Consider the following 57,322-nt stretch of genomic DNA (forward strand, 5'->3'; position numbering starts at 1 on the left):
GTCGAAACGCGCCCTGTTCGAGCGGGCATGGCGTGACCTGTATCCGGGCATGATTGACTACGTGCCGGGCAGCGAGCTGCAGGGAGTCGAGGTGGCAACGAAGACCGTCAGGACCGCGTTCGACAAGGTCAAATCGGATGTGCTGAACATCATCCCGCCGCAGCGGGCGGGCCGGATCACGCAGGACTGCGGCCTGGCCAATGTCGAGCGGCGCTGGTGCGAAGTCGACTTCCTCAGCTACGCGTCGAAGGTCTTGCCGCGTGTTCATGTCATTGGCGATGCGATCGAATCCGGCTTGCCGAAATCGGCCCACATGGCCAATGCGCAGGCAAAGATCTGCGCGCGCGCCATCGTCGACCTGATGCTGGGACAGGCGCCCGACCCGTCCCCGGCCTTTGCGAATACCTGCTACAGCTTTATCGACGACAGGCAGGCGATGCACGTATCGACGCTCTACCGCTATGATCCGGCAACAAGGAGCATGCAGGCGGACGGCAGCGGTTTCCTGTCGGAGCAACCATCGGCACAGGAAGGCGCCGATGCCGATGCGTGGGCGCAGCACATCTGGACCGATGTGCTCAGGTAGGCGGCATCAGCCTTCGCTCGTGATGCGATGGATCAGCGCCCCCAGCACATCCTCGGCCATGTCGTTCGACACCTGGCAGGTGCCGGCGTTTTCATGCCCGCCGCCGCCGTATTCGAGCATCAGGGTGCCGATGTTCGTGTTCGATGTGCGGTTCAGAATCGATTTGCCGGTCGCGAACACCGTGTTCTGGTTTTTCAGGCCCCACAGCATGTGGATCGAGATGTTCGTCTCCGGGAACAGGGCGTAGATGATGAAGCGGTTGCCGGCAAAAATCGTCTTCTCCTCGCGCAAGTCGAGCACGACGAGGTTGCGGTGCGCGCGCGCGCAGCGGCGGATCTGCTGCTGGCACAGGTTGGCGTGCTCGAAATACAGGGTCGTGCGTTCCTGCACATCGGGCATGGCCATGATCTCGTCGATCGAATGCTGGCGGCAGGCCTCGATCAGCGCCATCATCAGCTGGTAATTCGAAATCCGGAAATCGTGGAAGCGGCCGAGGCCGGTGCGCGCGTCCATCAGGAAGTTCAGCAGGTTCCAGCCGGCCGGCTGCAGCACTTCCTCACGCGAAAAGCGCGCGCTGTCGGCCTTGTCGACGGCCGCCATCATGTCGGCCCAGGCCGCCGGGAACACCCCTGCGCCGCCATAATGGTCCCAGACCACGCGCGCGGCCGAGGGGGCATGCGGGTCGATCACGTGGTTGGCGCGCGCGCCGGTGTTGCGGATCGTCTCGGACAGGTGGTGATCGAACGCCAGGTAGGCGCCGGACACGTACGGCAGGTTGGTGGTGATGTCGCGCCCGCTGATCGCGATTTTTCCATCCTGCATATCCTTCGGATGGACGAACAGGATGTCGTCGATCAGGTCCAGGTGCTTGAGCAGGACGGCACACACCAGTCCATCGAAATCGCTGCGGGTAACGAGGCGGAATTGATTCGGAACGACAGACATCGGCACACCCTTTCATTGAAGTTTGGGCACTGGAACGTCGTTTTATCATACCGTGCAAAGTTTCCTATTGTCAGGTTCTATCTGCCCTTTTGGCAGGTGACAAGCGGCCTCGGCACTCCGGCGTGCATTCCACGCCCCGCTTCCTGCAGGCTGTCGCAAAGCGCATCCCCCGTCCGGGTCGGCCGGGTAAGGTTGTAACATTCCAACACTTATCCCTGATGGATATCCATGCAGGAAAGTACTGCCAGAGTAGCTTTTTGGCACCAGCTTGCGGGGACGCGGTACACTCGCTCCCGCCCACGAATCGACGACCAGACCCAGACCATGCAAGCCCGTAGCTCCACCCACCATCAATTTGCCGGCATCCTGTCGTCGCTGTACCGCGCCTTCGACGCGGTCGCGACCTGGGTCACCCAGCTGTCGTGGTGGATGTTTTTCCTGTTCGCGGCGCTGGTGCTGATCGCCGGTGTCATCCTCGAGGACATGTTGTTCTCCAGCAGCAGCGTCGACAGCGCGGCCGCCGAGCGCGCCGCGCGCCGCGACCAGACCAGTATCGTGATCGACGACAGCGGCATCCGCTTCAACCCGCGCAACAAGCCGCGCGTCGCGGGACCCGAGGTGCCGCCGCAGCCGCCGGCGCCGCCGGGCGTGCCGGACGCGCCGCCAGCGCCGCCGGCTCCCGGTGCCGCCGGGGCGGATGGCGCGCTGCCAGCACCGGACGCCGCGCCGCTGAAAGGCATGCAAGCGAACGGCCAAGGGGTCCACATCGAATTGCCGCCGCAGATCGCCGAAGAGCTGTCGGTCGCGATCGAAGGCGCGGTCGACGATGCGGCCGAGGCGAAAGTGTCGCGTTATCACAAACAGGCATCGACCTGGTTCACCAGCTTCGTGCTGCTGCTGGTGCTGACCCTGTTCGGCATCAAGGCCCTGATGGGCGGCAAGAAACGCGCGGAACAACAAACCCGCAGTGCAAATGCCGCCGCCGAGCGCGAGTCGATGCAGCGCCAGTTGTCGGAAGCGAAGATGCAGATGATGCAGGCCCAGGTCGAGCCGCACTTCCTGTTCAACACGCTCGCCTCGGTCGAGCACCTGATCGAGACCAATCCGCCGCGCGCCTCGGCCATGCAGCGCAGCCTGATCCAGTACCTGCGCGCGGTGCTGCCGCAGATGCGCGACAACACGCTCGTCACCAACCTCGGGCGCGAAGTGGACATGGTGACGGCCTACCTGGACCTGCTCAAGATGCGCATGGAAGAACGCCTGACGGTGGACATGCACATCCCCGACAATCTGCGCAGCGCCGCTTTCCCGCCGATGATGCTGCAGTCGATGGTCGAGAACGCCATCAAGCACGGCCTCGAATGCAAACCCGAGGGCGGCACCCTGAAGGTCCATGCCGACGTCGCCGACGGCAAGCTGCGCGTCACCGTCACCGACGATGGCGTCGGTTTTGGCGTGGTGCCGAGCACCGGCACCGGGCTCGGACTGCCGACCATCCGCGAGCGCCTGCGCCTGTTGCACGGCGACGCCGGCCAACTGCATATCGCGGCCAACAGCCCGACCGGCGTGATCGCGATGGTCGAGGTGCCCTACCAGGTTTCGCGCGGGCCGGAGTCGCGGTAAGCCCTGCGGCACGCCGCAGTCAGTTCGCAGGCGCTCACTTCCCGCCTTGCCTCCGGCGCGATTTCGTTGAATAATTGTTACTTCATTTTTCCTACCGGATCATACGATGCCTACCGCGATAATTGCCGACGATGAAAGATTGATGCGCGACCAGCTGCGCATGCGCCTGGAGCAGGTGTGGCCGGAACTGGAAATCGTGGGCGAAGCCAGGAACGGCGAGGAAGCCGTGGAACTGGTCGGCCAGCACCAGCCCGACCTGACCTTCCTCGACATCCGCATGCCCGGCAAGACCGGCATGGAGGCGGCGCGCGAGATCGGCGAGCGCAGCCAGATCGTGTTCGTCACCGCCTACGACCAGTATGCGGTCGAGGCCTTCGAGCGCGGCGCCGTCGATTACGTGCTGAAACCCTCGGAGCCGGAGCGCCTGAAGGTGACCGTCGAGCGCCTGAAGGAACGGCTGCGCGCGCGCCAGGCGAACTCGGGTGCGCCGGGTACGCCCGTCATGGCGGTGAACGAGAGCGTCACCGCGATGCTGTCGCAGCTGGCGGAAAAGATCGCCGCGCCCAAGCCGAAGCACCTGCAATGGATCCAGGCCAGCATCGGCCAGGACCTGCGCATGATCCCGGTCGAGGACATCCTGTTCTTCCGCTCGGACGAAAAATACACCTGCGTGCAGACCGCGACATTCGAGGCGCTCATCAGGAAGCCCGTGCGCGACCTGGCCGACGAACTCGATCCGGCGCTGTTCTGGCAGATCCACCGCGCCACCCTCGTCAACGTCAACGCGATCGAGGGCGTGACGCGCGACATCCGCGGCCGCCACCTGGTGCTGGTCAAGGGGCGTTCGGAGAAACTCGAAGTGAGCCGCAGCTTCCTGCATCTGTTCAAACAAATGTAGGTTCGTTTCGTGGGGAGGGGTAATTGCTCCCTGTTCGCATTCTCCGCTTGCCGCATTTGTGCCTGCTCAACCATACAAACCTGCGCGCGCCGTATCGTAGCGTTTGGTCCGCGTGCGCGGACGTTACCGCAGGCATATCCACATGAAACGACGGCGCAGTGCGCTCCCGAGCAAGCGGGGCCTGGCGATGTTCGCGCTTGGCTACCTGACCGCGCGCCTGGTGGGCCGCACCAGACAGGTCCTTGGTGGCGTCGTGCTCGATGCTCCCCAGGTCCAGAGCCGGCGCATCGTCCACAACGCCGGTGAAGCCATCGTCTCGGCCGACGACCACAGCCGCATCGTGCTGGCCAATCCGGAGGCGGCCAGCATGTTCGGCGTGAGCGTGCAGCAGATGCAGGGCAGCCCGCTGGAGCGTTTCATCGAGGCCCCGAGCGAGCATCATGGCGCACCGCCCGACTTCTTCCGCGCCGACGGCCGTGCCGGCCGCCGCGGCACCGATTACGCCGGCACCGGCCTGCGCGCCAGCGGCGAGCGCTTTGCGCTCGAAGGCTCGATCGGCGACACGCTGCAGAACGGGCGCACGCTCTACACGATCATCCTGCGCGACGTTTCCGAGCGCCAGCGCGTGCAGCACAAGCTGGCGCGCTCGCACGACCAGTTGCGCCAGCTCTCGAGCGCGCTGCAGACGATCCGCGAAGAAGAACGCACCCACATCTCGCGCGAACTGCACGACGACCTCGGCCAGCTGCTCGCCTCGCTGCGCATGGACCTGACCCTGCTGCACGAGACCTGCGGCCGCACCCCGGAAGCGCTGCACCTGATCAAGGGGATGGACGGCAACCTGCTGACGGCGATCACCTCGCTGCGGCGCATCGCGACCAATCTGCGCCCGCGCGCCCTCGACGAAGGCGGCCTGTACTTTGCGCTGCAGGGATTGCGCGACGATTTCATCGAGCGCCATGGCATTGCCTGCACCTTGCTGGCCGACGAAGCCGAGCTGCGCCTCGACGACGGAGCCAGCACCGCGATCTTCCGCATCGTCCAGGAGGCGCTCACCAACGTCGCGCGCCATGCGCAAGCCTCGAGCGTGACGATGAACCTGTACCGCATCGACCACCAGCTCCTGATCACGATCCGCGACGACGGCCGCGGCATCCGCGAAGAAGACATGGACAAGGCCGAATCGCTCGGCCTGATCGGCATGCGCGAGCGGGTCTGGGCCCTGAAGGGCGAGATTTCCGTCAGCGCCGACGAGCCGCCCGGCACCCGCATCGATATTGTGCTGCCCATTGCGGACCATATCGTTTAGCCGCTTTGCCGCGCAGCTGTTTCCAGTTGTCATGAGGACGACATATTCTCTCGATAAGATGGCTTGACCTTGAGTTTGCCAACATGGCAACTCAACCTTTCGCCACACTTATTGGAGATCTTCATGCACTACAAAGCCCTGGCCGCCGCGCTGATCACGACCCTGCCGCTGCTCGCGCACGCGCAGAGCAACGTCACCATCTACGGCACCATGGATGCAGCCGTCGCCATCGAGGATACGGATGCGCCGGGCGAAAAGCGCCGTACCGTCGTCAATTCGGGCAACCAGTCGAGCAGCCGCCTGGGCTTCCGCGGCACCGAGGACCTGGGTAATGGTTTGAAAGCCATGTTCAACATCGAAGCGGGTGTCGCGCTCGACACCGGCGCCGCCGACTCCGCCTTGTTCGGCCGCCGCGCCGTGGTCGGCCTGCAAGGCGGCTTCGGCCAGCTGACCGTCGGCCGCGAATACAGCCCGATCGCCTCGGTTGCCGCCGCCACCGACGTCTTCGGCCAGGGCTTCTACGGCAGCAACCTGTCCGCGTTCACCACCAACCGCCTGACGCGCCGTCTGGCCAACTCGGTCAACTTCAAGAGCGCCCCAGTGGCCGGCTTCAGCCTGCTGGCAGCCTGGTCGGCTGGCGAACGCACCGTCGAACCGTCGGGCGACCTGACGGGCGTGGCGCTGGAATATGTGAACGGCCCGTTCTACGTTGGCGCCGGCTACCATCGCCTGGAGCGCATCGTCTTCCACCACGACTCGGAGCGGGTCCTCGGCGCAGGCTACAAGCTGGGCAATTTCGACTTCAAGGCGAACTACCTGTCGGCCGACCAGGCCGGCTCGAACAACAAATTCGAGCAGACCAACGTGGGCGCAGCCTATGGCATCGGCGCGAACAAGTTCTTCGTGAACCTGCAGCGCAACGAGATCGAGAGCGGCGCCCGCGGCAATGCCTGGGCGATCGCGGCGAGCCACTCGCTGTCGAAGCGCACCAACCTGTACACGAGCTACGGCACCGTGCGCAACAACGCACGCGCCGTGTTCGGGCTGAACTCGTCGTCGACCAACGTGACGCCGCCGGCGACCGCGCTGGGCGCGGATCCAAGCGCGTTCACCGTAGGTGTGCGTCACATGTTCTGATAGGGGATGGCAGGCGCCGTGAGGATACGCGGCGTTTGCCGGAGGGATGTAATAACGCCCGACCGGGCGTTATTTCAACTTGCAGGTCAAAATCCAGAAAAACTCCACCCGCTCGATCCTGATATCTTTGGCCACGTTCCCCAGCCGCTTGCGCAGGGCGCTGTCGGACTGGTAGCTTTTCGGCACTTCGAAGCGTTCGCCGGAAGGCAGCGTCAGGATTTCATAGGTCGTGCCGTCGGCATCCGTCTTCGCGATGGTTTCGCTGAAGCCTTCCACGAACGAATCGTCCAGCAGCACCAGCAGCACATCCTTGCCCAGGCGCTTCTTGAGCGTCGCCAGCAAACCTTCCTGCTCTTTCTTGTTCAGGTGCGACCACAGGAAGCTGACCAGCACCGCGGTTATCTTGCCAACTTCGTTGCCGATATCCTCAGGCAAATCCAGCGCGTCCGCCACGCGGAAGGTGACTTTCCCCTCCGGCATGCCACGCTCGCGCGCGATGTCGACCAGCGAGGCGTTGATGTCGACCGCCACCACCGATTGAGCCGACTCCGCCACCACTTCGGTCCAGAAGCCGGTGCCGCAGCCCAGTTCCAGCACCGTGTGCCCCGACAGCAGAGTGCCGAGGTGGATGCTCATGTCGTCGATGTCTTCGTCCATGTCCGGCTCGAGGTACTTGTCCTCGAGCGCTTCGCCCAGCAGGGCGTAATATTTCGCAACTTGTTGATTGTTCATTTTTTTCTCTTACAGCTCATCGCTTTACAGTTCGTAATTATCGCCGCCGCGCATCGCCGCCTCGACCATCTTGCGCGTCAGGCTCGGCGCCAGCAGTTCGATGAAGGTATAAATATAGCTGCGCAGGTAGGCGCCCTGCTTCACCGCCACGCGCGACACATTCATGCCGAACAGGTGCCCGACGGGAATGGTGCGCAGGTTGCGGTCGCGCTCGGCATCGAAGGCCATGCCGGCGATGATGCCCACACCCATGCCCAACTCGACATAAGTCTTGATGACGTCGGCGTCGATGGCCTCGAGCAGCACGTCCGGTTTCAGTTCGCGCAGGGAAAAAGCGTGGTCGATCTTGCTGCGCCCGGCAAAGGCGGCATCGTAGGTGATGAGCGGATAGCTGGCAATTTCTTCCAGCGACACCGCCTTCGAGCGGAGCAACTCGTGTTCCGGCGGCACCACCACCACATGCTCCCACTGGTAGCACGGCAGGGTGACGAGGCCGTCTATCGCGGCAATTGCTTCGGTCGCGATCGCCAGGTCGGCCTGGCCGCTTTTCACCATGTCGGCGATCTGCTTCGGATTGCCCTGGAGCAGAGACAGGCGCACCTTCGGGAACTTGACCATGAAGGCCTGCACCACCTTCGGCAACATGTAGCGCGCCTGGGTGTGCGTAGTGGCAATCGTAAAACTGCCGCTGTCATGGGCCGCGTATTCCTTGCCGATACGTTTCAGGCTGTCGATTTCCTGCATGATCAGCTCGACCGAGGCCAGCACCAGCCGCCCCGGCTCGGTCAGCCCACGGATACGCTTGCCGTGGCGGGTGAAGATGTCGACGCCGAGCTCTTCTTCGAGCTCGATGATGGCTTTCGAGACGCCCGGCTGGGACGTAAACAGGGCCTTGGCCGCGTCGGTCAGGTTGTAGTTCTGGCGCACGGCTTCGCGCACGAAACGGAGTTGGTGAAGGTTCATTCCTGTTGTTGTGTGTGTGAAATCGCGTAGCCGTTATTTTATGCGATTGCTTATGCTCCTACCGTATATAAGCAAATAAATTGTCAGTCGTTTGGAATAAGGCCTGCAGCGCTTACCATTCAGGCTAGTTTAAGGGACCTCGAGAAACCGTAGCGAGCGGAAGGAGTTTTGGCCGAGAAGCGCAGCTGTACTTGAGTACAGCGAGCATCGCAGGCCAAAAATCCGACGCGCAGTAGGTTTATCGAGGTCCCGCTCAACCAGGATTCCGATATGTACCGTTATGACCAGTACGACCATCTCATCGTCCGCGAACGCATTGCGCAGTACCGCGACCAGGTTGCCCGCCGCCTGAACGACGAGCTGACCGAAGAAGAGTTCCTGCCGCTGCGCCTGCAAAACGGCCTCTACATGCAGCGCCACGCCTACATGCTGCGCATCGCCGTGCCGTATGGCCTGCTCTCGACCCAGCAGCTGCGCATGTTCGCGCACATTGCGCGCAAGTACGATCGCGGCTACGGCCACTTCACGACGCGCCAGAACATCCAGTTCAACTGGATCGAGCTGGAACACACGCCGGACATCCTGGCCGACCTGGCATCGGTCGAGATGCACGCGATCCAGACCTCGGGCAATTGCATCCGCAACATCACCACCGACGAGTTCGCCGGCGTTGCCGCGGACGAGATCATGGACCCGCGCCCGTTCGCCGAAATCCTGCGCCAGTGGAGCACCTTCCACCCCGAGTTCATCGCCCTGCCGCGCAAGTTCAAGGTGGCGATCAATGGCGCCGTGGAAGACCGCGCCGCGATTGCCATCCACGACATCGGCCTGACCCTGGTCCACAACGAGGCGGGCGAAGCCGGCTTCAAGTTCATGGCCGGCGGCGGCATGGGCCGCACGCCTATCCTCGGCAGCGTGATCCGCGACTTCCTGCCGTGGCAGCACCTGCTGACCTATACCGAAGCCGTGATGCGCGTGTACAACTCGTACGGCCGCCGCGACAACAAGTACAAGGCACGCATCAAGATCCTGCTGAAGTCTTTAGGCGTCGAGGAATTCGCGCGCCTGGTCGAGGAAGAGTGGCAAGACCTGAAGGACGGTCCGGAGACGCTGACCCGCGAGGAATACGACCGCGTTGCCGCCTATTTCGAGGCCCCTGCCTACGCGACCATCCCAAGCATCGACCCGCTCGCCGCGCACGCGGACAGCAAGCCATTCGCCAACTGGCTGCAGCGCAACGTCAAGCCGCACAAGGTGCCGGGCTACGCATCGGTCGTGCTGTCGCTGAAAAAGACCGGCGTGCCGCCGGGCGACGCTACCGCCGAGCAGATGGATTTCGTGGCCGATCTCGCCGACAAGTACAGCTTCGGCGAACTGCGCGTAACGCACGAGCAGAACCTGGTGCTGGCGGATGTGAAGCAGTCCGACCTGTTCGAGGTGTGGACGCTGGCCAAATCGAAAGGCCTGGCGACGCCGAACATTGGCCTCCTGACCGACATCATTGCCTGCCCGGGCGGCGACTTCTGCTCGCTGGCGAATGCGAAGTCGATCCCGATCGCGGCTGCCATTGCCGAGCGTTTCGACAACCTCGACTTCCAGCACGACATCGGCGACATCGAACTGAACATCTCGGGCTGCATCAATGCCTGCGGCCACCACCACGTCGGTTCCATCGGCGTGCTCGGCGTCGACAAGGACGGCAGCGAATGGTACCAGGTATCGATCGGCGGTTCGCAGGGCAACAACTCGGCCATCGGCAAGATCATCGGCCCTTCGTTCTCGGGCGGCCAGATGCCGGAAGTGATCGACCGCCTGCTGCAGGTATATGTCGGCAGCCGTTTCGAAGGCGAGCGCTTCGTGGACACCGCGCAGCGCCTGGGCATCGCGCCATTCAAGGAACACGTGTACGCCACGCCGATCTCAAAAGGTGAACTGGTTGGGGAAGACCATGCTTGAAGCACATAAAGAAATTATCCGCGGCCGTGAAGTCGTCGCTGACGACTGGAGCGTCCTGCGCCTGGCCGAGGGTGAAGCAGCCGAGACCGTTGCCGTCCCTGAGGGCAAGGTCATCGTGCCGTTGACGGTCTGGCTGGCCCAGAAGGAAACCCTGTCGCAACGCTTGGCACTGGGCGTGTGGATCGCCGCCGACGAGCGCTTCGAAAGCCTCAAGGGCGACGCCGACCGCTTTGCCGTGATTGCCGTCGACTTCCCGAAATTTTCCGATGGCCGCGGCTACTCGATCGCCTACAACGTGCGGCGTCGCCTCGGCTATACCGGCGAGCTGCGCGCGATCGGCGACGTGCTGCGCGACCAGCTGTTCTCGATGTCGCGCGTCGGCTTCAATGCCTACGCCACCCGCCAGGACCGTTCGATCCATGACGCACTGAAGGGCCTGACCGTGTTCTCCGAAACCTACCAGGCCTCGGTCGACCAGCCGCTGCCGCTGTTCCGCCGCAAGGAACGCGATGTGCCGCCGGAACACGTTGACGCCGGCGCGGGTATCTGAGGGAATCCCATGAGCGATCTCGCCCTTCGTGTCGCCGACACGCAAGCCATCCTCGCGCGCATTGCCGCCGACTTCACGCCGGCCGTGTTCGCCTCGAGCCTGGCCGCCGAGGACATGGTGCTGACCGACCTGATCCTGCGCGCGAAGCTGCCAATTGATATCTTCTCGCTGGAGACGGGCCGCCTGCCGAAGGAAACCCTGGCCGTGCTGGATGCGGTGAAGGCGACCTACGGCTATGAGATCGCCCTCTTCCGTCCGGACCCGCTCGCGGTCGAGCGTTACGTCACCCAGAACGGACTGAACGCCTTCTACGACAGCGTCGAGATGCGCCGCGAGTGCTGCCGCATCCGCAAGGTCGAGCCGCTCGGCCATGCGCTGGCCGGCAAGAAGGCCTGGATCACGGGCCAGCGCCGTGCCCAGTCCGCCACGCGCGCCAAACTGGACGTGCAGGAAGACGATCCGGCCCACATGATGGACAAGTTCAATCCGCTGGCGGACTGGTCAGAGGCTGAAGTCTGGGAATACATCCGCGCCAACAAGGTGCCGTACAACGCGCTGCACGACCGCGGCTACCCCTCGATCGGCTGCGAGCCCTGCACCCGCGCCATCCAGCCGGGCGAAGACGTGCGCGCCGGCCGCTGGTGGTGGGAAAACCCCGAGTCGAAGGAATGCGGCCTGCACGTGGTCGACGGCAAGCTTATTCGCATCAAATCCGTGGCAGTTTGAATCGCGCCACACAAGAACACAAGGCAGAACCCATGACGAACCTCTCCGATAGCACGAGCATCCTCGCCACCGTCAACGCGCGCCATCTCGACGCCCTCGAATCCGAAGCGATCCACATCCTGCGCGAAGTGGCGGCCGAATGCGCCAACCCTGCCCTGCTGTTCTCGGGCGGCAAGGATTCGGTGGTGCTGCTGCGCCTGGCCGAGAAGGCCTTCCGCCCTGGCAAATTCCCATTCCCGCTGGTGCACATCGACACCGGACACAATTTCGATGAAGTGATCACCTTCCGCGACGCCCGTGTCGCGGAACTGGGCGAGCGCCTGATCGTCGGCTCGGTCGAAGATTCGATCAAGCGCGGCACCGTGCGCCTGCGTAACCCGGCAACGGATTCGCGCAACGCGGCCCAGGCCGTGACGCTGCTGGAAACCATCGCCGAACACGGTTTCGACGCCTGCATCGGCGGCGCCCGCCGCGACGAGGAAAAGGCCCGCGCCAAGGAGCGCATCTTCTCCTTCCGCGACGAATTCGGCCAGTGGGACCCGAAGGCCCAGCGCCCGGAACTGTGGGACCTGTATAACACCCGCGTCCACCCGGGCGAAAACATGCGCGTGTTCCCGATCTCGAACTGGACCGAACTGGACGTGTGGCAGTACATCGCCCGCGAACAGCTCGCCCTGCCACCCATTTACTTTGCGCACCAGCGCCAGGTGATTCCGCGCAACGGCCTGCTGGTGCCGCTGACGCCGCTCACGCCGCCACGCGATGGTGAAACGGTGGAAACGCAGACCGTGCGCTTCCGTACCGTCGGCGACATTTCGTGCACCTGCCCGGTGTCGTCCGATGCCGCGACCGTCGAGGCGATCATCGCGGAAACCGCCGTCACGCAAGTGACCGAACGCGGCGCCACCCGGATGGATGACCAGACTTCGGAAGCCTCGATGGAAAAACGCAAGAAGCAAGGATATTTCTGATGAACGCCCGGGACCAAGCCATGACCCACAACCTCACCCAACACAGCCTCCTGCGCTTCATCACCGCCGGTTCCGTCGACGACGGCAAGAGCACCCTGATCGGCCGCCTGCTGTTCGACAGCAAGGGCATCTTCGCGGACCAGCTGGCCGCCGTCTCGCGCTCGAAGCACAAGCGCACCGTGGGCGATACGATCGACCTGTCGCTGCTGACCGACGGCCTGGAAGCCGAGCGCGAACAGGGCATCACGATCGACGTCGCCTACCGCTACTTCGCCACGCCGAAACGCAAGTTCATCATCGCCGACACCCCGGGCCACGAGCAGTACACCCGCAACATGGTCACCGGCGCCTCGACCGCCGACGCCGTGATCATCCTGGTGGACGTGTCGAAAGTGAAGCTGCGCGAAGATGGTGGCGTGGATTTGCTGATTCAAACCAAGCGCCACTCGACGATCGCCCACCTGCTGCAGATCGAGCACGTGATCGTCGCCGTCAACAAGATGGATTTGATCGGCTACGACCAGGCCATCTATGACCGCATCGTCGCGGCCTATGCCGAATTTGCCGCGTCGCTTGGCCTGAAGGACGTCACCGCGATCCCGCTCTCGGCCCTCGCTGGCGACAATGTCGTCGACCGCTCCGACAAGATGGGTTGGTACACCGGCCCAACCCTGATCGAGCTGCTGGAATCGCTCTCGGTCTACGACGAAGCGCACGATGCGCCCTTCCGCTTCCCGGTGCAGCTGGTGGCCCGCCACAACGGCCACGAGGCGAACGACTTCCGCGGCTACATGGGCCGCATCGAATCGGGCAACGTCAAGGTCGGCGACAAGCTGGTGGTGCAGCCCTCGGGCCAGAGCGCGACCGTGAAAGAGATCCTCACCTTCGACGGTTCGCTCGAGACGGCCGCCGCCGGCCAGTCGGTCACGCTGCTGCTCGACGAATACCTGGACATCTCGCGCGGCGACACCCTGGCCGGCGCCGAAGCACCGGCCACCCTGCTCAAACAGGTGGTGGCGGATGTGTGCTGGATGTCGGACGAGCCGCTGGATGTGCGCCGCAAGTACTGGATCAAGCACGGCACGCGCCAGACGGCGGCCAAGGTGACCAAGGTCGACACCCTGCTCGACATCAACACCCAAGTCCGTCATCCTGCGGACGGCCTGAAGCTGAACGACATCGCGCGCATCCACCTCACGGTGCAGCAGCCGCTGGCGGCCGACGCCTATGCCGAGATCCGCGCCACCGGTGCCTTCATCCTGATCGATGAAGTCACGCACCAGACTGTCGCGGCGGGTATGATTCGCCTGGGCGAATAACACACAGGAGCGGCGCATGGGCCTTCTCGAAGACGATGTGCCGCATACAGGCAATCAGCGTGCCGGCAAGGTCTGGCTGGTCGGCGCGGGGCCGGGCGCGGAAGACCTGATCACCGTGCGCGGCGCGCGCCTGCTGGCGCAGGCCGACGTCGTGCTCTACGACGCGCTGGTCACGCCCGGGATGCTCGCGCTGTGCGCGCAGGCGACGCTGATCTCGGTGGGCAAACGCTCGGGCCAGCGTTCCACGGCCCAGGAATCGATCAACCGCCAGCTGGTCGAATGCGCTTTCCAGTATGGCACCGTCGTGCGCCTGAAAGGCGGCGACCCGATGCTGTTCGGCCGCGCCGACGAGGAGTTGCGCGCGCTCGAGGCGGAGGGGATCGAGGTCGAGATCGTCCCCGGCATCACCACCGCCGTCGCGGCCGCGGCGGCCACCAAGCAGCCGCTCACCAAGCGCGGCGTCGCCCGCAGCGTCGCCTTCTTCACCTCGAGTACCGGGCCGGACCAGCCGGAACACCCCGCCCTGCCCCATACCGACACCCTGGTCCAGTACATGGGCGGGCGCGAGGCCGCCGCCACCGCCGAGCGCCTGCTGGCCGAGGGGCGCCGCATCGATACGCCAGTGGTGGTGGTGGAGAACTGCAGCCGCCCTGACCAACGCATCGAGCGCCTGACGCTGGCCGGCCTGGCCAGGGGCCTTGGTACGGCGCACGGACCGGTCCTGGTGATGATTGGTGAAGCCCTGCGCCTGCGCGAGCACCAGCCGGCGCTGGCGCCGTCCCAGGCGCTGCTCGACAGCGCTTGAGCCTCCAGTCCGGGCTTGCAGCTAAGAGCCGCAATGCGCCCGGGCCTTGTCGTACTCCTCGATTTGCCTGACCAGCTGGTCGGCCGCCGCATGGGTATCGGCCGCGATGCGGTTCAGGTGGGCGATCGCCGCTTCCAGCCGCTGGCCCGCCTGGCCGCGGCATTCCCGGGTACGCCACAGCGCCAGGTCGCGCCGCATGACGGCCAGGTCGTCCTTCAGTTCGCACAGCATCCGGCGCAGGCTGCCGTCCGCGTCGACCATGCCCGGAATGCTGCCCGCGTTCAGGCGTCCCGACAGGGTGCCGATTTTCATGCCCATGTCGGCGATGCGGCGCGCGGTCGCGTCGATGCGGCGCGCGCAGCGGGTCTGCGCGAACAGGCCGCCGGGAAGCCGGATCCCGTCCCAGAACGGCGTCTCGCCTGCACGCGCGGGCAGTAGCTTGGCAAAAATCAGTTTCAGCATGGATCGGAGCATGAATGCACCTGTCAGTAGGGAAAGCCGGGGTCGGTTAGGAATCGCCCGAGCAGTGTGTTCGACATCGCAGGGGCTGTCAAACGAGGCACCGGCCTGCGGCCATGATGCGGAACAATCCGTGGCGAGTTCGCCCTATTTGTTAGCAGGGCGTTATCGCTATCGGCCCGCGCCTGGAAAAAACAGGGGTGGTCCGAGCAAAAGGAGGAGGACTCGGGTAAGCTCGCGGCACATGCAATGCTGACATCAGGTGCCTGCATCCTGGTGCGGCAACGCGGCTGTTACCACCTCAGTTACTACTTTATCTGCGAGGAGATCTTCATGTCCGATCAACCATACGTGCCGCCCAAGGTCTGGGTGCCGCAGGAATCCGGTGGCACGTTTGCCAGCATCAACCGTCCCGCCGCCGGCCCGACCCATGAGGCCGAACTCCCTGTGGGCAAGCATCCGCTCCAGCTGTATTCGCTGGCCACGCCGAACGGCGTGAAGGTGACGATCATGCTGGAAGAGCTGCTCGCCGCCGGTCATGCCGGCGCGGAATACGACGCCTGGCTCATCCGCATCAACGAAGGCGCGCAGTTCTCCAGCGGTTTCGTGGAGGTCAATCCGAATTCAAAAATTCCGGCATTGATGGACCGCAGCACCGAGCCGCCGGTGCGCGTGTTCGAGTCCGGTTCGATCCTCGTCTACCTGGCCGAGAAATTCGGCGCCTTCCTGCCGACGACGGTGCCAGCGCGTACTGAAACGCTGAACTGGCTGTTCTGGCAGATGGGCTCGGCGCCTTTTGTCGGCGGCGGCTTCGGCCACTTCTACGCCTACGCGCCCGAAAAATTCGAGTACCCGATTAACCGCTATGCGATGGAAGCGAAGCGCCAGCTCGACGTGCTGGACCGCCAGTTGGCGCAGCACCGCTTCGTGGCGGGAGACGAGTACACGATTGCCGACATGGCGATCTGGCCGTGGTATGGCGGCCTTGTGCTGGGCGAGCTGTACGAGGCGGGGGAATTCCTGTCCGTGCACGAGTACAAGCACGTACGGCGCTGGGCCGATGAGGTCGCGGCCCGCCCGGCGGTGATCCGCGGGCGCAAGGTCAACCGCGTGCGCGGCAATCCGGAAGAACAGGTGGCGGAGCGCCACAACGCGGTGGATTTGGATTAATCGTAGGGTGGGCACCCCGCGCCCACCCTACCCGAGCGAGCGCACGCAGTAATCCGTCATCGCCGCCAGCACGCCCGGGTCTTCCCCGACCGCTCCGGCCACCGTCAATTGCAGCCCCGGATGCGCCGCCCGCAAGCCCTCGGCCAGCAGCGGCAAGTCGCGCAGCAGGTGCCCGCCCTGCCCCAGGAACACGGGCACGATCGTGAGCTCACGGGCGCCGCCCGCCACCAGCGCCGCCACCGTTTCCGGCAGGCGCGGCTCCATCAGTTCGAGGAAGGCCAGGCGCACTTCCACCTCCGGCAGGCGCGCATGCGTCAGGTCGCGCAGGCGCTCGAAGGGCGCCGCCCAGGATGCGGCGCGGGCGCCATGGGCGAACAGGACCAGTGCACGTTTCATCAATTTCCCTTCATCAGTGTCGCTCCACCCAGCGCAGCGCCAGGATGGCGAGCAGCAGGAACAGTAAACTCGGCGCCACCGCCGTGAAGAAGGCCGGCCAGGTCGACAGCAGCCCCAGGTGCGCGAACAGCGAATTGATCAGGATGAAGCCCACCCCGATCATGATGCCGACGAAAATCTTCAGGCTGACGCCGCCGCTGCGCGTGTGCAGGTAGGCGAACGGCAGGGCCAGCGCCATCAGCACGAAAATCGACAGCGGGTCGATGATCTTCTTCCAGAACGCGATCTTGAAGCGCTCGCTCTCCTGGCGGTTTTCGACCAGGTGGCGCGAGTACACGGCCAGTTCATTGGCCGACATGCGCTCCGGATCGCGGCGCGACACCTGCAGGATCTTCGGCGTGATCTCGGAGACCAGGTTCATGCTGGCCACCTGGCGCGTGGCGACCGCGCTGGTCTCCTGGCCGTAGGTGCTCTGGATGCTCTGGCCTTTTGGCAGCGGCGTACCTGGCGCCGGCAGCACGCGGCTATTGGTGAACAGGGTTTCGGTGACGTCCAGCAGGCGCCAGGTGCCGTTGCCGCTGAAGCTGGCGCTTTTCGCCGTGATCAGGGCGCGCATGCGCAGCGCGGTATCGAATTCGTAGAGGCGCACGTCCACCAGCGAGCCGTCCGGGCGGATCGTGCGCGCATTGAAGAAGCGCGAGCCGACGATCGGTCCGCGCACGCCGTTGCTCGCTTCGGCATGCACGTTATCCTTGGTCCACATCCCGGAACGGAATTCGGAGGCGAGCGTGGCGCCCTTGGCCGACAGGCGCACCTTCTCGGCCAGCGGCGCCGTGCGCGGTGTGATCAGCTCACCGAAGATGAAGGTGATGACGACGAACACGATGCCGATCTTGAACAGCATCCAGCCGGCCATGCGTGTCGTCATCGACGAGGCGCGCATGATCGTGAATTCCGAGGTCTGCGCGAATTGCGCCAGCGCATAGATGGTGCCGATCAGGGCCGCGACCGGCATGACTTCATACACGTGCCCCGGCAGCATCAGCGCCACGTACAAGAGCGCGTGATGGAACATGTAATTGCCCCTGCCGACCTGCGGCAGCTCGCGCGTCAGGTCCATGAAGGCGATCAGGCCGAGGAAGGCGACCAGGACGAAGAGGACCGCTTGCGCGATGTTGATCGCGAAATAGCGTTGTAGTACTTTCATCGCTGCACTTTCATCGGGTCTCCACCATGGCCGCTTGCGGCGTCTTGCGCTTCAGGCGGCGGCGCTTCCAGGCATTGAACAGGACCAGCGGGTGGTAGTGGTGGTTCACGTTCAGGCGCCAGGCGAACAGCGCCAGGATGATCAGGGCGACGATCAGGTGCAGCGGCCACCAGGCCATGGCGAAATCGAGCTTCTGCCGCTTGACGCTCGCTTCGACCATCTTGACCAGGTTATTGTAGGTAAAGAAGATCAGCAGGGCCAGGATCAGGTTGGCCGAACTGCCGGCGCGCGGATTGACGAACCCTAAGGGAATCGCGAGCAGGATCAGCAGCAGGCAGACGATCGGCTGCGAGATGCGCGAGAGCAGTTCCGAGCGCGTGTACTGGTTCTTTACCGCCAGCAGGGTCGGCGTCGACTGCGCGTCGAGCGGCACGTCGGCGCCGAGCACCGGCACCGTGGTCGCCACGCGCATGCTGTAACGCTCGAACTCCATCGACTGGAAATCGGCCTGTCCGGGCACTCCCTCGTAGCGCCGGCCGTTTTTCAGCACCAGGTACTGGCCGCCCTTGCCGTCCGCCTCGATCACGCCTTCGCGGGCGACGACGATCGACTTGCCGTCCTTGCCCTGATCGGTATTGACGAACACGTTCTGGACCACGGTCGACCCGTTGGTGCTGCCTTCGACGAAGAAGACGCGGTCAGCCGACGAAGACTCGCGGAACTGGCCCGGCGCCACGCGTTTGAGGTCTTCGCGCTTCTCGAAGCGCTGGATGAATTCCGTGCTCTTCATCTTGGCCCAGGGCGCGACTACCAGCGACACCGCCCCTACCAGCAGCACCAGCGGCAGGCCGAAGGTGAGCACCGGGCGGATCCAGGCCAGCAGCGACTGGCCCGAGGCGAACCAGACGACCATTTCGGAATCGCGATAGCTGCGCGTGATGGCCACCAGGACAGAAATAAAACTGGTGAGAATCAGGACAGTTGGCAGATAATTCAGTGATTGAAACGCAATCAATGCGACGACGTCGCCGGATGCGACGCGTCCTCCCGCGGCCCTGCCGAGGATGGCAATCAGGGTCCAGGTGACGCACACCGTGAACAATACCGTGAAGGTTGCCCCGGCTGCGCTGGCCAGTTCACGATGCAAAGCGCGGTGGAAGATCATTCGATAGTTATAATTGCAGGTTGAGCAGCTTAAGTACACTGCGCGGCACAATGCGTACACAACGCGCGCACAAAACGAAACGGAGAATCAAATGGACTTTAGCATAAAAGCATTCGACACAAAAAACACCCTGGCCGCGGCCAAGACCGGCTGTTTGGCAGTGGCGGTGTTCGAGAACAAAAAACTGTCGCAGGCTGCGAAAGCCCTCGATCAAACCGGTGAAATCACTGCGGCACTGAAGTCGGGCGACATCACCGGCAAGGCCGGTTCGACCCTCCTGCTGCGTGGCGTGGCCGGTGTGGCCGCGGCGCGCGTGCTGCTGGTCGGGATGGGCGCGGACGAGGCGGTGGCCGAGAAAAGTTTCAATACCGCGGTCGGCGCGACGCTGAAAGCCTTCGGGTCGCTGGGCGCGGCGGATGCCATTATCGCATTTCCGATGACCGAAGTGAAAGAGCGCACGCCTGAATGGGCCCTGCAGGCTATCGTCATCGCCGCCACCGAGAGCGAATTCCGCACCGACGCGCAAAAGAGCAAGAAGGATCCGGCCCCGGCAGGCGTGCGCAAGATCACGCTGGCCCTGCCGCTGGCCAACGGCGAAGCCAAGGCCACGCTGGCGCAGGCGATCGCGATTTCCAACGGCATGAACCTGACCAAGGAACTGGGCAACCTGTCGCCCAACATCTGCACCCCGACCTATCTCGCCACCGTCGCGCGCAAGCTCGCCGACGACCATGGCTTCGACGTCGAAGTCCTGGAGCGCAAGCAGCTGGAAGCCCTGAAGATGGGTTCCTTCCTGGCGGTGGCCAAGGGCAGCGATGAAGCGCCGAAGTTCATCGTCCTCAAGCACATGGGCGGCAACAAGAAGGACGCTCCGACCGTCCTGGTCGGCAAGGGCATTACCTTCGACTCCGGCGGCATCTCGATCAAGCCGGGCCCCGGCATGGACGAAATGAAGTACGACATGGGCGGCGCCGGCTCGGTGCTGGGCACCTTCCGCGCGATCGGCGAAATGGGCCTGAAGCTCAACGTCATCGGCATCGTCGCCACCTGCGAAAACATGCCTTCGGGCCGCGCGACCAAGCCGGGCGACATCGTCACCGCGATGAACGGCCTGACCATCGAGATCCTGAATACCGACGCCGAAGGCCGCCTGATCCTGTGCGACGCCCTCACCTATGCCGAGCGCTTCAAGCCGGCGGCAGTGGTCGACATCGCCACGCTGACGGGCGCCTGCATCGTCTCGCTGGGTCACCACAACAGCGGCCTGTTCACCCGCCACGACGCCGCGCACGATGCGCTGGCCGACGAGCTGCTCGACGCCGGCAAGCGGGCCGGCGACGGCGCCTGGCGCCTGCCGATCGGCGAGATCTACAACGAGCAGCTGAAGTCGAACTTTGCCGACCTGGCCAACATCGGCACGCCGGGCGGCGCTTCGATCACGGCGGCCTGCTTCCTCGAGAACTTCACCCGCAACTACACCTGGGCGCACCTGGACATCGCCGGCACCGCCTGGAAGAGCGGCGCGCAAAAAGGCGCGACCGGCCGTCCGGTGCCGCTGCTGACGACCTTCCTGATGAACAGGGTGTGATGCAGGGTGTGATGCGCGTGCAGCTGAAATGACAACGGGCCTCTGATGAGGCCCGTTTTTTTCGGGTGTCGCCGTGAGCCCGGCAGCCGGGGCATGGAGAACCGTAGGATGTGGCTACCGAGTCGTCACGACACCGGCGCAAACCGCGGCACCAGCATGCCGTCGACCTCGACCGGCTCGAAGAACACCGTCTTCGGCCGCGCCCAGATCGATCCGTCCGCGGCGCGGTAGATGATCATCGGTGTCAGGTCGGCCTCGAGCGTGGCCTCGCAGACCAGCTCGTACAGGCCGCCTTTGTAATGGCGGTACTGTATCAAGGCTACTTCCTCAGGCCTGCTCGGCCGTGGCTTTCTGCTTTTTCTTCAGGCCCTGGATCACCTTCAACACGCCTTCCATGCCGGCGGTTTCGTCCAGGTCGCTGAACGCGTCCAGCACTTCGTTGAGCACGCGATTGCGTACCGCTGCCTCGTCGGGCTGGACCGCCTTGGGGGCGCCCTCGCCTGGGGCAAACTTCGCTGGCGTGTCGGCTGCCGTTTTGGCGCCGTGCGCCAGGGCTGCCTGCCAGATCACCCAGCGGCGCTGGGTTTCATAGACCAGGTATTCCTCGGGCTTGTCCTCGCGGCGGCGAACGATGTGACCATCGCGCTGGGCCCATGCTTCAAATGCACTGCGCATCTCTGTCCTTTTCATGTGGGTACGGATACTCGCTATCGAAACAGCAATATTTCACCATAGTACCATTCGACGCTTAAAACCCTTGCACGGATGAAGCTCAATCGTGCGCGGGGATGGGCGGAAAAATGCACTCGACCTACACTGTTGTGCGTTAACCGAAAGCAACTATATATTACTTGGAAGTAACATCAGAATGTGACATGCTACACCGTAAGTGTTACTTCTCGCTACCATTAAATTGCAATCACCTTGGCAATATATTTTAAACCACTAAATTGTTTATAGAGCATCTCGGTTGCAGTTGAAGCAAAACAGATGGTCGATGTGTGTGATTCACGCACATTCCCGAAAAGTTGCAGGAATCGTCACCAGGATCGATACTGCGCACCTGTTGCGGCGGAGGTCCGTCGCACGTTTCACTTACCATGCGCCACCATGAAAATAGCAACCTGGAATGTCAACTCGCTGAAGGTCCGCCTCCCGCATCTGCTGCGCTGGCTGGAAACCAATCCCGTCGACGTGCTCTGCCTGCAAGAGACCAAACTCACGGACGACAAGTTTCCCGTCGCCGACATCAACGCCGCCGGCTACCAGGTTGCCTTCAGCGGCCAGAAAACCTATAACGGCGTCGCCATCCTGTCGCGCTTCCCGATTGTCGATGTCGTCAAGAACAATCCCCATTTCGAGGACGAGCAGCAGCGCATCATCGCCGCCACCATCGAAGGCGTGCGTTTCGTCTGCGCGTACATCCCGAACGGCCAGGCAGTCGACTCGGACAAGTATGTCTACAAGATGGCGTGGCTAGACGCCCTGCACACGTGGCTGGGCGAGGAACTGCGCCAGCATCCGCGGCTCGCGCTGCTCGGCGACTACAACATCGCACCGGAAGACCGCGACGTGCACGACCCTGTCGAATGGGAAGGCAAGATCCACTGCTCCGAGCGCGAACGCGCGGCCATGATTGCGCTGGGTGGGCTGGGACTGGTCGATTCGTTCCGCCTGTTCGAGCAGCCGGAAAAGCAGTACAGCTGGTGGGATTACCGCATGATGGGTTTCCGCCGCAACCGCGGGCTGCGCATCGACCACATCCTGCTGTCGCCTGAGCTGGCGCAGCGCTGCACGGGGTGCGTGATTGATCGCGAGCCGAGGAAGTGGGAGCAGCCGTCGGATCACACGCCGGTGATTGCAACGATTGATTAATCCGTAGGGTGGACGGAGGAGCCGTCCACCCTACGGATTCAAACGCTGCGTGAATGCCGGCCGTCTTCGAGCAGCAACTGCCCAGTCGCCCCGCTGTCGAGCGCACGCGCAAACAACCAGCCCTGCACGTACTGGCAGCCGAAGCCCCGTAGCAGTGCCAGCTGCTCGGCGGTCTCCACGCCTTCGGCCACGACCTGCAGCTGCAGGCTGTTCGCCAGCGCCATCACGGCGGCGACGATTGCGCGGTCCTCGCTGCTGGCCACCAGTTCGCGGACAAAAGTGCGGTCGATCTTGATCTTGCGGACCGGGAAGCGCTTCAGGTAGGCCAGGCTCGAATAGCCCGTGCCGAAGTCGTCGATCGACAGGCGCATGCCCATGCGGTTGATCTGGCCGAGGATGTCGAGCGTCTGCTCGCCGTGCTGCATCAGCGCGGTCTCGGTGATCTCGAACTCCACCAGCGCCGGGTCGATCCCGGTTTCCTCGACGATGCGCCGGATCGATTCCACCAGCGCCTTGTGCATGAACTGGCGCGCCGACAGGTTGATTGCCAGCGGCACCTGCGGCAAGCCGTCGCGCTGCCAGGCCATGCTCTGCTCGCAGGCGCGCCGGATCACCCATTCGCCGACCGGCACGATCATCCCGTTCTCTTCCAGTACCGGGATGAAGTCGTCGGGCAGGACCAGCTCCGTGCCAACCAGCAGGGGCTTGCGCCAGCGCAGCAGCACTTCCAGCGCGTGCACGCGGCCGGTGGCGATGTCCATGATCGGCTGGTAGAACGGCTCGAACTCGCCGTTCGCAAGCGCCTGGCGCAGGTTCGATTCGAGCTCGAAATGGCGCGCCGCCGCGCCGTTCATGCGCTGGGTGAAGAACTGGTAGTTGTTGCGCCCCGCCGCCTTGGCCTGGTACATCGCCGCATCGGCATTGCGCATCAGGGTTTCGACATCGAGGCCGTCGTCCGGATAGACGCAGATGCCGATCGAGGGCGAGATGTGCAGGTGGTGGCCCTCGAAGGGCACGGGCGCCGCCAGCGCGTCGATGATCTTGTCGCCGATGTGGCTGCACTCTTCCAGCGCGTGCACGCCCGGCACCAGCACCACGAATTCGTCGCCGCCCAGGCGCGCCACGGTATCGCTGGCGCGCACCGCGCGGCACAGGCGTCCCGCGACTTCCTTGAGCAGGTGGTCGCCGGTGGCGTGGCCGAGCGAATCGTTGATGTTCTTGAAGCGGTCGAGGTCGAGGAACATGATGGCCAGCTTGCCACCGCTGCGCTGCGCGGCCAGGATCGAACGCTCGAGGCGGTCGGACAGCAGCGCGCGGTTCGGCAGGCCGGTCAGGCTGTCGTGGTAGGCCATGTGGTGCACGCGCGCCTCGGCCTGGCGCCGCTCGAGGATCTCGTCCTGCAGCAGCGCGTTGGCGCCGGCCAGTTCGGCCGTGCGTTCGGTCACGCGCACCTCGAGTTCGTCGCGGGCGCGGCGCACCGCCTCGGCCGCCTCGCGCTGCGCCGTCACGTCGTCGACCAGCCACAGGCTGCGCCCGCTCGGGTCGGCCAGGTCGAAGGGACGGCCCGACAGCCGGCCCCAGAAGGTTTCGCCGCTTTGGCGCACCAGCAGGTGCTCGCCCACGCTGACGCGCCCGGCGGCAAAATCGCGGGCAGTCTCGCGGCGCGCGGCCTGCCAGCCCTGCGTGCTCGGATACAGCGATCGTATGCTGGTGCCGGTGCAGGCGCCCGGCTGGTAGCCGAACAGCTCTTCCATCTTGCGGTTGCAATGCAGCGTGCGCCCGTTCTCGACCACCGCAATCCCGAGCACCGCGGTGTCGAGGATGGCCTGGTTCTCCAGCAGCGCCACGCGCAGCGCCTGTTCATCGCGCTTCTGGCGGGTACGGTCCTCGACGATCCATACATAGCCTTGCGACAGCTCGCCGGGATTGACCGCGTAGCCGATGATCTTGGCCCAGATCGGCGTGCCGTCCTTGCGCACCAGTTCGGTCTCGGCCTGGTAGGTGCGGCCCTGCGCGAACAGCGGATAGGCGGCGGCGGCAATGCGGTTGAACGCGTCGACGCCGGGGTGCAGGGCCTGCACCATCAGGCCGTCCCAGCCCCCGTCGGCATAGCCGAACATGTCGAGGAAGGCCGCGTTGCAGCGCCTTACGCGCTGCTTGCGCGTAAACATGATCGCCAGCGAGGCGTTGTTCATCAGCGCCTGCAGTTCGCGCCGCGCGTGGCGCGTTTCGCTGACGTCCTCGATGATCCAGATCGTGCCGGCCTCGCGCTGGCCCGGCACCACGGCACTGGCGCGCACCCGCGCCCAGAACAGGGAACCGTCGCGGCGCACGAACCGGCACTCGGCTTTTTCGTAGATGCCGCCCTTGGCCAGTGCTTCCAGGGCTTCGTCCCTGAACTCCTGGTATTCCGACGGAGACGCGAACATCTCACCGGGATCACGGTCAGCCAGCTCCTCGACGCTGTAGCCGACCATGCTTGACAGGCGCGGATTGCACTCCTTGAGCAGGCCGGGCTTGGTGAACACGATGCCGACCGGGGCATTGTCGAAAATCGCCTTGTGCTCGCCCATGGCGATGCGCAGCGCCTGCTGGCCGCGCTCGTAGCCGCTGACGTCGGTGAAGACAAAGGTGGCGCCGGGCGCGCCCGCACCGGGCGGCAGGGGCTTCGAGCGTACCTGTACGACCATGTCGAGGCCGTCCATGGCGAGCCGGGTATTCCAGCAGCGCTCGGCGCGCATGGCGCGGCGCAGCTCGACGAGGGCAATGCGGGCCGCTTGCCCGCTGAACAGGTCGAACAGCGAGCGGCCCGCGAGCGGCGCGCCGGCCAGCAGGCGCATGCCGCTGTTCGCGGCAAACACGATGCCGGTCGCGTCGACGGCGCATGCGGGCCCTGCGATCAGGTCCAGCGCTTCAGCCACGAAAGCCGGTTTGCTCGAAAGTCTGTCCATTCCCTGAGGTTCCCCTTGCATGCAGCCTGGATACAAGCCACTAAATGTTGCCCGATGATAAACCAATGGGCGTGGAATCTCCACAGCGTCATTACAAAAAAGCCCGGCGGCTGCGCACTGCGCGGCTGCCGGGCCTCCATTTCATGCAAGCAGGGTAAGACGGACTGATCAAGCCCGCGAAGACGTCAGAACCCGTCGCCCGGCACCCGCACCCAGCCTTCCATCAGCACGCGGGCGCTGCGGCTCATCACCGCCTTGGTCACGCTCCATTCGCCGTTCATGTCGACCGCCTCGGCGCCCACGCGCAAGGTGCCCGACGGGTGCCCGAAACGCACTGCGGCGGGCTGGCCGCCGCCGGCGGCGAGATTGACCAGCGTGCCCGGCACGGCGGCGGCGGTGCCGATCGCCACTGCCGCCGTCCCCATCATCGCGTGGTGCAGCTTGCCCATCGAGAGCGCGCGCACCAGCAGGTCGATCTCATCGGCCGCGACGCGTTTGCCGCTGGACGAGGTGTAGTCGAGCGGGGGCGCGACAAAGGCGACCTTCGGGGTGTGCTGGCGGCTCGCGGCCTGGCCCAGGTCATCGATGAGGCCCATGCGCAGCGCACCGTGGGCGCGGATCGTCTCGAACAGCGCCAGCGCGCGCGGGTCGCCGTTGATCGCGTCCTGCAGTTCGGTGCCCGTGTAACCGATGTCCGCGGCATTCACGAAAATGGTCGGGATGCCGGCATTGATCATCGTCGCCCGGATGCTGCCCAGGCCCGGCACCTCGAGCTCGTCGACCAGGTTCCCGGTCGGGAACATCGAGCCGCCCGCGCCCTCCTCGTCGGCCGCCGGGTCCATGAATTCGAGCTGCACTTCGGCGGCCGGGAAGGTCACGCCGTCGAGTTCGAAGTCGCCCGTTTCCTGCACTTCACCGTCCGTGACGGGCACGTGGGCGATGATGGTCTTGCCGATGTTGGCCTGCCAGATGCGCACCGTCGCCATGCCGTTGTGCGGCACGCGTTCCGGCGCGAGCAGGCCCGCATTGATCGAGAACGACCCGACTGCCGAGGACAGGTTGCCGCAGTTGCCGCTCCAGTCGACGAACGGCTTGTCGATCGAGACCTGGCCGAACAGGTAGTCGACATCGTGGTCCGCGCGCGTGCTTTTCGAGACGATCACGGTCTTGCTCGTGCTCGAGGTGGCGCCGCCCATGCCGTCGATCTGCTTGCCATAGGGGTCGGGGCTGCCGATCACGCGCAGCAGCAGTTTGTCGCGCGCCGGGCCGGGGACGCGGGCGGCTTCCGGCAAATCTTGCAGGCGGAAGAAGACGCCTTTGCTGGTACCGCCACGCATGTAGGTGGCCGGGATTTTGATTTGGGATGTGTGTGGCATTGTATTTGTTCCGATATGTGTGCCGGAGGGACGTAGGGTGGGCGGGTCCCCCGCTCACGCGTTCAACAGACGTTTGATTGGCTCCGGCATATGCCTTGGCCCATCATAAGCTGGTTGAACGCGTGAGCGGCAGAGCCGCCCACCCTACGGGTTCCCAGATACGATCCGGGTGTGCAACCGATTAAGCCGCGACCTTCGACGACGCCAGGAAGTCCTGCGCAAAGCGCTGCAGCACGCCGCCGGCCTCGTAGATCGACACTTCTTCCGCGGTATCGAGCCTGCACATTACCGGCACCTCGACACGTTGCCCATCGCGGCGGTTGATCACCAGCGTCAAGGTCGCGCGCGGGGTGCGCTCGCCGATGACGTCGAAGGTCTCGGTGCCGTCGATGCCCAGGCTCAGGCGGTTCACGCCCGGCATGAACTCCAGCGGCAGCACGCCCATGCCGACCAGGTTGGTGCGGTGGATGCGCTCGAAGCCTTCGGCGGCGATTGCTTCCACGCCCGCCAGGCGCACGCCCTTGGCCGCCCAGTCGCGCGACGAGCCCTGGCCGTAGTCGGCACCGGCGATCACGATCAGCGGCTGCTTGCGCTCCATGTAGGTCTCGATCGCTTCCCACATGCGCGTCACCTGGCCCTCCGGCTCGATGCGCGCCAGCGAACCTGCGCGCACGCTGCCGTCGGGATTGCGCACCATTTCGTTCTTCAGGGTGGGATTCGCAAACGTCGCACGCTGGGCCGTCAGGTGGTCGCCGCGGTGCGTGGCGTAGGAGTTGAAGTCCTCTTCCGGCAAGCCCATCTTGAACAGGTATTCCCCGGCGGCGGAATCCATCATGATGGCGTTCGATGGGGACAGGTGGTCGGTGGTGATGTTGTCGCCCAGGACTGCCAGCGGGCGCATGCCGGTGAGCGAACGCTCGCCTGCCAGCGCGCCTTCCCAGTACGGCGGACGGCGGATGTAGGTGCTCATCTCGCGCCAGTCGTAGAGCGGGCTGACCTGCTCGCCATCGTCGGCGACGCGTGCGAACATCGGCGTGTAGACCTTGCGGAACTGCTCGGGTTTTACGCTTTGCGCAAACACCGCGTCGATCTCTTCGTCCGTCGGCCAGATGTCGGCCAGGCGGATCGCATTGCCTTGTGCGTCGGTGCCCAGCACGTCCTTCTCGATATCGAAGCGGATCGTGCCGGCAATCGCATACGCGATCACCAGCGGCGGCGAGGCCAGGAAGGCCTGCTTCGCATACGGGTGGATGCGGCCGTCGAAGTTGCGGTTGCCCGACAGGACGGCGGTCGCGTACAGGTCGCGCTCGATGATCTCCTGCTGGATGACCGGGTCAAGCGCGCCGCTCATGCCATTGCAGGTGGTGCAGGCAAAGGCGACCACGCCAAAGCCCAGCTTTTCCAGCTCCGGCATCAGGCCCGCTTCTTCCAAATACAGCGAGACGGCTTTCGAGCCTGGCGCGAGCGAGCTTTTCACCCACGGTTTGCGGGTCAAGCCGAGCTTGTTGGCGTTACGCGCGATCAGGCCGGCGGCGATCATGTTGCGCGGATTATTCGTGTTGGTGCAGCTGGTGATGGCGGCGATGATGACGGAGCCGTCGGGCATCTTGCCCGGCTCGTTCTCGACGATGCCCGAAATGCCGCGCGCCGCCAGTTCCGAGGTCGGCACCCGCTTGTGCGGGTTCGACGGACCGGCGATGTTACGCACCACGCTCGAGAGGTCGAAGCGCAAGACGCGCTCGTACTCGGCGTTCGCCAGCGAGTCGGCCCACAGGCCGGTTTCCTTGGCATAGCTCTCGACCAGTGCCACCTGCGCATCTTCGCGGCCGGTGAGTTTCAGGTACTTGATGGTCTGCTCGTCGATGTAGAACATGGCGGCGGTCGCGCCGAATTCCGGCGCCATGTTCGAGATCGTCGCGCGGTCGCCCAGGGTCAGCTTGGCCGCGCCTTCGCCGTAGAACTCGAGCCAGGTCGAGACGACCTTGGCGTTGCGCAGGAACTCGGTCAGCGCCAGCACCACGTCGGTCGCGGTAATGCCCGGCTGCGGTTTGCCGGTCAGCTCGACGCCGACGATGTCCGGCAGGCGCATGTAGGATGCGCGGCCCAGCATGACGCTCTCCGCTTCCAGGCCGCCGACGCCGATGGCGATCACGCCCAGCGCATCGACCATCGGCGTATGCGAGTCGGTGCCGACCAGCGTGTCCGGGAAGGCGATGCCATCCTTGACCTGCACCACGGGGCTCATGCGCTCCAGGTTGATCTGGTGCAGGATGCCGTTCCCGGGCGGGATCACGTCGACGTTCTGGAACGCCTTCTTGGTCCAGTCGATGAAGTGGAAGCGGTCTTCGTTGCGGCGGTCCTCGATCGCCCGGTTCTTTTCGAATGCGTCCGGGTCGAAGCCGCCGCACTCGACGGCCAGCGAATGGTCGACCACGAGCTGGGTCGGCACCACGGGATTGACCAGTGCCGGATTGCCGCCCTCTTGCGCGATGGCGTCGCGCAGGCCGGCCAGGTCCACCAGCGCGGTCTGGCCCAGGATGTCGTGGCAGACCACGCGCGCCGGGAACCACGGGAAATCGAGGTCGCGGCGGCGCTCGATGAATTGCTTCAGTGCCGGCACCAGCTGCATCGGCTCGCAGCGGCGCACCAGGTTTTCCGCCAGCACGCGCGAGGTATAGGGCAGCTTGTCGTAGGCGCCCGGTTCGATCGAGTCGACCGCTTCGCGCGTGTCGAAGTAATGCAGGTTGGTGCCGTGCAGGGGTTTGCGGTATGCGTTGTTCATGATGCTCTTTTACTTACGAACGGCGATCGGCACGAACGCGAGGTCGTCGGGACCGACATAGTTTGCGCTCGGGCGGATGATCTTGTTGTCGATGCGCTGCTCGATGACGTGCGCGGCCCAGCCCGAGGTGCGCGAGATGACGAACAGCGGCGTGAACATGGCGGTCGGCACGCCCATCATGTGGTACGACACGGCCGAGAACCAGTCCAGGTTCGGGAACATCTTCTTGACTTCCCACATGACCGATTCAAGGCGCTCGGCGATGTCGAACATCTTCATCGAGCCGGCGCTCTCCGACAGCGTGCGCGCCACTTCCTTGATGACCACGTTGCGCGGGTCGGAAATCGTATAAACCGGATGGCCGAAGCCGATCACGACTTCCTTGTTCGCGACGCGGTTGCGGATGTCGGCTTCGGCTTCGTCGGCGTTTTCGTAGCGCTTCTGGATCTCGAGCGCCACTTCGTTGGCGCCGCCGTGCTTCGGGCCGCGCAGGGCGCCGATGGCGCCGGTGATGGCCGAGTGCATGTCGGAGCCGGTGCCGGCGATCACGCGCGCGGTAAAGGTCGAGGCGTTGAATTCGTGCTCGGCATAGAGGATCAGCGAGGTGTGCATCGCCTTGACCCATTCTTCGCGCGGCGCGTGGCCGTGCAGCAGGTGCAGGAAGTGGCCGCCGATCGAATCGTCGTCGGTCTCGGTTTCGATGCGCTTGCCGTTGTGGCTGTAGTGGTACCAGTACAGCAGCATCGAGCCGAACGAGGCCATCAGGCGGTCCGCGATGTCGCGCGCGCCGGGGGTGTTGTGGTCGTCCTTTTCGGGCAGCGTGCAGCCCAGCGTCGAGACGCCGGTGCGCATCACGTCCATCGGATGGCTGCCGGCCGGGAGAGCTTCCAGCGCCAGCTTGACCGCCTGCGGCAGGCCGCGCAGCGAGCGCAGCTTGGCCTTGTAGCCCTTCAGTTCGGCGGACGTTGGCAGCTTGCCGTGCACCAGCAGGTAGGCGATTTCCTCGAATTCGCAGCTGTTGGCGACGTCCAGGATGTCGTAGCCGCGGTAGTGCAGGTCGTTGCCGGTCTTGCCGACGGAGCACAGCGCGGTGTTACCGGCGGCGACGCCCGACAGGGCAACGGATTTCTTCGGCTTGAAGGCAGGGGCTTGTTCGGTCATGTTGGTCTCCAGTTCAGGTCTCAGTTTATTAATTCAATTATTTTTTCTGCGCCGCGAACAGCGCGTCGAGCTTTTGCTCAAAGTCGTGGTAATTGATACGGTCGTAGAGTTCGGCACGGGTCTGCATGGTGTCGACCACGGCCTGCTGGCTGCCATCGCGGCGGATGGCCGTATAGACGTTTTCAGCCGCCTTGTTCATGGCGCGGAAGGCCGACAGCGGATACAGCACCAGGCCCACATCGGCGGTTTTCAATTCGTCGACCGTGAACAGCGGGGTCGAACCGAATTCGGTGATGTTGGCCAGGATCGGCACGCCCACGGCTTTCGCGAAGCGCGAATACATGGCGAGTTCCGTCATCGCTTCCGGGAACACCATGTCAGCACCGGCTTCGACACAGGCCACCGCGCGCTCGATCGCCGCGTCGATGCCTTCCACGGCCAGCGCGTCGGTGCGCGCCATGATCACGAAGTTCTCGTCGGTGCGGGCGTCGACGGCGGCCTTGATGCGGTCGACCATTTCCTGTTTCGAGACGATTTCCTTGCCCGGGCGGTGGCCGCAGCGCTTGGCGCCAACCTGGTCTTCGATGTGGATCGCGGCGGCGCCGAACTTGATCATCGATTTCACCGTGCGCGCGACGTTGAAGGCCGAGGAGCCGAACCCGGTGTCGACGTCGACCAGCAGCGGCAGGTCGCACACGTCGGTGATGCGGCGCACGTCGGTCAGCACGTCGTCCAGGTTGGAGATGCCGAGGTCGGGCAGGCCGAGCGAGCCGGCGGCGACGCCGCCGCCCGACAGGTAGATGGCCTTGAAGCCGGCGCGCTTGGCGAGCAGGGCATGGTTGGCGTTGATCGCGCCGACGACTTGCAGCGGCGATTCTTCCTGGACTGCGCGACGGAACAGCGCGCCTGGCGATTGGATCATGGGGTCTCCTGAGTGGTTCGGTAATGAATGTGTTTATTACTGCAAGGAGCGTGCCAGCCGCCGGGCTACCGACCGCTTCCTGGAAAAGCCTGATACTTCAAGGGCTTAGCGTCAAGCGAGCTGGTGCGTACACCTGTTCCATGTTTCATTTGGCGTTTCAGTTGAAACATATGAAACAGCGTTGCGGTAAAATTGAAACATGCGACCGCCCTCCCCCCTGCCACAAGACTCCGACAAACCCGTCATCTGGACCGTGTCGGTCTCGCGCCTGTCTGACCTGTTCCGCGACATTACGCTCGAATACGACCACCTGGCGACCATCGAGCCGATCAACCTCGGCTTCGACGAAGCGGCGCGCCATATCCGCGAACGCATGGCAACCGAACGCTGCGACGTGGTCATCGCGGCCGGCTCGAACGGCGCCTACCTGAAGGGCCGGGTATCGGTGCCGGTGGTCAACGCCAAGGCCAGCGGCTTCGACCTGCTGCAGGCCCTGAGCCGGGCGCGCAAGGTCTCCACGCAGGTCGGCGTGATCAGCTACCAGCAGCCGCTGCCGGAACTGGCGGACTTTGCCGCCACCTTCGGCCTGACGATTGCACAGCGCAGCTATGTGACGCGCGAGGATGCGCGCGCGGCGATCAAGGAAATGCAGGCGGGCGGTATCGGAGTCATCGTCGGCGCCGGCCTGATCACGGACCTGGCCGAGGAAGCCGGTGTCAACAGCGTGTTCCTGTATTCGGCGGCCTCGATCCGCCAGGCCTTCGACGATGCGCTGGAAGTGGCGCGCCTGACCCAGCTGGAGGCGAACCGCCTCCGGCGCCGGCCGCTTGAGGACCTGCGGCCGGCGCGGCGCGGCCTGAACGACCTGCGCGGCGAGTCCGGCGCCATGGAGCGCCTGCGCCAGACGACCGTGCTGTACGCGCGTTCGCCTGCGACCGTGCTGATCGAAGGCGAAACGGGCAGCGGCAAGGAACTCGTCGCCCAGGCGATCCACCGCGAGGGGCCGCGCAGCCTGGGCGCGAACCGGCCCTTCGTGGCGGTGAACTGCGGCGCGATTGCCGAGTCGCTGCTCGAGTCCGAACTCTTCGGGCACGAGGAAGGCGCCTTCACGGGTGCGCGCCGCGGAGGGCATGCGGGACTGTTCGAGGCGGCCGATGGCGGCACGCTGTTTTTGGACGAAATCGGCGAAATGCCGCTGGCCTTGCAGACGCGGCTGCTGCGGGTGCTGGAAGAGCGCGAGGTGATGCGCGTGGGCGGCACGCGCCCGGTGCCGATCGCGGTGCGGGTGATCAGCGCCACCCATTGCGACCTGGAAGCGCGGGTGGGCGAAGGGCGCTTCCGCGCCGACCTGTTCTATCGCCTCGCGGTGCTGCGCCTTGCCGTGCCGCCGCTGCGCGCGCGGGTGCCGGACATCGCGCCGCTGGCGGAATGGTCGCTCAAGGGCGCGCTGGCGGCACTCGGCGCCCGGCCCCATCCGAACCTGCATGCCGAAGTGACGGCCTGTGCACCGCTGCTCGAACGCTATCGCTGGCCGGGCAACGTGCGCGAACTGCGCAACCTGATGGAACGCCTCGCCCTCTTCCTCGCGGCCGAACCGCTGCAGGCGCTCACGCCCAGCTTTTTACTGGCGATTGCTCCGGAGCTGGGGCGGGTTGATGCCGAGCTGGCCGCAGCCGGATCTGCGCCTGCAGCGCAGGCCCTGGCCGCGCCCGAGGAAAGCGTCGCCCAGGTGTTGGCCCGTTTCGGCGGCCAGCGCGACGCCGCCGCGCGCCACCTCGGCATCAGCCGCACGACCTTGTGGCGCAGGCTCAAGGCCGGCGCATGAGCCTCCGTCAACGGCTCAGCGGGCTGACCTGCGCCGACGCAGGCTGTAGAGCATGAAGGCCACGATGGCCAGGTTGAGCGCCAGCAGGCAGGCCGCGAGCCAGCCGGGACGGTGGTACAGCTCCCGGAGCTCGAAGGGCACGTAGACGGCGCCGCTTGCAGCGGCAAAGCCCTCGCCCCAGGCGCGGCCATACCACAAGCCATAGGCCTCGATCATGCGCACGGCCGCATACGCGATGGCGGCCATGGCAAGTTGCATCAGCCGAGCATCGTCCAGTTTGCTTGCAAACTCGAGGAAGACGCGGGGCGTATGCGCTGCGGGGTTCAAATGCGCGTGCCTCACCAGGCTCTCGGCAAAACGCTGGACATCCTGGTGCACCAGGGCGAACAGGCCCAGGCCGGTCAACAAGACCACGATTCCTTTTGACGCCTCGAGCACGGCAACGGTACGGATTCCTCGCGACAGGCGCATTGTTCAGTTCTCCCGTCAGGATCCTGACAGCGCCCGGGGAAACATCAACGCACGCAGGTGACGAAGGCCTTGTTGGCGTCGGCAACCGACGTGGTGGCGTTCGTGGCCAGGTTGACGGCGACGTGCTGCTTCTCGGCGGCGCCGGCGCTGGACGTCCAGGTGTCCTGCATGACCCATTTCTTCTCCGCCAGTTCGCCGGACGCAACCAGTGCCGTGAGCTCGAACTGGTTCGGCAGCCGCCATCCGTTCGAGCCGTTGATCTTCTCCCCCTTGCAGTAGGCATCGGCCTGCGCCCACGTTCTTGTGAACCAGGTCGGCATCCAGGACAATGCGCCGGTGGTGACGTAGGAGGCGGTCGCCGGCGGTGTCACGCAGGCCCCACTTTCCAGTACGGCCGGCGGTTCGCAGACGCGCTTTGCCACGGTCAGCGTGGTGCTGGTCGAGGTCGGGTAGTAGCTGCCCTCACGGCCCTGCTGGGCGGTGATCGTGCTGGTGCCGACTTCGCCGATGATGAGCTTGTCGCCCTGGACCGTCGCCACGCGCGAGTCGCTGCTGGTGTAGAAGAATGGGGCCGGGCTCTTCGAGGTCGGCGCCGTCAGGGTGATGGGTGCGTCGCCCTCGGTGGCGGTCAGCGCCGCGAAGGGGCCGAGTTCCACGCCGTCGTGCCCTCCGCAGCTTGCCAACAGAACTAAGGCGCCGGTCACGGCAAGGGAGAGGATGCGTGGGGTGGTCATGGTCTGGACAGGTCGAATGATTTAATTGCTCAAGTATAACGCTCATGGCAGAGGCCGTTGGCAAATTTCCAACGTGCCAGCGCTCTGCAACAGCGGGCCGATGCGGCGCGCATAACTCTACCGGGCGGCATAGAAGCACGCCTGACAAATCGCATATCACCATAAGATTTTCTTATTTTTAAGACAATAATCCCGGTGCTATGCTGGTTGCGGGAAGCGTCGCGGGTTTGTTGGGAAATGGGCGATCACAGTTCGCGCCAGTTCAAACTCTCGGTCGCCGATCCGCCGTAGCATGCCATTTTGATCACGGCCCCCGGCGCCCACCTGCGCCCTCGTTCCGCAGTCGCGGCGCCCACCAGGCGCCCTTTGGAGGCAATATGCAACGCACTCTGCAGCACTCATCCCAGGCGGCAATCTTCTCGCTGATCGGCAACACCCCGCTGGTACAGGTCACGCGCATGGACACCGGTCCGTGCCAGTTATTCTTGAAACTGGAATCGCAGAATCCCGGCGGCTCGATCAAGGACCGCATTGGCCGCGCCATGATCGAAGCGGCTGAACTCGACGGCAGCCTTCAGCCCGGCGGCGTCGTGGTCGAGGCCACGGCCGGCAATACCGGCCTGGGCCTGGCGCTGGTGGCGCGCATCAAGGGCTACCGGGTTGTGCTGGTCGTGCCCGACAAGATGGCGGCGGAAAAAATATTGCACCTGAAAGCCCTGGGCGCCGAGATCCACCTCACCCGCTCCGACGTCGGCAAGGGCCACCCGGAGTACTACCAGGACTATGCCGCGCGCCTGGCCCGCGAGATTCCGAATGCCTGGTTCGCCGACCAGTTCAACAACCCGGCCAATCCGCGCGCCCACGAAACCACGACCGGCCCCGAAATCTGGGAGCAGACCAGCCACGAGGTCGACGCGATCGTGGTCGGCGTCGGCTCGTCCGGCACCCTCACCGGCCTGTCGAACTACTTCGGCCGCGTCCAGCCCGACCTCGAATTCGTGCTGGCCGACCCGAAGGGCTCGATCCTGGCCGATTACGTGAATACGGGACACCTCGCCAGCGAAGCCGGTTCGTGGGCGGTCGAGGGCATCGGCGAAGACTTCATTCCCGGCATCGCCGACCTCTCGCGCGTGCGCAGCGCCTACACCATCACCGACGAGGAAAGCTTCCAGACGGCGCGCGCCCTGTTGCAGCACGAGGGCATCCTGGCCGGCTCCTCGACCGGCACCCTGCTCGCCGCCGCACTGAAGTACTGCCGCGCCCAGACCAGCCCGAAACGCGTCGTCACCTTTGTGTGCGACACCGGCACGCGCTACCTCACCAAGGTCTACAGCGACGGCTGGATGGTCGACCAGGGCCTGCTGCAGCGCCCGAAGATGGGCGACCTGCGCGACCTGGTCGGGCGCCGCTTCGATGCCGGCGAAGTGGTGACGGTGGCGCCGACCGACACCCTGCTCACCGCCTTCAACCGCATGCGCAGCAGTGACCTGGCGCAGATGCCGGTGATCGACAGGGGCCGCCTGGTGGGCATCATCGACGAGTCCGACCTGCTGCTGCACGTCACGACCGATGCCCGGCACTTCGCCTCGCCAGTGGCGGACACGATGACGGCGCAGCTGCAAACCCTGCGGCCCTCGGCCAGCATGCAGGACCTGCGCGCCATCCTCGACCGCGGCCTGACCGCCGTGATCCTCGACGACGACCGTTTCGACGGCCGCCGTTTCTACGGCCTGATCACCCGCTTCGACCTCCTCAACCACCTGCGCAGGACGCTATCGTGAGCTCACCAGAGAACAAACAACACATCGCCACCCGCGTGATCCATGGCGGGCAGTCGCCCGAGCCGGCCACCGGCGCCGTCATGACGCCGATCTTTGCCACCTCGACTTTTGCACAGGAGAGCCCGGGCGTGCACAAGGGCCTCGACTATGGCCGTTCGCACAACCCGACGCGCTGGGCGCTGGAGCGCTGCGTCGCCGACATCGAGAGCGGCGGCGCGGCCTTTGCCTTTGCCTCGGGCCTGGCCGCCATCTCGGCGGTGCTCGAGCTGCTGCCGGCCGGCTCGCACATCGTCGCCGGCGACGACATGTATGGCGGCACCTACCGCCTGTTCGAGCGCGTGCGCCGCAAGAGCGCGGGGCACGACTTTACCTACGTGAACCTGGCGGACCCGGAGGCGCTGGCCGCGGCATTACGGCCCGAGACGCGCCTGGTCTGGGTCGAGACGCCGACCAACCCGATGCTGAAACTGGCCGACCTGGCGGCGATCTCGCACTTGTGCCGCGAGCGCGGCATCATCACCGTCTGCGACAACACCTTCGCCAGCCCGATCAACCAGCGGCCGCTGGAACTCGGGATCGACATCGTCGTGCACTCGACCACCAAGTACATGAACGGCCATTCGGACGTGATCGGCGGCGTGGCGCTGGTCGGTACTGGCGCGCACCATGCGCCCCTGGCGGAACAGCTCGGCTTCATCCAGAACGCGGTCGGTGCGATCCAGGGACCGTTCGACAGCTTCCTCGTGCTGCGCGGGATCAAGACGCTGGCCTTGCGCGTGGAGCGCAGCAGCGCCAACGCGCTGGCGCTGGCCGAATGGCTCGAGCACGAGCCGAAGGTCCGCAAGGTGTTTTATCCGGGGCTGGAATCGCATCCCCAGCACGCGCTGGCGCGGCGCCAGATGAGCGGGTTCGGCGGCATCATCTCGATCGAGCTGGAGTCCGACCTGGCGGGAGCGCGGCGCTTCCTGGAAGCGTGCAAGGTATTCACGCTGGCCGAGAGCCTGGGTGGGGTCGAGAGCCTGATCGAGCACCCGGCCCTGATGACGCATGCAACGATTCCGCCGGCGCAGCGGGCGGAACTGGGGATCAGCGATACCCTGATCCGTCTGTCGGTCGGGGTCGAGCACCTGGAGGACCAGCGCGAGGATTTGCGGCGGGCCCTGGCGGCGGTCTGATCAGGCGGCGGCCAGCTCCGGCGCCGCCGCCAGCAGGGCGCGTGCTTCGCTGCCCGCGACGCTGCCCGCTTCTCTACCCACTCCTGCGCGCACCTTGAACGTGCCGACCAGTTCCGACAGGTCGGCAGCCTGCCGGCGCATCGATTCAGCGGCCGCCGCGGCCTGCCCGACCATGGCCGCATTCTGGCGCGTGGACAGGTCCATGTCGGCCATGGCCGCGCTCACCTGCGCAACGCCACTGGCCTGCCCGGCGCTGGCCTGGTCGATCGCGCCGAGGATGGCGGCGACTTCCTGCACATGCCGCAGCAGCGAGCGCATCGTCTCGCCCGCCGCGCTGGCGATGCCGGTGCCGGTCCGGATTTCGCCGGCCGACTCGCCAATGAGTGTCTTGATCTCACTGGCCGCCTTCGCCGAGTGCTGCGCCAGGTTGCGCACCTCGGCCGCGACCACGGCGAAGCCGCGCCCTTCCACGCCTGCGCGCGCCGCTTCCACGGCGGCGTTCAGGGCCAGGATATTGGTCTGGAAGGCGATGCTGTCGATCATGCCGGTGATGTCGACAATCCTGTCCGCCGACGCCTTGATCGCCCCCATCCGCGCGACCAGCTGTTCGACTGCATGGGCGCCGGCGATTGCTGCCTGCGCAGCCGACTGCGCGAGTGTGTTCGCTTCCTGCGTGCTGGCGTTGTTGCGGGCGATCGCGCCGGTCAGTTCCGTCATCGCGGCCACGGTCTGCTGCAGGGCGCCGGCCTGCCTTTCGGTGCGGCGCGACAGGTCGTGGTTGCCGTCGGCGATGTCCCCCGAGGCCGCGTCGATCGCACGCGCGCCCTGCAGCACCTGCGCCACCGTCGCGGAGACGCCGCCGGTCATGCCGTTGAGCGCATCGAACAGGCGGCCGATCTCGTCGAATCGGCGGTGGCGAATGACCGGACGCAGGTCGCCATGCGCCACCTGTTCCGCGAGCATGACCGCCTGCTGCAGCGGTCCCACGATATTCCGGGTAAGGAGCCAGGCGAGCGCGGCGCCGACCGCCAGCGCGCCCGCGCCCAGGCCCAGCAGCAAGGCCTTGCCGAGGTGCGAGGCCCCCTGCGATTCGTCGGCCAGCCGGTGCGCCTCGGTGCTCTCGTGGGCCAGCAGCGCTTCCAGCGCGGCGATGCGCGCCCCGTAGGCGGCCTCCCAGCGGCCGCCTACGAGCTCTTCGACCATCTGCGTTTGCCCCAGCTCCTTGGCCTTGAACAGCTCGGCCTGGATCGCCGCCAGTGCCGCCTTGTGGCGCGCCGCGGTGTCGATCAGCGCGCCTTCGCGCCCGGAGCGCGGCAGGCTGGCCAGTTGCGCTTCGATGCCGGCGGCGCGCTTGCGGCCGTCATCGAGCTGCGCCTGGAAATAGTCCGCCAGCTCGAGGCTGTCGCTGCGCGCGATCGACACCGTGCGCGAGCCGTTCAGGCGCTCCATGCCGAGCATGTCGGAGGCGAGCTGCTGCTTGGCGAGTTTGTCGTAGACGAGGTCGGCGGTCAGCGCATCGTTGGCCTGCATGCGCCACAGCGCGACGCCCGACAAGGTGACGATCAGGAGGGAGACGATGCCGAATGAGCCAAGGATCTTGGTGCCGGTCTGGAGTTTTGCGAGTGACATTGCAAGTAGTGGAGTGGCCAATACTTGCAGTTTAGAAATTTAATATGACAGGGTGATGAATCTTGCAACGGGCATGCAGCGTGGGCCAGGACCCACGCTGCGGCAAGGACACCGCGTTATTGACGCTTCAAGGCCGGGATCGCCGCCGGTTTCCATTGTTTCACCGGCTGCTCCTTGAGTTTCTTCTCCAGCAGCTCGAGCGCCACTTCGAGCTGGCGGTCGCGCCCATTGAAAGTCTCGTGCGGCAGGTTGTCGACCTCGACATCGGGCGTCACGCCGACGCCTTCGATCAGCCACTCGCCATCGCTTGAAAACTGGCCGTTCTCGGCGACGCGCGCCATGCCGTTATCCATCAGCCCGTTGCCGTCGCTCAGCCATACGCCGGCGCCGGCCGTGCGCTTGCCGACCAGGGGCCCGAGTTTCAGGGCCTTGACGCCGGCGGCGAAGGTCTCGCCATCCGAATAGGTCAGCTCGTCCATCAGCACCACCAGGTGGCCGCGGAAGGTGTTCTGCATGTTCGGGTAGGGCTGCAGGCCGTTCGATGCCCAGAAAGCCCAGGAGCGGCGCAGCAGCTTTTCGATGATCCAGCTGTCGATGTTGCCGCCGTTATTGCGGCGCACGTCGATGACCAGGCCTTCCTTGTTGATGTTGGCGTAGAAGTCGCGCGCGAACGCATTGATGTCGCGCGCCACCATCGCGCGCAGGTGCAGGTAGCCGATCCGCCCCTTCGAAGCGGCGTCGGTTTGCTGGGCCCTGCCCTGCTCCCAGTCGGCGTAGCGCAGGCTGGCGTGGGTTGCCATCGTGGCCGGGGTGACGATGACGGCGCGCGGCTGGGTGGCGTTCACGCTTTTCACATGCAGCAGCACCTGCTTGCCGGCGGTATCGAGCAGCAGGTCGGCGATATCGCGCGCCTCCTTCAGCGACTTGCCGTTGACGGCGGTGATGATGTCGCCCTCCCTGACGTTGACATCCGGCGCGGCCAGCGGCCCTGCTTCGGACGGCAGCTCCGGCTCGCTGCGGTAAACGCGGTCGACGCGGTAGCCCTCCGCCGTGCGGCTCAGCACGGCCCCCAGGCTGGCGGGAATGCCTTCGTTTGCTGCGCGGCGCACGTCGCCCGGACGGATCTGCGAGTGCAGCGCCCCGACCTCGCCGACCATCATGCCCAGCACGTCGTCCAGTTCGGCGCGGTCGGTCACGCGCTCGACCAGCGGCGCATAGCGGGCGCGTGCGGCGTTCCAGTCGATGCCGCGCATGTTGGCGTCGTACAGGAAATCGCGGTGCATGCGCCAGGCATCGTTGAACATCTGTTTCCACTCCATGCGCGGGTTCGAGCTCACCGCCCAGTCGTCGATCTTGACCTTCGACTTCGACAGGTCGGCAGGCGCCTTGGCGCCGGCATCGACGATAAGCATGTCGCCCGGCGCGCCCCTGGCGTAGGTGCGGTAGAAGATGTGCTTGCGATCGAACGAGAGCCCGAATTCGCGCACGTTGGCGGCGAAGGTTTCAGGCTGCGGGCTGCTCCTCGAGATCGCCACGGTCTTGAGCGTGCCCTTGGCGCCGTCATCGTCGGCTTCCAGCAGGTAGAGGCGCTTGTCGTCGACGGCGAGCGCGCGGTAATTGCCGGGCGCGACCGGCACTTCGTACAGGCGTTCGCGCAGGCCGCTGTAGGCGATCGGGGGCGTCGGCGGCTTCGGCTTGTCGCTGCCGGCCTTGTTGGCAGCCGTCGCGCTGGCAGCCGCGGTGGCCGCCGCCACCGCCGCATTCCTGGCCCCATCCGGCTCGTCGGCGCCGGGCGCCTTGACCGCGGCCCTGGCGGCGGCTTCGGGCGACTTTTCTTCGGGGCGGGTCAGCTCGTCCTCGGGCTTGAAGGGGAAGCGTTCGCCCTGCTGTAGCGCCAGCGCATAGACGCCGACGCGCTTGTCGAACACGGGCCCCATGTTGCGGTCGCCCCAGACCGAGACATTGCCGACGTTGAAGTGGCGCGCGGACAGGAAATACAACCACTTCCCGTCCGGCGAGAATACCGGGGAGCTGGCCTCGTAGCGGTCGGTCGTCACGAAACTGATGGCGCGGGTCGCGAGGTTGAACATGCCGATCTGGTCGCGCCGCTCGCGGCTGCCGGCACGCACGAACGCGAGGTTGCGGCTGTCGGGCGACCACACCACCTGGTCCGAGCGGTCGATGCCCATCAGGCCGGCGTCATCGATGATGACATTGGTCCGGGCCGCCAGGTCGAGGAGCCAGGTGCGTCCCTTCTTGTCGGTGTGGGCGAGCCACTTGCCGTCCGGTGACGGGTACAGGTTCCAGCGGTGGCTGGCGCCGTCCGTGGTCAGGCGTTCGCCGTGGCCGGAACCGTCGGCGGCGTAGCGCCAGATCTCGTTCTCGCCACTGGTGTCGACGAATGCGTAGATCCACTTGTCGTCATGGCTGAACACGGCGGCCCTGGCACGGGCGCCTTCCGGCACCGCGATTTCGACGCGGCGGTAATTGCCGGTGCCGGCGATGGTCACGCGTCCGCGCGCCGTCAGCACGATGCGCTCGAGCTTGTTGGCCACTTCGATGCCGGTCAAGGCATCCAGCGGCGACTTTACGCGGCGCACGCGCTGCTGGTCGAAGTCCGACAGCAGGGTGGCGCTCAGGCGGGTGTCGCCGCCGCTGGCAATGTCGAACACGCGCAGGTCGGCCCCCAGCTGGTAGGCGATGCGCCCGTCGCCGAGGGAGGCGGTGCGCACGTCCCACTGCTTGTGCTGGGTGAGCTGGCGGCGTTCGCTGCCGTCCGGGAGCGCCGTCCAGAGATTGTCGGCGCCGCCCGCATCGCTGATGAAGTACAGGCGGCCCTGCCACCACATGGCGCGCCGGTTGTTGGCGCGGTTATGCGTGGATTCACCCTGGAACAGCGGCCGGGCCTCGCCTTTTGACGTCAAGTCGAACCGCCACAACTGGGCATGGGCGCCACCGCGGTAAGCCTTCACATTGTCATTGGTCATCGACAGGCCCATGCGCGTGAAATACACGGTGCGGCCCGCGTCGTCCAGCACGGCGTCATTGGCATCGGCCAGCGGCAGCACGCGGCGCGTGAGTTTGGCCGGGTCGAGTGCGGCGACGATGCGGTGCTTGGCCGGGCCGACCGAATTTTCGGTACTGACCAGCACCTCGCCCTGCGCCGTCCAGCCGAGCACGGTCACGCCGCCGTTTTCGAAGGTGATCCGGCGCGGCAGGCCGCCTTCGAGCGGCATCACATAGGCTTCCTGGGCGCCTTCGTAGGAGGCGGCAAAGGCGGCGAACTTGCCGTCATGCGAGATCGCGGCGTGGGTTTCGCTCGACGGGTGCGTGGTCAGGCGCGTGGCCTTGCCGCCAGCGGTCGTCGTGCGCCAGAGGTCGCCCTCGGCGGTGAACACGATCGTGTCGCCGCGCACGGCGGGGAAGCGGAAATAAGGGTCGGCGGCGGTGGCGCTAGTACCGATGAGCGCCAATGATGGGGCTAACAGCAGCGCGAGGATGGTGCGAGACACGTTCATGTTCAGAGGCAAAGTTTGCTAGGGAGCATGAGTTTGCCATAGGGGAACGACTAGTTGGCGGGCATAGTCGTAAAAAAGACGGACGCAGCAGCATGTTGGCTGGACGGCGAAAAAAAACCGCGCACGGGGCGCGGTTTTTGGTGAACAATCGAGACTTACTCGATCTCAACCGTCTCGGCCGGGGCCGGCGGCGGCAGTGCGTCGCCTTCCGGGAACTCGAGCGTGACTTCGTCCTTCTCGTTCATGTCCACCGTGATGCGCCCACCGTTGGTCAGGCGGCCGAACAGCAGCTCGTCGGCCAGCGCTTTCCTGATCATGTCCTGGATCAGGCGCGACATCGGGCGCGCACCCATCTGCGGATCGAAACCCTTTGCACCGAGGAACTTGCGCAGCTTCTCAGTAAAGATGGCTTCCACCTTCTTCTCGTGCAGCTGCTCTTCCAGTTGCATCAGGAACTTGTCGACGACGCGCAGGATGATTTCCTCGTCCAGCGCACGGAAGCTGATGATCGCGTCCAGGCGGTTGCGGAACTCCGGCGTGAACATGCGCTTGATGTCGGCCATCTCGTCGCCGGCTGCCTTCGAATCGACAAAGCCCACCGAGCGCTTGGTCAGGCTTTCCGCGCCCGCGTTCGTGGTCATGATGATGATCACGTTGCGGAAGTCGGCCTTGCGTCCGTTGTTGTCGGTCAGCGTGCCATGGTCCATCACCTGCAGCAGGATGTTGAAAATGTCCGGATGGGCTTTCTCAATCTCGTCGAGCAGCAGCACCGCATGCGGCTTCTTGGTGATGGCTTCGGTGAGCAAGCCACCCTGGTCGAAACCGACATAACCCGGCGGCGCACCGATCAGGCGCGACACGGCGTGGCGCTCCATGTACTCCGACATGTCGAAGCGGATCAGCTCGATACCGAGGATGAACGCGAGCTGCTTGGCCACCTCGGTCTTGCCGACGCCGGTCGGACCGGAGAACAGGAAGGAGCCGATCGGCTTGTCCTGCTTGCCCAGGCCCGCACGCGCCATCTTGATGGCCGAAGCCAGCGCATCGATGGCCGGGTCCTGGCCGAAGACGACGTTGCGCAAATCGCGGTCGATCGTCTGCAGCTTGCTGCGGTCGTCCTGGTTGACCGTTTGCGGTGGAATCCGCGCGATCTTCGCGATGATTTCCTCGATCTCGGTCTTGCCAATGGTTTTCTTCTGCTTCGACTTCGGCAGGATGCGTTGCGCCGCGCCCGCTTCGTCGATGACGTCGATCGCCTTGTCCGGCAGGTGACGGTCGTTGATGAAGCGCGCCGCCAATTCCGCCGCAGTCGAGAGTGCCGACGACGAGTACTTCACGCCGTGGTGCTCTTCGAAGCGCGACTTCAGGCCACGCAGGATCTGCACGGTCTGCTCGACCGACGGCTCGTTCACATCCACCTTCTGGAAGCGGCGGGACAGTGCATGGTCCTTCTCGAACACGCCGCGGAATTCCGTGAACGTGGTCGCGCCGATGCATTTCAGCTGGCCGTTCGCCAGGGCCGGTTTCAGCAGGTTCGATGCGTCGAGCGTGCCGCCCGAAGCCGAACCAGCGCCGATGATCGTGTGGATCTCGTCGATGAACAGGATGCCGTTCGGCGTGTCCTTCAGCTGCTTGAGCACGGCCTTAAGGCGCTGCTCGAAGTCGCCGCGGTACTTGGTGCCGGCCAGCAGCGCACCCATGTCGAGCGAGAACACGACGGCGTTCTGCAGGATTTCGGGCACGTCTTCCTGGACGATGCGCCATGCCAGGCCTTCCGCGATCGCGGTCTTGCCGACACCGGCTTCGCCGACCAGCAGCGGGTTGTTCTTGCGGCGGCGGCACAGGATCTGGATCACGCGGTCGACTTCTTCCTCGCGGCCGATCAGCGGATCGATCTTGCCGTCGGCAGCAGCCTTGTTCAGGTTCTGCGTGAACTGGTCGAGCGGGCTTTCCTTCGTTGCGCCTTCGACTTGCGCCTCTTCCACGCCTTCCGACGCCTTCTGGCTGTCGATCTGCTGGTCCTTGCGCACACCGTGCGAAATGAAGTTGACCACGTCGAGGCGGGTCACGCCCTGCTGGTGCAGGTAGTAAACAGCGTGCGAGTCCTTCTCGCCGAAGATGGCGACGAGCACGTTGGCGCCAGTCACTTCCTTCTTGCCGTTCGAGGCCGACTGCACGTGCATGATCGCGCGCTGGATCACGCGCTGGAATCCGAGCGTCGGCTGGGTGTCGACCTCGCCCGTGCCTGGCACGGTCGGGGTGTTGTCACCGATGAAATTGGTCAGGGTCTTGCGCAGGTCGTCGATATTGACCGCGCATGCACGCAGGACTTCAGCGGCCGAGGGATTGTCGAGGAGCGCAAGCAGCAGGTGCTCCACGGTAATGAACTCGTGCCGTGCCTGTCGAGCTTCGACAAAGGCCATGTGTAGGGATACTTCAAGTTCCTGCGCAATCATACTTCCTCCATCACGCACTGCAGGGGATGCCCCGCCTTGCGCGCATGCGTTAAGACAAACTCCACTTTGGTACACGCTATATCTTTGGAAAACACCCCGCACACTCCTTTACCATGACGGTGTACGGAGAGCATGATCTGCGTCGCCGTTTCGCGATCCTTGTTGAAGTACTCCTGGATGACGGCCACTACAAACTCCATTGGTGTGTAATCGTCATTCAGTAATGCCACCTGATAGAGCGGCGGTGGTTTAACTACTTGCCGCTCCAGCAGCTGTTCGGTATCGTGCTTGGTTGCCATGGGCGTATTCTAAAGCGTTCAAGGATGATGCAAAGCGTAAATGTCAGATCAATGCGATGAGATCACTACAATCAGCTCACTTCAATTCGCCTTTATCTTACTTGTTTTCCGTTGATAGCGCAGATGGCGTCCCGATTGCCGAAATCAAGGGCTGGGTTGGCACGGCAGTATGAGACAGTATGCATGTCGTATGAAAAAATTAACAACAGACGTATCAAAGGGCTTGACTTACAACTTTAGTGCATCAACAATGGAAACATTGACATGTACTTATGTACTTGTTGATAAGAAGTGAGCAGGCTGAGGAGGGGGCAAGAAGCTTCTTGCTTTTATGGCTCGTGTGATTTGTTTATATTTGAAAGTTCTTTTATGGCAACTGGTACTGTTAAGTGGTTCAATGATTCCAAAGGCTTTGGCTTCATCACTCCAGATGACGGCGGTGAGGATCTGTTCGCGCATTTCTCCGCAATCAACATGAACGGTTTTAAGACCCTCAAAGAAGGTCAGAAAGTCCAATTCGAAGTCACGCAAGGCCCTAAAGGCAAGCAAGCTTCCAACATCCAGGGCATGTAATACTCCCCTGGGAAGCGAGAAACCCCGCTACACGCGGGGTTTTTTTTCGCCCCGCCGGGCCTGCCAGGCCCTGTTCCATTACCCTGCCCTTCGCCCCGCAGCGTGCGCCAGCCGCTGCAGGAATACCGTACCACAGCCAAAGAAAAAGCCCCGTCCCGCTAGCGCGGTCGGGGCTTCCCGGATGAACTGCGTCAACCGATGCGTGTGTTCCTTACATCTGCACCTTACATCTGCGCGTTACATCTGTTCAATCATCACGTCGCCGAAGCCCGAGCACGACACCTGGGTCGCGCCCTCCATCAGGCGCGCGAAATCGTAGGTGACGCGCTTGGAGGTAATCGCCCGCTCCATCGAGGCGATGATCAGGTCGGCCGCCTCGACCCAGCCCATGTGGCGCAGCATCATTTCGGCCGACAGGATGAGCGAGCCCGGGTTCACATAGTCCTTGCCTGCATACTTGGGCGCGGTGCCGTGGGTCGCTTCGAACATGGCGACCGAATCGGACATGTTCGCACCCGGCGCGATGCCGATGCCGCCGACCTGGGCCGCGAGCGCGTCCGAAATATAGTCGCCGTTCAGGTTGAGGGTGGCGATCACGCTGTATTCGGCCGGGCGCAGCAGGATCTGCTGCAGGAAGGCGTCGGCGATCGAATCCTTGATGATGATGTCGCGCCCGGTCTTCGGATTCTTGAAGCGGCACCATGGGCCGCCGTCGATCAGCTCGGCGCCGAATTCACGCTGCGCCAGGGCATAGCCCCAGTCGCGGAACCCGCCTTCGGTGTACTTCATGATGTTGCCCTTGTGGACAATGGTCACCGAAGGCTTGTCGTTGTCGATCGCGTACTGGATCGCCCTGCGCACCAGGCGCTCGGTGCCTTCACGCGAGACCGGCTTGATCCCCAGGCCCGAAGTTTCCGGGAAGCGGATCTTCTTGACGCCCATCTCTTTCGTGAGGAATTCGATGACCTTCTTGACGCCTTCCGAGCCTTCGGCCCACTCGATGCCGGCATAGATGTCTTCCGAGTTTTCGCGGAAGATGACCATGTCGGTCTTTTCCGGCTGCTTCAGGGGAGACGGCACGCCCTTGAAATAGCGCACCGGGCGCAGGCAGACATACAGGTCGAGTTCCTGGCGCAGCGCGACGTTGAGCGACCGGATGCCGCCGCCCACCGGCGTCGTCAGCGGGCCCTTGATCGAGACCACGTAGTCCTTCAGCACTTCCAGCGTCTCGCCCGGGAGCCACACATCGGGGCCGTACACGCCGGTCGACTTTTCGCCGGCAAAGATTTCCATCCAGCTGATCTTGCGCTGGCCGCCATAGGCTTTCGCCACGGCCGCGTCGACCACCTTGATCATCACCGGGGTGATGTCGATGCCGGTGCCGTCGCCTTCGATATAGGGAATGATCGGCGTATCGGGAACGTTGAGCGAAAAATCGGCGCCGACGGTGATTTTCTGGCCCTCGGCGGGCACTTCGATATGCTGGTACATCGTCTTCTCCCAAGTGGTCGCATGGTGTGCGATCTACATTACAATATCGGCTACGGCTGTGGGTCTTGTATAAGACACCCACGTGTTGTGGTGTGTTGCATTATGCACCAGACCGTTTTATGACGCTACGGTTTAGCTTTTTGCCGCCTTGGCGACTGCCCCGGTGCCGGCGCCCCGCCATTTTGATCCAGATCCGTTCATGCCCCTCATTCTCTTCAACAAACCGTTCCAGGTGCTGTGCCAGTTCTCGCCGCAGCCGGGACGCGCGTCGCTCGCCGACTACCTTGATATTCCCGGCATCTACCCTGCCGGCCGGCTCGACGCCGACAGCGAGGGCCTGATGCTGCTGACCGACGACGGCAAGCTGCAGCACAAGATCGCGCATCCGGACCACAAGGAAGCGAAGACTTACCTGGTGCAGGTCGATGGCGTGGCGGATGCCGGCGCCCTGCTCCGCCTGCAGGCGCCGCTGGACCTGGGCGACTTCGTCACCAAACCGTGCCGCGCAGTGCGCATCGCCGAGCCCGATTGGCTATGGCCGCGCGATCCGCCGATCCGCGCGCGCCAGGACAAGCCGACGAGCTGGATTGCGATCACGCTGGAGGAAGGCAAGAACCGGCAGGTGCGGCGCATGACGGCGGCCGTCGGCTTGCCGACCCTGCGCCTGGTGCGCAGCAGTATCGGGCCGTTTTCGCTGGCGACGCATCCGTTGATGCCGGGGGAGTTCGTGGAGGTGCCGGTGGCGGATTTGCGCGGTAAATAAAAAAACCCGCCGGGCCAATGGCCGGGCGGGTTTTTTAATACTTATTTACTTACCAGCAAGCCTTGTTCAGCCGCCGATCGTCTCCAGCGCCGCATTGAAGGTCGCGCTCGGACGCATGACAGCCTTCACCTTGGCTTCATCGGCCTTGTAATAGCCGCCGATATCGACCGGCTTGCCCTGCACTTCCAGCAGCTCGGCAATGATCTTCTGCTCGTTCTCCGCCAGGGTCCTGGCCAGCGGTGCAAAGGCGGCGGCCAGTTCGGCGTCATCCGTTTGCGCGGCCAGTTCCTGGGCCCAGTACAGCGACAGGTAGAACTGGCTGCCGCGATTGTCGAGCTCGCCAGTCTTCGGCGAAGGCGATTTGCGGTTGTCCAGCAGCTTGCCGGTCGCGGCGTCGAGCGTCTGCGCCAGCACTTTGGCCTTGGCGTTGCCGGTCTTGATGCCGAGGTCTTCCAGCGACACGGCCAGGGCCAGGAATTCGCCCAGCGAATCCCAGCGCAGGTGGTTCTCTTCCACCAGCTGCTGCACGTGCTTCGGAGCCGAGCCGCCGGCGCCGGTTTCGTACATGCCGCCGCCGGCCATCAGCGGGACGATCGACAGCATCTTGGCGCTGGTGCCCAGTTCCAGGATCGGGAACAGGTCGGTCAGGTAGTCGCGCAGGATGTTGCCGGTCACCGAAATGGTGTCCAGGCCGCGCTTGACGCGCTCCAGGGTGTAGCGCATCGCACGGACCTGCGACATGATCTGGATGTCCAGGCCGGTGGTGTCGTGATCCTTCAGGTAGGTGCGCACCTTCTTGATCAGTTCATTCTCGTGCGGACGGTACGGATCGAGCCAGAACACGGCCGGCATGCCCGAGTTGCGCGCACGCGTCACGGCCAGCTTGACCCAGTCGCGGATCGGCGCGTCCTTGACCTGGCACATGCGCCAGATGTCCCCCTGCTCCACGTTCTGGCTCAGCAGCACTTCGCCCGTTGCCAGGTCGGTGATGTTGGCCACGCCCGCTTCCGGGATCTCGAAGGTCTTGTCGTGCGAGCCGTATTCTTCGGCCTGCTGCGCCATCAGGCCCACGTTCGGGACCGTGCCCATGGTTTTCGGGTCGAAGGCGCCATGCCATTTGCAGAAGTTGATGATCTCCTGGTAGATGCGCGCAAAAGTCGATTCCGGGATGACGGCCTTGACTTCCTTCAGCTTGCCGTTGGCGTCGTACATCTTGCCGCCGGCGCGGATCATGGCCGGCATCGACGCGTCGACGATGACGTCGTTCGGCGAATGGAAGTTGGTGATGCCCTTGGTCGAGTCGACCATGGCCAGCGCCGGACGGTGTTCCTGGCAGGCGTGCAGGTCGCGCTCGATTTCTTCGCGCTGCGAGGCCGGCAGGGTGGCGATCTTGTTGTACAGGTCGGCCATGCCGTTGTTGACGTTAATGCCCAGGCTGTCGAACAGTTCGGCGTGCTTCTCGAACGCTTCCTTGTAGAACATGCGCACGCAGTGGCCAAAGACGATCGGGTGCGAGACCTTCATCATCGTCGCCTTGACGTGCAGCGAGAACAGCACGCCCGTCTCTTTTGCGTCTTCGATCTGCTTTTCGTAGAAGGCCAGCAGGGCCTTGCGGCTCATGAACATCGAATCGATGATCTCGCCGGCCTGCAGCGCGACCTTCGGTTTCAGCACGATCGTCTGGCCGCCCTTGGTGACCAGCTCCATCTTGACTTCACGGGCGCTGTCGAGCGTCATCGACTTTTCGCCGTGGTAGAAGTCGCCGCCGGTCATGTGCGACACATGGGTGCGCGAAGCGGGCGACCATTCGGCCATCGAGTGCGGGTTCTTGCGTGCGTACTCTTTCACGGCGCGCGGCGCGCGGCGGTCCGAGTTGCCTTCACGCAGGACCGGATTGACCGAGGAGCCGATGCACTTGCCGTAGCGTGCCTTGATCGACTTCTCTTCTTCGGTCTTCGGGTCGGCCGGGTAGTCAGGGATGTTGTAGCCCTTGGCCTGCAGTTCCTCGATGGCGGTCACCAGCTGGCCGACCGAAGCGCTGATGTTCGGCAGCTTGATGATGTTCGCGTCCGGCTGGAGCGTCTTCTTGCCCAGTTCAGCCAGGACGTCCGGCACGCGCTGCTCCGGCGTCAGGTTTTCCGGGAAGGCTGCCAGGATACGGGCCGCGACCGAAATGTCGGCCTGCTCGACCTTGATGCCGGCCTGTTTGGTGAAAGTGCTGACGACTGGCAGGAAGGCGTGGGTCGCCAGCAGCGGCGCCTCGTCGGTCAGGGTGTAGATGATGGTCGGATCACTGCTCATGCGCTTTTTCCTCGGTTCTCGCGGTGTTGGTCGCGATGGTGATAACTTAAAAGTGACGCCTGTCGTCCTGCCGTCCTATCCGCAGCGATCATACTACCCCGCTTCCAGGCGCGATGGACAGATGGTGCAGGCCGTATTCGCTTGACGCGGACCTGCTGCGTCGAAGTCTTCTATAAGACATAAGACGGGCGTTTCACATTATGCACCAGTATTTTACTGTGCGCTATAGCTTTAGGGCCGGCGCCGGGGCGCGGGGCGTAGCGGGCGCACGCAAAGCATGGAACGCGCTAGCATTTCCAGCACGGCGGTACGCCCGTGCCGGCCCGGCAACCGACAGGAGAAACCATGAACGCCGTTCGTCATTCCGATGTCTCCGTCATTCCCCACCTGCGCACCCTCGGCTGGGCCGGCTTCCTGCTCGGTGTCGCCATGGGAGGTTTTTTCGACGGCATCCTGCTGCACCAGGTGCTGCAATGGCACCACCTGCTCTCGCTGGTGCCGGGCGAGCCCTGGCGCGACATCAAGGTGCAGATCCTGGCGGATGGCCTGTTCCACATGCTGATGTACCTGATCGCCGTCATCGGCCTGTGGAAGCTGTGGAAGGCGCGCGAGGTGGCGGCATCCGGGGACCGTGTGCTGCTGGCGAGCAGCGCCCTCGGCTTCGGCGTCTTCAACATCGTCGACGCGGCCGTGTTCCACTGGATCCTTCGGTTCCACCGCATCCGGCTCGACACCGACAACCCACTGTTCTGGGATTTGCTGTGGTTTGTCGTGTTCGGCCTTGCCTTCGTGGCGCTGGCCTGGTGGCTGCAGCGCGGCAGCGGCCCGATCGGCGGCAAGGCGAGCACGGCCACGCTGGCGCTCGCGGTGCTGGTTGGCGGCCCGGTCGCGGCGCTGCCGCCGCAGGACGCCGATACGGTCATGGTCTTCTTCAAGCCCGGCACCACGCCGGCCCAGGTGTTTGCCGGCATCGATGCCGTGGACGGGCGGATCCTGTGGGCGGCGCCACAGGGCGACGTCTGGGCCCTGGATGTGCGCGACAAGTCGAAGACCGCCGCGCTCTACCGCCATGGGGCTTTCCTGGTCAGCAATTCGGCGCTGGCGGTCGGGTGCGTGAAGTGGACCTCGGCGCGCGGCTGACGGAAACCGGATTCAAAACACGCCGAAAAAGCAGAAAAACCCGCCAGGACCAAAGTCGGGCGGGTTTCTTCCACTGTACTTCCTGTGCGCGGCGAATCGCCGCGCGCCAACCGGTGATTAAGCCGACAGGGCTTTCAGGGCAGCAGCCAGGCGGCTCTTGTGGCGAGCGGCCTTGTTCTTGTGGATGATCTTCTTGTCAGCGATGCTGTCGATGGTCGAGACCGACGACTGGAAGATGCTGGTTGCGGCAGCTTTGTCGCCAGCCTGGATGGCCTTGCGGACGGCCTTGATTGCGGTACGCAGGGTCGAGCGCTGGGCGCTGTTGTGTGCGTTTTGCTTAACTGCTTGACGAGCGCGCTTGCGTGCTTGTGCGGTATTTGCCATGGAATTTCCTAAATCGGGGTCAAGTTGCGTTTGCAAACAGTAGCGAGTCAAACTGGCCCATTCCAGTGCCTGCCAAACATCAGTGTCTGCTAACAGAATTCAGTACAGCCCACGATTATAGCGAAGGAATCCCTGCCTAGCAATTCATTCTTCACATTTGTCTTGGAAGAAACTCCGCGCGAGGTGTTGCACCGCTATAATCTCGCCCCATGAATCTGCTCAAGACCCTCGCTGCCATCTCCAGCATGACCATGGTGTCCCGCGTCACCGGACTGCTGCGCGAAAGCCTGTTCGCAGCCGCCTTTGGCGCCTCCAACTTCACCGACGCCTTCAACATTGCCTTTCGCCTGCCGAACCTGCTGCGGCGCCTGTTTGCCGAAGGCGCGTTCTCGCAGGCCTTCGTGCCCATCATTACGGAATACAAGACGAAACACGGCCAGGACGCCACCAAGACCCTGGTCGACCACGTCGCGACCGTGCTGATCTGGGCCACGGTGCTGACCAGCGTCGCCGGCATCCTGGCCGCGCCGGTGCTGATCTACTGGATCGGCGGCGGGCTGCAGCGCGAGCCGGCCGCCTTCGATGCGGCGGTCGTCATGACCCGGATGATGTTCCCCTACATTGCCTGCATGGCCTTCGTCGCGCTGGCCAGCGGCGTGCTCAACACCTGGCGCCAGTTCAAGATTCCGGCGATCACCCCGGTGCTGCTGAACCTGTCGTTCATCTTCGCCGCCCTGGTGCTGGCCGACTACTTCGAGCAGCCGATCTACGCGATGGCCGTGGGCGTGTGCATCGGCGGCGTGCTGCAGGTGGCGCTCCAGATTCCCTCGCTGGTGAAGATCGGCATGCTGCCGCGCCTGTCGATCAACCCGCTGGTCGGCCTGCGCGACGCCGGCGTGCGCCGCATGCTCGGCAAGATGGGGCCGGCCGTGTTCGCCGTCGGTGCGGCCCAGATCAGCCTCCTGATCAATACCACCATCGCGGCCGGGCTGGCGGCGGGCGCCGTCACGGCGCTGCAGTATGCGGACCGGCTGATGGAGTTGCCGACCGCCCTGCTCGGCGTGGCGCTGGGCACGATCCTGCTGCCGGGCCTGGCGAAAGCCAATACCGAAGGCGATACCCGAGAATACTCGGCCCTGCTGGACTGGGGCCTGCGCCTGACCTTCCTGCTGGCGATTCCCGCGGCGGTCGGCATGGCGGCCCTGGCCGAGCCGATGATCGCCACCCTGTTCCACTACGGCGCCTTCGACAGCACCGACGTGCACAACTCGTCGATGCCGCTGATGGCCTACAGCGCCGGCCTGCTCGGCTTTATCCTGGTCAAGACCCTGGCCCCGGCCTTCTTTGCGCGCCAGGACGTGCGTACCCCGGTGCGGATCGCGGTCGGCGTGATGGTGGCGACGCAGCTGATGAACCTGGTCTTCGTGCCACTGTTCGGCGTCGCCGGCCTGGCACTGTCGATCGGCGTCGGCGCCTGCATCAATGCCGCCTTCCTGTACACCGGCCTACGCAAGCGCAACATCTACGCGCCGCTGCCGGGATGGGGCATCTTCTTCTTCAAGCTCGTCGTGGCCGTGGCGGTGATGGGGGTGGTGGCGTGGTACTGCCAGGCCCAGTTCGACTGGATCGCCATGCGCGCCCAGCCGTTCATGCGCGGCGGCGCCCTGCTGGCTATCATTACCCTCAGTGGCATCAGCTATTTCGGCATGCTCGTGGCGATGGGCTTCCGGCCGCGCGACTTCAAGCGGCGCGCCAAATAAAAACGGCTTAACCGCCGCGCCGGACTGGTGCCGGCGGCGGCTCGGCCGTCTCGGGCGGCGCTTCCTCTTCTTCTTTTTCTTCCTCTTCCTGCGGGTCGGCCGGTTCCGGTGGAGGCGGCGGCACCAGCTCGCGCAGCACGCCCTGCTCCGCGACCGGGGCGGCCACAGGGGCGGCCGGTTCCGGCGGCGGCGGGAACATCGTCGCATCCACCGGGGCGCCCTGCCCCTGCACCGCGCCATTCGCGGACGGACCCTGTCCGTTGGCCGTGAACTTCCAGTCCGACAAATGCTGTTTGTGCTCGAAGTTGACGAAGCGCGTATCGAAATTGGCAACCTTCAGCGGCTTTGCCTGCGACAGGCTGTACACCCCCAGGATCGGCGTGCCTGGCGCTGCCTGCACCAGCCCCCACTCGGCGCTGCCGGTGATCGGATCGACGAAAATGCGGCGCAGGTGGCGGCGCGGGCTGGGAAAGCGCGGGTCGCGCAGCAGGGCCTCGAGCGACAGCGGCTGCGCCGGCTGGCCCGGCGGCGTGGCCTGCGCATAGCTGGCGAGCGCCGCGCTGAACTCGGCGCCGATGGCCAGCAATTCGTTTTCCGCCTCGGCGCGCTGCAGCAGCGCGCCGACCTTGAGCGTGGCCGCGCCGACCATGCCGATGATGGTCACGAACACGATCAGGCCGATGTAGGTAAAGCCGGCCTCGGCCCGGGGCGCGCGCCCTTTCAGGTTTCCATTCACGTGTCTAGTCACGCCTACCAGTCGGCGTAGGGCTTGCCGCTGCGGTCATTGCCGGGCGCGCCGCTGCGCAGGTCGTAGACGCCGCCCAGCGCGCCATCCTCCGGCGGCACCACGGTCCAGGTACTGGTGCTTTCGGTGATCGGGTCGAGCGGCAGGCCGCGCAGGTATTTTTTCTCGACCAGTTCTTCGAGCGATTCGGGATAGCGCCCCGTATCGCTGTAGTACTGGCCGATGATCTCGCGGGTATTGCGCAGGTTTTCGGCGAGGATCGTTTCGCGCGACTTGTCGATGCTCGGGAAAAAGCGCGGCACCGCCAGCGTCAGCAGCAAGGCGATGATGCCGAGTACCACCAGCAGTTCGATCAGGGTAAAGCCGCGCAGGCGCGCTATCGAAGATTTCATGCTCACCACCGGTTGTACGGCACGCCATTCAGGCCGGGCCGGGTGGACGTGGAATACACGTCGTAGACATCGTCGCCTTCGCGCGGCTCGGCCGCTTCGCTGGCGTAGCTGCGCTTGCCCCAGGTCTCGGCATCGAGCAGCGCCGGATCGGGGTTGAACGGATCGCGCGGCAGGCGCCGCAGGAAAAAGATCTTGGCGCGCTTCGGGCTGCGCAGGTCGGGTACGCCCTCGACCAGGAGTTCGAGCCTGGGCGGGTAGCCGGTGGCGCCGACCGCGCGCGTGACGCGCCCTTCGTCGAAGGCCTTTTTATAGGCGTCGATCCCCTGGCGGATTTCCCGCAGCGAACGGCGCAGCTCCTGTTCCTGCTTGCGCTGGGCCGTCACCTGCGCCACCGGCAGCACCAGGGTGCCGAGCAGCGCCAGGATCGCCAGCGTGACCAGCAATTCGACCAGCGTGAAACCGCGGCCCGGGCGACGCACGATCACTGGCCCCCGTTCGAAGGAGTGCCCTGGGGTGCCGGGATCGGCGTGATGACCACGCCGGCCGCCGGGGCCGGGGCAGCCGCAGGCGAGGACAGCGACGGCGTGGCCGGCAGCGTCGACGACGGCAGGCCCTGGGCCGGGGCCGTCCCGCTTGCGGGCGCGGCCGCCGGCGCCGGCGCTGGCACCCCATTCTGCAGCGCCGGGACGCCTGGCACAGGCAGGCCCGGGATTCGTACCGGCACACTGACCTGCGCTTCAGGACGGCGGCGGAAATTCGCCTCGGTGCCGGCGGCGAACTCCGACGCGCTGGCCGGCGGGCGCTGCACCGTGCGCACCAGGTGCGGCGTAATCGACAGCACGATCTCGGTCTTGTCTTGCGTATCGTTGGTGCGCCCGAACAGGCGGCCCAGGATCGGCAGGTGACCCAGGCCCGGCACCTTGCTGCCGCTGCTGCGGTCTTCGTTGTTGATCAGGCCGGCCAGCACCTGGTTTTCGCCATCCTTCAGCTGCAGCATGGTATTGGCCGAGCGGGTACCGATGCGGTAGGCCACCGAGCCCGAATTGGTGCGCAGGGTATCGACCACGTTGCTCACCTCGAGCGAGATGCGGATCGCCACTTCGTTGTTCAGGTAAATGGTCGGCTCGACGTTGAGGGTCAGGCCGACGTCGACATAGGTGACGTTCTCGGTCGCGAAATTGCCCACGCCGCCGGTCGACACGGTGGCCGAAATGTTCGGCACCTTGTCGCCGATGACGACCTTGGCCTTTTCCTTGTTGCGCACGCGGATGCGCGGATTGGCCAGGGTATTCGAATCGCCGTCGGTACGGTTCGCGCTCAGGCTGGCCGATACTCCGCTCACGCCGATCCGGCTGCTCGACAGGGCGCGCAGCGCGTCGATCGTCAGGGGCGCGCCGCTGGCCGCCTGCAGGGGCGAAAAGCCGAGCGTCGTGGGCCAGGCGATGCCCAGCTCGGTGATGCTGCTGCGCTTGATCTCGAGGATCTCGACGTCGAGCATCACTTCCGGCTCGGCCACGTCCTGCAAGGCCACCAGCTTGGTCGCCAGCCGGATCGCTTCGGGGCTGTCGCGCACGATCACCAGGTTCAGTTTTTCGTCGATCACCACGTCGCGCGACTTGACGATGGTTTTCAGCGTATTGCCGATGTTCTTCGCGTCGGCGTTGGCCAGGTAGAAGGTCTTGACCGTCTGTTCCTGGTATTCGCGCAGCTTGGCCGCGGTGTTCGGATAGATCATCACCGTATTGCCGTCCATGACCTGCTGCTCGAGCTGGTTGCTCATCAACAGGAAATAGATGGCCGCTTCCACATTGCTGTTCTTCAGGAAGATCGAGGTGCGGGTATCGGTCTTGACGTCCTTGTCGAACACGAAGTTCAGGCCGGAACGCTGGGAGATGACCTCAAAGGCCTGCTTCAAGGCCACGTCGCGGAACTCGATGCTGATCTGGGTGCGGTAGGCGGCGGCCAGTCCGCCCTGCGCCGGGCGTGCAGCCTGCGCTTCGCTGATCTTCGCCATCAGGCGGCGTGCCGGTTCGTGCTCCGGGCGCTCGGTCAGGACCGCCGTCGCATGCTGGCGCGCCGTGTCGATATCCTTGTTCTCGAAGGCCTCGTTCGCCGCGTTCATCAGCTTGACGTGGCGGGCGTCGGCCTCGACCTGGCGCAGGCCGGCGCGGGCGCGCTCGTTGGCGGGGTCGAAGGCCAGCACGCTCTGGTAATCCTGGGCCGCGAGCGCCGCCTGCCCCTCGGCCAGGCGGCGCTCCGCGTTTTCCAGCAGGCGGGTGGCGGCGCGGTCGCGCGCGCCCAGCAAGGCGACAC

Annotated in this window: 48 protein-coding genes (2 of these 48 only partly in view); 21 read left to right on the forward strand and 27 right to left on the reverse strand. The window is 64.7% G+C overall.

Features of this window, described 5'->3' with window-relative positions:
* Nucleotides 1–586, forward strand: the 3' portion of a protein-coding gene (locus ACFPN5_RS21165) for an FCSD flavin-binding domain-containing protein (RefSeq protein ID WP_379785812.1). 680 nt of this gene lie to the left of the window's left edge; only the last 586 of its 1,266 coding nucleotides appear in the window; the start codon falls outside the window, past its left edge; its stop codon occupies nt 584–586.
* 6 nt (nt 587–592) lie between these two features.
* Here the strand turns inward: ACFPN5_RS21165 and ACFPN5_RS21170 are convergent, their stop codons facing one another.
* The gene (locus tag ACFPN5_RS21170; protein WP_379785813.1) at nt 593–1,531 is read right to left on the reverse strand and encodes an exopolyphosphatase; all 939 of its coding nucleotides are present in this window, start codon (nt 1,529–1,531) and stop codon (nt 593–595) included.
* A gap of 324 nt (nt 1,532–1,855) precedes the next feature.
* Here ACFPN5_RS21170 and ACFPN5_RS21175 point away from each other — a divergent pair, with 324 nt between their 5' ends.
* The 4 genes from ACFPN5_RS21175 (at nt 1,856) to ACFPN5_RS21190 (ending at nt 6,498) form a co-directional block, all read left to right on the forward strand.
* Complete coding sequence (locus tag ACFPN5_RS21175) at nt 1,856–3,154, forward strand: sensor histidine kinase (protein WP_379785815.1); 1,299 nt, start codon at nt 1,856–1,858, stop codon at nt 3,152–3,154.
* Between the two features lie 106 nt (nt 3,155–3,260).
* Complete coding sequence (locus ACFPN5_RS21180) at nt 3,261–4,052, forward strand: LytR/AlgR family response regulator transcription factor (protein ID WP_379785817.1); 792 nt, start codon at nt 3,261–3,263, stop codon at nt 4,050–4,052.
* 142 nt (nt 4,053–4,194) lie between these two features.
* On the forward strand, nt 4,195–5,361 hold the full coding sequence (locus ACFPN5_RS21185; protein WP_379785819.1) for a PAS domain-containing sensor histidine kinase: 1,167 nt from the start codon (nt 4,195–4,197) through the stop codon (nt 5,359–5,361).
* Nucleotides 5,362–5,484: 123 nt separating this feature from the next.
* Entirely contained in the window at nt 5,485–6,498 is a 1,014-nt protein-coding gene (locus ACFPN5_RS21190; protein ID WP_379785821.1) for a porin, read from the forward strand.
* Nucleotides 6,499–6,567: 69 nt separating this feature from the next.
* Here the strand turns inward: ACFPN5_RS21190 and ACFPN5_RS21195 are convergent, their stop codons facing one another.
* Nucleotides 6,568–7,230: a class I SAM-dependent methyltransferase gene (locus ACFPN5_RS21195; protein ID WP_379785823.1), complete on the reverse strand. Its 663-nt coding sequence runs from the start codon at nt 7,228–7,230 to the stop codon at nt 6,568–6,570.
* A 24-nt stretch (nt 7,231–7,254) separates the two neighbouring features.
* Complete coding sequence (locus tag ACFPN5_RS21200; protein WP_379785824.1) at nt 7,255–8,193, reverse strand: CysB family HTH-type transcriptional regulator; 939 nt, start codon at nt 8,191–8,193, stop codon at nt 7,255–7,257.
* Nucleotides 8,194–8,463: 270 nt separating this feature from the next.
* Here ACFPN5_RS21200 and ACFPN5_RS21205 point away from each other — a divergent pair, with 270 nt between their 5' ends.
* Genes ACFPN5_RS21205 through cobA form a run of 6 tightly spaced genes read left to right on the forward strand, consistent with a single transcriptional unit; the run spans nt 8,464 to nt 14,520 of the window.
* Nucleotides 8,464–10,149, forward strand: a complete 1,686-nt coding sequence (locus ACFPN5_RS21205) for a nitrite/sulfite reductase (protein WP_379785825.1) — start codon at nt 8,464–8,466, stop codon at nt 10,147–10,149.
* The gene (locus tag ACFPN5_RS21210) at nt 10,142–10,699 is read left to right on the forward strand and encodes a DUF934 domain-containing protein (RefSeq protein ID WP_379785826.1); all 558 of its coding nucleotides are present in this window, start codon (nt 10,142–10,144) and stop codon (nt 10,697–10,699) included. Before ACFPN5_RS21205 ends, ACFPN5_RS21210 begins: the two co-directional genes overlap by 8 nt.
* Nucleotides 10,700–10,708: 9 nt before the next feature.
* On the forward strand, nt 10,709–11,425 hold the full coding sequence (locus tag ACFPN5_RS21215; RefSeq protein WP_379785827.1) for a phosphoadenylyl-sulfate reductase: 717 nt from the start codon (nt 10,709–10,711) through the stop codon (nt 11,423–11,425).
* 32 nt (nt 11,426–11,457) lie between these two features.
* Nucleotides 11,458–12,396 (forward strand): sulfate adenylyltransferase subunit CysD, encoded by a 939-nt coding sequence (gene cysD / locus ACFPN5_RS21220; RefSeq protein ID WP_379785828.1) that lies wholly within the window; start codon nt 11,458–11,460, stop codon nt 12,394–12,396.
* Nucleotides 12,396–13,715 (forward strand): sulfate adenylyltransferase subunit 1, encoded by a 1,320-nt coding sequence (locus ACFPN5_RS21225; RefSeq protein ID WP_379785829.1) that lies wholly within the window; start codon nt 12,396–12,398, stop codon nt 13,713–13,715. Before cysD ends, ACFPN5_RS21225 begins: the two co-directional genes overlap by 1 nt.
* 16 nt (nt 13,716–13,731) lie before the next feature.
* Complete coding sequence (cobA, locus tag ACFPN5_RS21230; RefSeq protein WP_379785830.1) at nt 13,732–14,520, forward strand: uroporphyrinogen-III C-methyltransferase; 789 nt, start codon at nt 13,732–13,734, stop codon at nt 14,518–14,520.
* A gap of 21 nt (nt 14,521–14,541) precedes the next feature.
* On the opposite strand, the gene ACFPN5_RS21235 is transcribed toward cobA, so the two are convergent.
* Nucleotides 14,542–14,994 (reverse strand): hypothetical protein, encoded by a 453-nt coding sequence (locus tag ACFPN5_RS21235; protein WP_379785831.1) that lies wholly within the window; start codon nt 14,992–14,994, stop codon nt 14,542–14,544.
* Nucleotides 14,995–15,312: 318 nt separating this feature from the next.
* On the opposite strand from ACFPN5_RS21235, the gene yghU reads away from it, so the two are divergent.
* The gene (gene yghU, locus ACFPN5_RS21240) at nt 15,313–16,149 is read left to right on the forward strand and encodes a glutathione-dependent disulfide-bond oxidoreductase (protein WP_379785832.1); all 837 of its coding nucleotides are present in this window, start codon (nt 15,313–15,315) and stop codon (nt 16,147–16,149) included.
* 27 nt (nt 16,150–16,176) lie between these two features.
* Here yghU and ACFPN5_RS21245 read toward each other — a convergent pair whose 3' ends face one another.
* Genes ACFPN5_RS21245 through lptF form a run of 3 tightly spaced genes read right to left on the reverse strand, consistent with a single transcriptional unit; the run spans nt 16,177 to nt 18,917 of the window.
* Nucleotides 16,177–16,545 (reverse strand): sirohydrochlorin chelatase, encoded by a 369-nt coding sequence (locus ACFPN5_RS21245; protein ID WP_379785833.1) that lies wholly within the window; start codon nt 16,543–16,545, stop codon nt 16,177–16,179.
* Nucleotides 16,546–16,558: 13 nt separating this feature from the next.
* Entirely contained in the window at nt 16,559–17,752 is a 1,194-nt protein-coding gene (gene lptG, locus ACFPN5_RS21250; protein ID WP_379785834.1) for an LPS export ABC transporter permease LptG, read from the reverse strand.
* Nucleotides 17,753–17,762: 10 nt separating this feature from the next.
* Nucleotides 17,763–18,917: an LPS export ABC transporter permease LptF gene (gene lptF, locus ACFPN5_RS21255; protein WP_379785835.1), complete on the reverse strand. Its 1,155-nt coding sequence runs from the start codon at nt 18,915–18,917 to the stop codon at nt 17,763–17,765.
* Between the two features lie 91 nt (nt 18,918–19,008).
* Between lptF and ACFPN5_RS21260 the strand changes: the two genes are divergently transcribed.
* Entirely contained in the window at nt 19,009–20,505 is a 1,497-nt protein-coding gene (locus ACFPN5_RS21260; RefSeq protein ID WP_379785836.1) for a leucyl aminopeptidase, read from the forward strand.
* 125 nt (nt 20,506–20,630) lie between these two features.
* Here the strand turns inward: ACFPN5_RS21260 and ACFPN5_RS21265 are convergent, their stop codons facing one another.
* The gene (locus ACFPN5_RS21265) at nt 20,631–20,819 is read right to left on the reverse strand and encodes a DUF1653 domain-containing protein (RefSeq protein ID WP_379786095.1); all 189 of its coding nucleotides are present in this window, start codon (nt 20,817–20,819) and stop codon (nt 20,631–20,633) included.
* A 13-nt stretch (nt 20,820–20,832) separates the two neighbouring features.
* Nucleotides 20,833–21,180, reverse strand: a complete 348-nt coding sequence (locus ACFPN5_RS21270; RefSeq protein WP_379785837.1) for a hypothetical protein — start codon at nt 21,178–21,180, stop codon at nt 20,833–20,835.
* Between the two features lie 435 nt (nt 21,181–21,615).
* Here ACFPN5_RS21270 and xth point away from each other — a divergent pair, with 435 nt between their 5' ends.
* Entirely contained in the window at nt 21,616–22,380 is a 765-nt protein-coding gene (gene xth / locus ACFPN5_RS21275) for an exodeoxyribonuclease III (protein ID WP_379785838.1), read from the forward strand.
* 38 nt (nt 22,381–22,418) lie between these two features.
* On the opposite strand, the gene ACFPN5_RS21280 is transcribed toward xth, so the two are convergent.
* The 5 genes from ACFPN5_RS21280 to prpB form a co-directional block, all read right to left on the reverse strand.
* Nucleotides 22,419–25,331 carry a bifunctional diguanylate cyclase/phosphodiesterase gene (locus ACFPN5_RS21280; RefSeq protein ID WP_379785839.1) on the reverse strand — a complete coding sequence of 971 codons (2,913 nt, stop codon included), beginning with the start codon at nt 25,329–25,331 and terminating at the stop codon, nt 22,419–22,421.
* Between the two features lie 185 nt (nt 25,332–25,516).
* Nucleotides 25,517–26,707 carry a 2-methylaconitate cis-trans isomerase PrpF gene (gene prpF, locus ACFPN5_RS21285; RefSeq protein WP_379785840.1) on the reverse strand — a complete coding sequence of 397 codons (1,191 nt, stop codon included), beginning with the start codon at nt 26,705–26,707 and terminating at the stop codon, nt 25,517–25,519.
* A gap of 181 nt (nt 26,708–26,888) precedes the next feature.
* Nucleotides 26,889–29,489: a Fe/S-dependent 2-methylisocitrate dehydratase AcnD gene (gene acnD / locus ACFPN5_RS21290; protein ID WP_379785841.1), complete on the reverse strand. Its 2,601-nt coding sequence runs from the start codon at nt 29,487–29,489 to the stop codon at nt 26,889–26,891.
* A 9-nt stretch (nt 29,490–29,498) separates the two neighbouring features.
* Nucleotides 29,499–30,650 carry a bifunctional 2-methylcitrate synthase/citrate synthase gene (gene prpC, locus ACFPN5_RS21295; protein WP_379785842.1) on the reverse strand — a complete coding sequence of 384 codons (1,152 nt, stop codon included), beginning with the start codon at nt 30,648–30,650 and terminating at the stop codon, nt 29,499–29,501.
* A 37-nt stretch (nt 30,651–30,687) separates the two neighbouring features.
* The gene (gene prpB / locus ACFPN5_RS21300) at nt 30,688–31,572 is read right to left on the reverse strand and encodes a methylisocitrate lyase (protein ID WP_379785843.1); all 885 of its coding nucleotides are present in this window, start codon (nt 31,570–31,572) and stop codon (nt 30,688–30,690) included.
* Between the two features lie 199 nt (nt 31,573–31,771).
* Here prpB and prpR point away from each other — a divergent pair, with 199 nt between their 5' ends.
* Nucleotides 31,772–33,397, forward strand: coding sequence for a propionate catabolism operon regulatory protein PrpR (gene prpR / locus ACFPN5_RS21305; protein WP_379785844.1), 1,626 nt, complete (start codon nt 31,772–31,774; stop codon nt 33,395–33,397).
* A 15-nt stretch (nt 33,398–33,412) separates the two neighbouring features.
* Here prpR and ACFPN5_RS21310 read toward each other — a convergent pair whose 3' ends face one another.
* Nucleotides 33,413–33,868, reverse strand: coding sequence for a DUF2127 domain-containing protein (locus ACFPN5_RS21310; RefSeq protein WP_379785845.1), 456 nt, complete (start codon nt 33,866–33,868; stop codon nt 33,413–33,415).
* Nucleotides 33,869–33,912: 44 nt separating this feature from the next.
* Nucleotides 33,913–34,602, reverse strand: coding sequence for an Lcl C-terminal domain-containing protein (locus ACFPN5_RS21315; protein WP_379785846.1), 690 nt, complete (start codon nt 34,600–34,602; stop codon nt 33,913–33,915).
* Between the two features lie 377 nt (nt 34,603–34,979).
* On the opposite strand from ACFPN5_RS21315, the gene ACFPN5_RS21320 reads away from it, so the two are divergent.
* Nucleotides 34,980–36,383: a pyridoxal-phosphate dependent enzyme gene (locus ACFPN5_RS21320; RefSeq protein ID WP_379785847.1), complete on the forward strand. Its 1,404-nt coding sequence runs from the start codon at nt 34,980–34,982 to the stop codon at nt 36,381–36,383.
* Nucleotides 36,380–37,558, forward strand: a complete 1,179-nt coding sequence (locus ACFPN5_RS21325; protein WP_379785848.1) for a trans-sulfuration enzyme family protein — start codon at nt 36,380–36,382, stop codon at nt 37,556–37,558. Before ACFPN5_RS21320 ends, ACFPN5_RS21325 begins: the two co-directional genes overlap by 4 nt.
* On the opposite strand, the gene ACFPN5_RS21330 is transcribed toward ACFPN5_RS21325, so the two are convergent.
* From ACFPN5_RS21330 to clpS, 4 genes are all read right to left on the reverse strand, one after another.
* Nucleotides 37,559–39,187 carry a methyl-accepting chemotaxis protein gene (locus tag ACFPN5_RS21330; protein WP_379785849.1) on the reverse strand — a complete coding sequence of 543 codons (1,629 nt, stop codon included), beginning with the start codon at nt 39,185–39,187 and terminating at the stop codon, nt 37,559–37,561.
* A gap of 116 nt (nt 39,188–39,303) precedes the next feature.
* A complete protein-coding gene (locus ACFPN5_RS21335) occupies nt 39,304–42,705 on the reverse strand; it encodes a S41 family peptidase (RefSeq protein ID WP_379785850.1) in 3,402 nt (1,133 codons plus the stop codon).
* A gap of 155 nt (nt 42,706–42,860) precedes the next feature.
* Nucleotides 42,861–45,161: an ATP-dependent Clp protease ATP-binding subunit ClpA gene (gene clpA, locus ACFPN5_RS21340; RefSeq protein WP_379785851.1), complete on the reverse strand. Its 2,301-nt coding sequence runs from the start codon at nt 45,159–45,161 to the stop codon at nt 42,861–42,863.
* On the reverse strand, nt 45,158–45,460 hold the full coding sequence (clpS, locus tag ACFPN5_RS21345; RefSeq protein ID WP_192056713.1) for an ATP-dependent Clp protease adapter ClpS: 303 nt from the start codon (nt 45,458–45,460) through the stop codon (nt 45,158–45,160). The genes clpA and clpS overlap by 4 nt, the downstream gene beginning before the upstream one ends.
* 369 nt (nt 45,461–45,829) lie before the next feature.
* On the opposite strand from clpS, the gene cspE reads away from it, so the two are divergent.
* Nucleotides 45,830–46,033 (forward strand): transcription antiterminator/RNA stability regulator CspE, encoded by a 204-nt coding sequence (gene cspE / locus ACFPN5_RS21350; RefSeq protein WP_020653506.1) that lies wholly within the window; start codon nt 45,830–45,832, stop codon nt 46,031–46,033.
* Nucleotides 46,034–46,270: 237 nt separating this feature from the next.
* Here cspE and icd read toward each other — a convergent pair whose 3' ends face one another.
* On the reverse strand, nt 46,271–47,524 hold the full coding sequence (icd, locus tag ACFPN5_RS21355) for an NADP-dependent isocitrate dehydrogenase (protein WP_379785852.1): 1,254 nt from the start codon (nt 47,522–47,524) through the stop codon (nt 46,271–46,273).
* Between the two features lie 199 nt (nt 47,525–47,723).
* On the opposite strand from icd, the gene ACFPN5_RS21360 reads away from it, so the two are divergent.
* Entirely contained in the window at nt 47,724–48,287 is a 564-nt protein-coding gene (locus tag ACFPN5_RS21360) for a pseudouridine synthase (protein WP_379785853.1), read from the forward strand.
* 66 nt (nt 48,288–48,353) lie between these two features.
* Here ACFPN5_RS21360 and ACFPN5_RS21365 read toward each other — a convergent pair whose 3' ends face one another.
* Nucleotides 48,354–50,588 (reverse strand): NADP-dependent isocitrate dehydrogenase, encoded by a 2,235-nt coding sequence (locus ACFPN5_RS21365; RefSeq protein ID WP_379785854.1) that lies wholly within the window; start codon nt 50,586–50,588, stop codon nt 48,354–48,356.
* 345 nt (nt 50,589–50,933) lie between these two features.
* Here ACFPN5_RS21365 and ACFPN5_RS21370 point away from each other — a divergent pair, with 345 nt between their 5' ends.
* A complete protein-coding gene (locus tag ACFPN5_RS21370) occupies nt 50,934–51,728 on the forward strand; it encodes a DUF2243 domain-containing protein (protein ID WP_379785855.1) in 795 nt (264 codons plus the stop codon).
* A 117-nt stretch (nt 51,729–51,845) separates the two neighbouring features.
* Here the strand turns inward: ACFPN5_RS21370 and rpsT are convergent, their stop codons facing one another.
* A complete protein-coding gene (gene rpsT / locus ACFPN5_RS21375) occupies nt 51,846–52,112 on the reverse strand; it encodes a 30S ribosomal protein S20 (RefSeq protein WP_056339242.1) in 267 nt (88 codons plus the stop codon).
* Nucleotides 52,113–52,321: 209 nt separating this feature from the next.
* On the opposite strand from rpsT, the gene murJ reads away from it, so the two are divergent.
* The gene (murJ, locus tag ACFPN5_RS21380) at nt 52,322–53,872 is read left to right on the forward strand and encodes a murein biosynthesis integral membrane protein MurJ (RefSeq protein ID WP_379785856.1); all 1,551 of its coding nucleotides are present in this window, start codon (nt 52,322–52,324) and stop codon (nt 53,870–53,872) included.
* Between the two features lie 7 nt (nt 53,873–53,879).
* Here murJ and ACFPN5_RS21385 read toward each other — a convergent pair whose 3' ends face one another.
* The 4 genes in view from ACFPN5_RS21385 to ACFPN5_RS21400 are tightly spaced (at most 14 nt apart) and all read right to left on the reverse strand, a layout consistent with a single transcriptional unit that may run on beyond the window.
* On the reverse strand, nt 53,880–54,608 hold the full coding sequence (locus tag ACFPN5_RS21385) for a type II secretion system protein (protein ID WP_379785857.1): 729 nt from the start codon (nt 54,606–54,608) through the stop codon (nt 53,880–53,882).
* 14 nt (nt 54,609–54,622) lie between these two features.
* On the reverse strand, nt 54,623–55,009 hold the full coding sequence (locus tag ACFPN5_RS21390) for a type II secretion system protein (RefSeq protein ID WP_379785858.1): 387 nt from the start codon (nt 55,007–55,009) through the stop codon (nt 54,623–54,625).
* 2 nt (nt 55,010–55,011) lie between these two features.
* The gene (locus ACFPN5_RS21395) at nt 55,012–55,491 is read right to left on the reverse strand and encodes a type II secretion system protein (protein WP_379786096.1); all 480 of its coding nucleotides are present in this window, start codon (nt 55,489–55,491) and stop codon (nt 55,012–55,014) included.
* On the reverse strand, nt 55,491–57,322 hold the 3' portion of the coding sequence (locus ACFPN5_RS21400; RefSeq protein WP_379785859.1) for a secretin N-terminal domain-containing protein. Its footprint extends 211 nt past the window's final position; the window shows 1,832 of its 2,043 coding nt (coding positions 212–2,043); the start codon falls outside the window, past its right edge — the gene reads right to left on this strand; it ends in the stop codon at nt 55,491–55,493. Before ACFPN5_RS21400 ends, ACFPN5_RS21395 begins: the two co-directional genes overlap by 1 nt.

Origin of the sequence: Massilia niabensis (assembly GCF_042655085.1) — a bacterium.
Taxonomy (GTDB): Bacteria; Pseudomonadota; Gammaproteobacteria; order Burkholderiales; family Burkholderiaceae_D; genus Telluria; species Telluria niabensis.

Coding starts and splice junctions, on each gene's coding strand:
- ACFPN5_RS21170 (WP_379785813.1), bottom strand. CDS start 1,531: ATGTCTGTCGTTCCGAATCAATTCCGCCTCGTTACCCGCAGCGATTTC.
- ACFPN5_RS21175 (WP_379785815.1), top strand. CDS start 1,856: ATGCAAGCCCGTAGCTCCACCCACCATCAATTTGCCGGCATCCTGTCG.
- ACFPN5_RS21180 (WP_379785817.1), top strand. CDS start 3,261: ATGCCTACCGCGATAATTGCCGACGATGAAAGATTGATGCGCGACCAG.
- ACFPN5_RS21185 (WP_379785819.1), top strand. CDS start 4,195: ATGAAACGACGGCGCAGTGCGCTCCCGAGCAAGCGGGGCCTGGCGATG.
- ACFPN5_RS21190 (WP_379785821.1), top strand. CDS start 5,485: ATGCACTACAAAGCCCTGGCCGCCGCGCTGATCACGACCCTGCCGCTG.
- ACFPN5_RS21195 (WP_379785823.1), bottom strand. CDS start 7,230: ATGAACAATCAACAAGTTGCGAAATATTACGCCCTGCTGGGCGAAGCG.
- ACFPN5_RS21200 (WP_379785824.1), bottom strand. CDS start 8,193: ATGAACCTTCACCAACTCCGTTTCGTGCGCGAAGCCGTGCGCCAGAAC.
- ACFPN5_RS21205 (WP_379785825.1), top strand. CDS start 8,464: ATGTACCGTTATGACCAGTACGACCATCTCATCGTCCGCGAACGCATT.
- ACFPN5_RS21210 (WP_379785826.1), top strand. CDS start 10,142: ATGCTTGAAGCACATAAAGAAATTATCCGCGGCCGTGAAGTCGTCGCT.
- ACFPN5_RS21215 (WP_379785827.1), top strand. CDS start 10,709: ATGAGCGATCTCGCCCTTCGTGTCGCCGACACGCAAGCCATCCTCGCG.
- cysD (WP_379785828.1), top strand. CDS start 11,458: ATGACGAACCTCTCCGATAGCACGAGCATCCTCGCCACCGTCAACGCG.
- ACFPN5_RS21225 (WP_379785829.1), top strand. CDS start 12,396: ATGAACGCCCGGGACCAAGCCATGACCCACAACCTCACCCAACACAGC.
- cobA (WP_379785830.1), top strand. CDS start 13,732: ATGGGCCTTCTCGAAGACGATGTGCCGCATACAGGCAATCAGCGTGCC.
- ACFPN5_RS21235 (WP_379785831.1), bottom strand. CDS start 14,994: ATGCTCCGATCCATGCTGAAACTGATTTTTGCCAAGCTACTGCCCGCG.
- yghU (WP_379785832.1), top strand. CDS start 15,313: ATGTCCGATCAACCATACGTGCCGCCCAAGGTCTGGGTGCCGCAGGAA.
- ACFPN5_RS21245 (WP_379785833.1), bottom strand. CDS start 16,545: ATGAAACGTGCACTGGTCCTGTTCGCCCATGGCGCCCGCGCCGCATCC.
- lptG (WP_379785834.1), bottom strand. CDS start 17,752: ATGAAAGTACTACAACGCTATTTCGCGATCAACATCGCGCAAGCGGTC.
- lptF (WP_379785835.1), bottom strand. CDS start 18,917: ATGATCTTCCACCGCGCTTTGCATCGTGAACTGGCCAGCGCAGCCGGG.
- ACFPN5_RS21260 (WP_379785836.1), top strand. CDS start 19,009: ATGGACTTTAGCATAAAAGCATTCGACACAAAAAACACCCTGGCCGCG.
- ACFPN5_RS21270 (WP_379785837.1), bottom strand. CDS start 21,180: ATGCGCAGTGCATTTGAAGCATGGGCCCAGCGCGATGGTCACATCGTT.
- xth (WP_379785838.1), top strand. CDS start 21,616: ATGAAAATAGCAACCTGGAATGTCAACTCGCTGAAGGTCCGCCTCCCG.
- ACFPN5_RS21280 (WP_379785839.1), bottom strand. CDS start 25,331: ATGGACAGACTTTCGAGCAAACCGGCTTTCGTGGCTGAAGCGCTGGAC.
- prpF (WP_379785840.1), bottom strand. CDS start 26,707: ATGCCACACACATCCCAAATCAAAATCCCGGCCACCTACATGCGTGGC.
- acnD (WP_379785841.1), bottom strand. CDS start 29,489: ATGAACAACGCATACCGCAAACCCCTGCACGGCACCAACCTGCATTAC.
- prpC (WP_379785842.1), bottom strand. CDS start 30,650: ATGACCGAACAAGCCCCTGCCTTCAAGCCGAAGAAATCCGTTGCCCTG.
- prpB (WP_379785843.1), bottom strand. CDS start 31,572: ATGATCCAATCGCCAGGCGCGCTGTTCCGTCGCGCAGTCCAGGAAGAA.
- prpR (WP_379785844.1), top strand. CDS start 31,772: ATGCGACCGCCCTCCCCCCTGCCACAAGACTCCGACAAACCCGTCATC.
- ACFPN5_RS21310 (WP_379785845.1), bottom strand. CDS start 33,868: ATGCGCCTGTCGCGAGGAATCCGTACCGTTGCCGTGCTCGAGGCGTCA.
- ACFPN5_RS21315 (WP_379785846.1), bottom strand. CDS start 34,602: ATGACCACCCCACGCATCCTCTCCCTTGCCGTGACCGGCGCCTTAGTT.
- ACFPN5_RS21320 (WP_379785847.1), top strand. CDS start 34,980: ATGCAACGCACTCTGCAGCACTCATCCCAGGCGGCAATCTTCTCGCTG.
- ACFPN5_RS21330 (WP_379785849.1), bottom strand. CDS start 39,187: ATGTCACTCGCAAAACTCCAGACCGGCACCAAGATCCTTGGCTCATTC.
- ACFPN5_RS21335 (WP_379785850.1), bottom strand. CDS start 42,705: ATGAACGTGTCTCGCACCATCCTCGCGCTGCTGTTAGCCCCATCATTG.
- clpA (WP_379785851.1), bottom strand. CDS start 45,161: ATGATTGCGCAGGAACTTGAAGTATCCCTACACATGGCCTTTGTCGAA.
- clpS (WP_192056713.1), bottom strand. CDS start 45,460: ATGGCAACCAAGCACGATACCGAACAGCTGCTGGAGCGGCAAGTAGTT.
- cspE (WP_020653506.1), top strand. CDS start 45,830: ATGGCAACTGGTACTGTTAAGTGGTTCAATGATTCCAAAGGCTTTGGC.
- icd (WP_379785852.1), bottom strand. CDS start 47,524: ATGTACCAGCATATCGAAGTGCCCGCCGAGGGCCAGAAAATCACCGTC.
- ACFPN5_RS21360 (WP_379785853.1), top strand. CDS start 47,724: ATGCCCCTCATTCTCTTCAACAAACCGTTCCAGGTGCTGTGCCAGTTC.
- ACFPN5_RS21365 (WP_379785854.1), bottom strand. CDS start 50,588: ATGAGCAGTGATCCGACCATCATCTACACCCTGACCGACGAGGCGCCG.
- ACFPN5_RS21370 (WP_379785855.1), top strand. CDS start 50,934: ATGAACGCCGTTCGTCATTCCGATGTCTCCGTCATTCCCCACCTGCGC.
- rpsT (WP_056339242.1), bottom strand. CDS start 52,112: ATGGCAAATACCGCACAAGCACGCAAGCGCGCTCGTCAAGCAGTTAAG.
- murJ (WP_379785856.1), top strand. CDS start 52,322: ATGAATCTGCTCAAGACCCTCGCTGCCATCTCCAGCATGACCATGGTG.
- ACFPN5_RS21390 (WP_379785858.1), bottom strand. CDS start 55,009: ATGAAATCTTCGATAGCGCGCCTGCGCGGCTTTACCCTGATCGAACTG.